The organism is Acidimicrobiia bacterium, assembly GCA_041393965.1.
Classification (GTDB): domain Bacteria; phylum Actinomycetota; class Acidimicrobiia; order Spongiisociales; family UBA5794; genus UBA5794.
This window is the reverse complement of record JAWKJB010000001.1, coordinates 456,735-513,495: the sequence shown is the minus strand read 5'-3', so window position 1 is coordinate 513,495 and position 56,761 is coordinate 456,735. Positions and strand designations below refer to the sequence as shown.

61 protein-coding genes (2 of these 61 only partly in view) are annotated in these 56,761 nt (G+C 62.1%); 38 read left to right on the top strand and 23 right to left on the bottom strand.

Going from position 1 to position 56,761, the window contains the following annotated elements:
* The 3 genes from R2823_02695 to acs form a co-directional block, all read left to right on the top strand.
* Positions 1-49, top strand: the 3' end of a protein-coding gene (locus R2823_02695) for a hypothetical protein (protein ID MEZ5175101.1). It extends 686 nt beyond the left edge of the window; the window shows 49 of its 735 coding nt (coding positions 687-735); the start codon falls outside the window, past its left edge; its stop codon occupies positions 47-49.
* A gap of 18 nt (positions 50-67) precedes the next feature.
* A complete protein-coding gene (locus tag R2823_02690) occupies positions 68-397 on the top strand; it encodes a hypothetical protein (GenBank protein ID MEZ5175100.1) in 330 nt (109 codons plus the stop codon).
* 67 nt (positions 398-464) lie between these two features.
* Complete coding sequence (gene acs / locus R2823_02685) at positions 465-2,420, top strand: acetate--CoA ligase (GenBank protein MEZ5175099.1); 1,956 nt, start codon at positions 465-467, stop codon at positions 2,418-2,420.
* A gap of 4 nt (positions 2,421-2,424) precedes the next feature.
* Here the strand turns inward: acs and R2823_02680 are convergent, their stop codons facing one another.
* Both R2823_02680 and R2823_02675 read right to left on the bottom strand, forming a co-directional pair.
* Positions 2,425-3,666, bottom strand: a complete 1,242-nt coding sequence (locus R2823_02680) for an AI-2E family transporter (GenBank protein ID MEZ5175098.1) — start codon at positions 3,664-3,666, stop codon at positions 2,425-2,427.
* A 98-nt stretch (positions 3,667-3,764) separates the two neighbouring features.
* Positions 3,765-4,985 (bottom strand): aminotransferase class III-fold pyridoxal phosphate-dependent enzyme, encoded by a 1,221-nt coding sequence (locus R2823_02675; GenBank protein ID MEZ5175097.1) that lies wholly within the window; start codon positions 4,983-4,985, stop codon positions 3,765-3,767.
* Between the two features lie 151 nt (positions 4,986-5,136).
* On the opposite strand from R2823_02675, the gene R2823_02670 reads away from it, so the two are divergent.
* Positions 5,137-5,859, top strand: coding sequence for a VIT1/CCC1 transporter family protein (locus R2823_02670; GenBank protein ID MEZ5175096.1), 723 nt, complete (start codon positions 5,137-5,139; stop codon positions 5,857-5,859).
* 204 nt (positions 5,860-6,063) lie between these two features.
* On the opposite strand, the gene R2823_02665 is transcribed toward R2823_02670, so the two are convergent.
* The 5 genes from R2823_02665 to R2823_02645 all read right to left on the bottom strand — a co-directional run bounded on the left by R2823_02665 (position 6,064) and on the right by R2823_02645 (position 9,777).
* Positions 6,064-6,357 carry a hypothetical protein gene (locus R2823_02665; protein MEZ5175095.1) on the bottom strand — a complete coding sequence of 98 codons (294 nt, stop codon included), beginning with the start codon at positions 6,355-6,357 and terminating at the stop codon, positions 6,064-6,066.
* Positions 6,358-6,480: 123 nt separating this feature from the next.
* Entirely contained in the window at positions 6,481-7,011 is a 531-nt protein-coding gene (gene cobO, locus R2823_02660; GenBank protein ID MEZ5175094.1) for a cob(I)yrinic acid a,c-diamide adenosyltransferase, read from the bottom strand.
* Complete coding sequence (locus R2823_02655) at positions 7,011-7,793, bottom strand: ABC transporter ATP-binding protein (protein ID MEZ5175093.1); 783 nt, start codon at positions 7,791-7,793, stop codon at positions 7,011-7,013. The genes cobO and R2823_02655 overlap by 1 nt, the downstream gene beginning before the upstream one ends.
* Positions 7,790-8,797 carry an iron ABC transporter permease gene (locus tag R2823_02650; protein MEZ5175092.1) on the bottom strand — a complete coding sequence of 336 codons (1,008 nt, stop codon included), beginning with the start codon at positions 8,795-8,797 and terminating at the stop codon, positions 7,790-7,792. Before R2823_02650 ends, R2823_02655 begins: the two co-directional genes overlap by 4 nt.
* A gap of 41 nt (positions 8,798-8,838) precedes the next feature.
* A complete protein-coding gene (locus R2823_02645) occupies positions 8,839-9,777 on the bottom strand; it encodes an ABC transporter substrate-binding protein (protein ID MEZ5175091.1) in 939 nt (312 codons plus the stop codon).
* A gap of 310 nt (positions 9,778-10,087) precedes the next feature.
* On the opposite strand from R2823_02645, the gene R2823_02640 reads away from it, so the two are divergent.
* The 7 genes from R2823_02640 to R2823_02610 all read left to right on the top strand — a co-directional run bounded on the left by R2823_02640 (position 10,088) and on the right by R2823_02610 (position 15,414).
* The gene (locus R2823_02640; protein MEZ5175090.1) at positions 10,088-10,660 is read left to right on the top strand and encodes a hypothetical protein; all 573 of its coding nucleotides are present in this window, start codon (positions 10,088-10,090) and stop codon (positions 10,658-10,660) included.
* A complete protein-coding gene (locus tag R2823_02635) occupies positions 10,657-11,181 on the top strand; it encodes a peptidoglycan-binding protein (protein MEZ5175089.1) in 525 nt (174 codons plus the stop codon). The genes R2823_02640 and R2823_02635 overlap by 4 nt, the downstream gene beginning before the upstream one ends.
* A 58-nt stretch (positions 11,182-11,239) precedes the next feature.
* Complete coding sequence (locus R2823_02630) at positions 11,240-11,860, top strand: RNA polymerase sigma factor (protein MEZ5175088.1); 621 nt, start codon at positions 11,240-11,242, stop codon at positions 11,858-11,860.
* The gene (locus R2823_02625; GenBank protein MEZ5175087.1) at positions 11,853-12,461 is read left to right on the top strand and encodes a hypothetical protein; all 609 of its coding nucleotides are present in this window, start codon (positions 11,853-11,855) and stop codon (positions 12,459-12,461) included. Before R2823_02630 ends, R2823_02625 begins: the two co-directional genes overlap by 8 nt.
* A gap of 63 nt (positions 12,462-12,524) precedes the next feature.
* Positions 12,525-12,659, top strand: coding sequence for a hypothetical protein (locus tag R2823_02620; protein MEZ5175086.1), 135 nt, complete (start codon positions 12,525-12,527; stop codon positions 12,657-12,659).
* Complete coding sequence (locus R2823_02615) at positions 12,626-13,375, top strand: hypothetical protein (protein MEZ5175085.1); 750 nt, start codon at positions 12,626-12,628, stop codon at positions 13,373-13,375. The genes R2823_02620 and R2823_02615 overlap by 34 nt, the downstream gene beginning before the upstream one ends.
* A gap of 2 nt (positions 13,376-13,377) precedes the next feature.
* Positions 13,378-15,414, top strand: coding sequence for a redoxin domain-containing protein (locus tag R2823_02610; protein ID MEZ5175084.1), 2,037 nt, complete (start codon positions 13,378-13,380; stop codon positions 15,412-15,414).
* Positions 15,415-15,462: 48 nt separating this feature from the next.
* On the opposite strand, the gene R2823_02605 is transcribed toward R2823_02610, so the two are convergent.
* The 7 genes from R2823_02605 to dnaA form a co-directional block, all read right to left on the bottom strand.
* Positions 15,463-15,906 carry a DUF3566 domain-containing protein gene (locus R2823_02605; protein ID MEZ5175083.1) on the bottom strand — a complete coding sequence of 148 codons (444 nt, stop codon included), beginning with the start codon at positions 15,904-15,906 and terminating at the stop codon, positions 15,463-15,465.
* 84 nt (positions 15,907-15,990) lie between these two features.
* Positions 15,991-18,411 carry a DNA gyrase subunit A gene (gene gyrA, locus R2823_02600; GenBank protein ID MEZ5175082.1) on the bottom strand — a complete coding sequence of 807 codons (2,421 nt, stop codon included), beginning with the start codon at positions 18,409-18,411 and terminating at the stop codon, positions 15,991-15,993.
* Between the two features lie 18 nt (positions 18,412-18,429).
* On the bottom strand, positions 18,430-20,355 hold the full coding sequence (gene gyrB / locus R2823_02595) for a DNA topoisomerase (ATP-hydrolyzing) subunit B (protein MEZ5175081.1): 1,926 nt from the start codon (positions 20,353-20,355) through the stop codon (positions 18,430-18,432).
* Between the two features lie 96 nt (positions 20,356-20,451).
* Positions 20,452-20,790 (bottom strand): DUF721 domain-containing protein, encoded by a 339-nt coding sequence (locus tag R2823_02590; protein MEZ5175080.1) that lies wholly within the window; start codon positions 20,788-20,790, stop codon positions 20,452-20,454.
* The gene (locus R2823_02585) at positions 20,787-21,878 is read right to left on the bottom strand and encodes a DNA replication/repair protein RecF (GenBank protein ID MEZ5175079.1); all 1,092 of its coding nucleotides are present in this window, start codon (positions 21,876-21,878) and stop codon (positions 20,787-20,789) included. The genes R2823_02590 and R2823_02585 overlap by 4 nt, the downstream gene beginning before the upstream one ends.
* A gap of 6 nt (positions 21,879-21,884) precedes the next feature.
* Positions 21,885-22,964, bottom strand: a complete 1,080-nt coding sequence (dnaN, locus tag R2823_02580) for a DNA polymerase III subunit beta (protein ID MEZ5175078.1) — start codon at positions 22,962-22,964, stop codon at positions 21,885-21,887.
* A 185-nt stretch (positions 22,965-23,149) separates the two neighbouring features.
* Positions 23,150-24,541 carry a chromosomal replication initiator protein DnaA gene (gene dnaA, locus R2823_02575; protein ID MEZ5175077.1) on the bottom strand — a complete coding sequence of 464 codons (1,392 nt, stop codon included), beginning with the start codon at positions 24,539-24,541 and terminating at the stop codon, positions 23,150-23,152.
* A gap of 453 nt (positions 24,542-24,994) precedes the next feature.
* Here dnaA and rpmH point away from each other — a divergent pair, with 453 nt between their 5' ends.
* The 8 genes from rpmH (at position 24,995) to R2823_02535 (ending at position 29,957) form a co-directional block, all read left to right on the top strand.
* Positions 24,995-25,129, top strand: a complete 135-nt coding sequence (gene rpmH / locus R2823_02570) for a 50S ribosomal protein L34 (protein ID MEZ5175076.1) — start codon at positions 24,995-24,997, stop codon at positions 25,127-25,129.
* A 3-nt stretch (positions 25,130-25,132) separates the two neighbouring features.
* The gene (gene rnpA, locus R2823_02565) at positions 25,133-25,465 is read left to right on the top strand and encodes a ribonuclease P protein component (protein ID MEZ5175075.1); all 333 of its coding nucleotides are present in this window, start codon (positions 25,133-25,135) and stop codon (positions 25,463-25,465) included.
* Positions 25,462-25,740, top strand: coding sequence for a membrane protein insertion efficiency factor YidD (gene yidD, locus R2823_02560; GenBank protein ID MEZ5175074.1), 279 nt, complete (start codon positions 25,462-25,464; stop codon positions 25,738-25,740). The genes rnpA and yidD overlap by 4 nt, the downstream gene beginning before the upstream one ends.
* Positions 25,737-26,684, top strand: a complete 948-nt coding sequence (locus R2823_02555; protein MEZ5175073.1) for a YidC/Oxa1 family membrane protein insertase — start codon at positions 25,737-25,739, stop codon at positions 26,682-26,684. Before yidD ends, R2823_02555 begins: the two co-directional genes overlap by 4 nt.
* 4 nt (positions 26,685-26,688) lie before the next feature.
* Positions 26,689-27,540 (top strand): RNA-binding cell elongation regulator Jag/EloR, encoded by an 852-nt coding sequence (gene jag, locus R2823_02550; protein ID MEZ5175072.1) that lies wholly within the window; start codon positions 26,689-26,691, stop codon positions 27,538-27,540.
* 109 nt (positions 27,541-27,649) lie between these two features.
* Positions 27,650-28,300 (top strand): RsmG family class I SAM-dependent methyltransferase, encoded by a 651-nt coding sequence (locus R2823_02545; protein ID MEZ5175071.1) that lies wholly within the window; start codon positions 27,650-27,652, stop codon positions 28,298-28,300.
* Between the two features lie 24 nt (positions 28,301-28,324).
* Positions 28,325-29,104 carry an AAA family ATPase gene (locus tag R2823_02540; GenBank protein MEZ5175070.1) on the top strand — a complete coding sequence of 260 codons (780 nt, stop codon included), beginning with the start codon at positions 28,325-28,327 and terminating at the stop codon, positions 29,102-29,104.
* Entirely contained in the window at positions 29,091-29,957 is an 867-nt protein-coding gene (locus R2823_02535; GenBank protein ID MEZ5175069.1) for a ParB/RepB/Spo0J family partition protein, read from the top strand. The genes R2823_02540 and R2823_02535 overlap by 14 nt, the downstream gene beginning before the upstream one ends.
* A 78-nt stretch (positions 29,958-30,035) precedes the next feature.
* Here the strand turns inward: R2823_02535 and R2823_02530 are convergent, their stop codons facing one another.
* The 8 genes from R2823_02530 to R2823_02495 all read right to left on the bottom strand — a co-directional run bounded on the left by R2823_02530 (position 30,036) and on the right by R2823_02495 (position 36,168).
* On the bottom strand, positions 30,036-31,010 hold the full coding sequence (locus tag R2823_02530; GenBank protein MEZ5175068.1) for a peptidoglycan-binding protein: 975 nt from the start codon (positions 31,008-31,010) through the stop codon (positions 30,036-30,038).
* Positions 31,011-31,034: 24 nt separating this feature from the next.
* Positions 31,035-31,361, bottom strand: a complete 327-nt coding sequence (trxA, locus tag R2823_02525; GenBank protein ID MEZ5175067.1) for a thioredoxin — start codon at positions 31,359-31,361, stop codon at positions 31,035-31,037.
* A gap of 59 nt (positions 31,362-31,420) precedes the next feature.
* Positions 31,421-32,341, bottom strand: coding sequence for a thioredoxin-disulfide reductase (gene trxB / locus R2823_02520; protein MEZ5175066.1), 921 nt, complete (start codon positions 32,339-32,341; stop codon positions 31,421-31,423).
* A gap of 13 nt (positions 32,342-32,354) precedes the next feature.
* Positions 32,355-32,648 (bottom strand): hypothetical protein, encoded by a 294-nt coding sequence (locus tag R2823_02515; GenBank protein ID MEZ5175065.1) that lies wholly within the window; start codon positions 32,646-32,648, stop codon positions 32,355-32,357.
* A gap of 31 nt (positions 32,649-32,679) precedes the next feature.
* Positions 32,680-33,492, bottom strand: a complete 813-nt coding sequence (locus tag R2823_02510; GenBank protein ID MEZ5175064.1) for a hypothetical protein — start codon at positions 33,490-33,492, stop codon at positions 32,680-32,682.
* A complete protein-coding gene (locus R2823_02505; protein MEZ5175063.1) occupies positions 33,489-34,073 on the bottom strand; it encodes a sigma-70 family RNA polymerase sigma factor in 585 nt (194 codons plus the stop codon). The genes R2823_02510 and R2823_02505 overlap by 4 nt, the downstream gene beginning before the upstream one ends.
* A 76-nt stretch (positions 34,074-34,149) precedes the next feature.
* Positions 34,150-35,436, bottom strand: a complete 1,287-nt coding sequence (locus tag R2823_02500) for a hypothetical protein (GenBank protein ID MEZ5175062.1) — start codon at positions 35,434-35,436, stop codon at positions 34,150-34,152.
* A gap of 3 nt (positions 35,437-35,439) precedes the next feature.
* Entirely contained in the window at positions 35,440-36,168 is a 729-nt protein-coding gene (locus R2823_02495; protein MEZ5175061.1) for an N-acetyltransferase, read from the bottom strand.
* A 95-nt stretch (positions 36,169-36,263) separates the two neighbouring features.
* Here R2823_02495 and R2823_02490 point away from each other — a divergent pair, with 95 nt between their 5' ends.
* Together R2823_02490 and R2823_02485 are read left to right on the top strand one after the other, a co-directional pair.
* Positions 36,264-37,271: a histone deacetylase gene (locus R2823_02490; GenBank protein MEZ5175060.1), complete on the top strand. Its 1,008-nt coding sequence runs from the start codon at positions 36,264-36,266 to the stop codon at positions 37,269-37,271.
* 78 nt (positions 37,272-37,349) lie between these two features.
* Positions 37,350-38,444 (top strand): PilT/PilU family type 4a pilus ATPase, encoded by a 1,095-nt coding sequence (locus tag R2823_02485; protein MEZ5175059.1) that lies wholly within the window; start codon positions 37,350-37,352, stop codon positions 38,442-38,444.
* A 174-nt stretch (positions 38,445-38,618) separates the two neighbouring features.
* On the opposite strand, the gene R2823_02480 is transcribed toward R2823_02485, so the two are convergent.
* Positions 38,619-39,515 carry a DMT family transporter gene (locus tag R2823_02480; GenBank protein ID MEZ5175058.1) on the bottom strand — a complete coding sequence of 299 codons (897 nt, stop codon included), beginning with the start codon at positions 39,513-39,515 and terminating at the stop codon, positions 38,619-38,621.
* An 86-nt stretch (positions 39,516-39,601) separates the two neighbouring features.
* On the opposite strand from R2823_02480, the gene R2823_02475 reads away from it, so the two are divergent.
* The 17 genes from R2823_02475 to R2823_02395 form a co-directional block, all read left to right on the top strand.
* Complete coding sequence (locus tag R2823_02475) at positions 39,602-40,885, top strand: glycine/sarcosine/betaine reductase component B subunit (GenBank protein ID MEZ5175057.1); 1,284 nt, start codon at positions 39,602-39,604, stop codon at positions 40,883-40,885.
* A complete protein-coding gene (locus R2823_02470) occupies positions 40,885-42,192 on the top strand; it encodes a glycine/betaine/sarcosine/D-proline family reductase selenoprotein B (protein MEZ5175056.1) in 1,308 nt (435 codons plus the stop codon). Before R2823_02475 ends, R2823_02470 begins: the two co-directional genes overlap by 1 nt.
* A 24-nt stretch (positions 42,193-42,216) precedes the next feature.
* Positions 42,217-43,656 (top strand): glycine/sarcosine/betaine reductase complex component C subunit beta, encoded by a 1,440-nt coding sequence (grdC, locus tag R2823_02465; GenBank protein ID MEZ5175055.1) that lies wholly within the window; start codon positions 42,217-42,219, stop codon positions 43,654-43,656.
* Between the two features lie 44 nt (positions 43,657-43,700).
* Entirely contained in the window at positions 43,701-44,165 is a 465-nt protein-coding gene (grdA, locus tag R2823_02460) for a glycine/sarcosine/betaine reductase complex selenoprotein A (GenBank protein ID MEZ5175054.1), read from the top strand.
* Positions 44,166-44,230: 65 nt separating this feature from the next.
* A complete protein-coding gene (locus R2823_02455) occupies positions 44,231-45,679 on the top strand; it encodes an aldehyde dehydrogenase family protein (protein MEZ5175053.1) in 1,449 nt (482 codons plus the stop codon).
* Between the two features lie 142 nt (positions 45,680-45,821).
* Entirely contained in the window at positions 45,822-46,847 is a 1,026-nt protein-coding gene (locus tag R2823_02450; protein ID MEZ5175052.1) for an alcohol dehydrogenase catalytic domain-containing protein, read from the top strand.
* Positions 46,840-48,180: an FGGY-family carbohydrate kinase gene (locus tag R2823_02445; GenBank protein ID MEZ5175051.1), complete on the top strand. Its 1,341-nt coding sequence runs from the start codon at positions 46,840-46,842 to the stop codon at positions 48,178-48,180. Before R2823_02450 ends, R2823_02445 begins: the two co-directional genes overlap by 8 nt.
* Entirely contained in the window at positions 48,177-48,950 is a 774-nt protein-coding gene (locus R2823_02440; protein MEZ5175050.1) for a hypothetical protein, read from the top strand. Before R2823_02445 ends, R2823_02440 begins: the two co-directional genes overlap by 4 nt.
* Before the next feature lie 27 nt (positions 48,951-48,977).
* Entirely contained in the window at positions 48,978-49,502 is a 525-nt protein-coding gene (locus R2823_02435) for a flavin reductase family protein (protein ID MEZ5175049.1), read from the top strand.
* Positions 49,503-49,547: 45 nt separating this feature from the next.
* On the top strand, positions 49,548-50,066 hold the full coding sequence (locus R2823_02430) for a VOC family protein (GenBank protein ID MEZ5175048.1): 519 nt from the start codon (positions 49,548-49,550) through the stop codon (positions 50,064-50,066).
* Complete coding sequence (locus R2823_02425; protein MEZ5175047.1) at positions 50,063-50,848, top strand: GntR family transcriptional regulator; 786 nt, start codon at positions 50,063-50,065, stop codon at positions 50,846-50,848. The genes R2823_02430 and R2823_02425 overlap by 4 nt, the downstream gene beginning before the upstream one ends.
* Positions 50,849-51,044: 196 nt before the next feature.
* Positions 51,045-52,184, top strand: coding sequence for a hypothetical protein (locus R2823_02420; GenBank protein MEZ5175046.1), 1,140 nt, complete (start codon positions 51,045-51,047; stop codon positions 52,182-52,184).
* 124 nt (positions 52,185-52,308) lie between these two features.
* Complete coding sequence (locus R2823_02415; protein ID MEZ5175045.1) at positions 52,309-53,838, top strand: ABC transporter ATP-binding protein; 1,530 nt, start codon at positions 52,309-52,311, stop codon at positions 53,836-53,838.
* Complete coding sequence (locus R2823_02410) at positions 53,835-54,974, top strand: ABC transporter permease (GenBank protein ID MEZ5175044.1); 1,140 nt, start codon at positions 53,835-53,837, stop codon at positions 54,972-54,974. The genes R2823_02415 and R2823_02410 overlap by 4 nt, the downstream gene beginning before the upstream one ends.
* Entirely contained in the window at positions 54,967-55,902 is a 936-nt protein-coding gene (locus R2823_02405; GenBank protein MEZ5175043.1) for an ABC transporter permease, read from the top strand. Before R2823_02410 ends, R2823_02405 begins: the two co-directional genes overlap by 8 nt.
* A 116-nt stretch (positions 55,903-56,018) precedes the next feature.
* Positions 56,019-56,606, top strand: a complete 588-nt coding sequence (locus R2823_02400; protein ID MEZ5175042.1) for a ribonuclease H — start codon at positions 56,019-56,021, stop codon at positions 56,604-56,606.
* Positions 56,603-56,761, top strand: partial view of a CCA tRNA nucleotidyltransferase gene (locus tag R2823_02395; protein MEZ5175041.1) — the 5' portion only. The gene runs 1,254 nt beyond the window's last position; only the first 159 of its 1,413 coding nucleotides appear in the window; it begins with the start codon at positions 56,603-56,605; its stop codon lies beyond the right edge, outside the window. The genes R2823_02400 and R2823_02395 overlap by 4 nt, the downstream gene beginning before the upstream one ends.

Here is a 56,761-nt window from a genome sequence, read left to right as displayed (position 1 = left end):
CGAACATGTCTCGGCGAGGATCTCACTCCTCAACAAGTGTTTCTACTGAACCGTGAGCCATGCGCGGATGCTCCGTGAGAGCGCCATCGCCTTCACATACGCATGCGACATCGCCGGGATCGCCGACCGCGACATCGATACGGGCGTTCCCGGGAGTGGCGCCATCCTCGACTTCGTCGATGCCGTGTACTCCGGTGACGGATTGCCAGCCGCGCGGGCTGCGCTCACCGACACACTCGGACCCGAAGCGATGGTCGATGCCGCTGCTGTGTACGCCAACTTCGAGATGATGAACCGCGTGGCCGAAGGCTCCGGTATCCACGTACCGCGTGCCGCGCTCGAGCGTGAAGCATCGATCGTGGCGACCCTGCGCCTCGACGAACTCATCAAACCCTGACGCGCCTCTGTGCGGTCGCGGTTCCGAACATGGCACAATGGACAGCATCGACCAGTGGGGTAGTGGCATGACCGACACGGGAATCGAGAACCTTCTTCATGAGAATCGGCTCTTTCCGCCGAGTGAGTCGTTCGCAGCCGACGCGGTGGTCACCCAAGCCGACTACGACGAGGCGGCCGCTGACTATGTCGCGTACTGGATGCGGCAGGCGACCGACCGTATCTCGTGGTTCAGGGAACCGACCGTTGCGCTCAACGACGAGGACGCGCCGTTCTACACCTGGTTCGAAGACGGGGAGCTCAATGTCACCTTCAACTGTCTCGACCGTCACCTCGCGACAGGTGGCACAAAGGTCGCCTACCACTGGATCGGAGAACCGGGGGACACTCGCACCATCACCTATCAGGACCTCGCGGACGAAGTCAACCGATTCGCGAACGGCCTGCGGTCCCTCGGCGTCGTGAAAGGGGATCGCATCGCCATCTACATGGGCATGGTCCCCGAACTGGCGGTCGCGATGCTCGCGTGTGCCCGCATCGGGGCGCCCCATTCGGTCATCTTCGGCGGTTTCTCCGCCGACGCCATCGTCGACCGAGTCGACGACGCCAAAGCCAAACTGTTGATCACCTGCGACGGAGCCTGGCGGCGGGGAACCGTCGTACCGCTCAAGGACAACTGTGACGATGCCATGGCACGGGCCGACTCGATCGAGCACTGCATTGTGGTCAAGCGCACCGGTCACGGTGTCGACATGCGCGAAGGGCGAGACATCTGGTGGCACGACCTCGTCAGTGACCAGTCAACCGACTGTGAGCCCGAGGTCATGGGTGCCGAAGACCTCCTCTACCTGTTGTACACATCGGGCACCACCGCCAAACCGAAGGGCATCATGCACACCACCGGTGGCTACCTCACGGGTGTCGCGACAACCCACGCCCAGGTCTTCGACCTGAAGCCCGACAGCGATGTGTACTGGTGCGCGGCCGACATCGGCTGGGTCACCGGACATTCGTACATCGTGTACGGGCCCCTCGCCAACCACACGACCAGCGTCATGTACGAAGGGACTCCGGACTTCCCCGACAAGGACCGGCTCTGGTCGATCGTCGCCGACTATGGGGTCACGATCCTGTACACGGCACCCACAGCGATACGGGCATTCATGAAATGGGGCGACGAGTACCCGGGCCGCCACGACCTGTCGTCGTTGCGGCTGCTCGGAACGGTCGGCGAACCGATCAACCCGAAGGCGTGGATGTGGTACCACGACACGATCGGCGGCGGGACCTGCCCGATCGTCGACACCTGGTGGCAGACCGAGACGGGGGGCATCATGATCAGCCCGATGCCGGGCGTCACACCGACCAAGCCTGGCTCGGCGACCAAGGCGATCCCGGGAATCAGCGCAGCCGTCGTGGACGGCGCGGGCGACCCCGTTCCCCTCGGATCCGGGGGGTTCCTCACCATCACCGAGCCGTGGCCAGCGATGCTGCGATCGATCTACGGGGATGATCAGCGCTATATCGACACCTATTGGTCGAGGTATGACGGCGTCTACTTCCCTGGGGATGGGGCCAAGATCGACGAGGACGGCTACCTGTGGATCCTCGGACGGGTCGACGATGTGATGAATGTGTCGGGTCATCGGATATCGACGATGGAGGTCGAGTCCGCACTCGTTTCACATCCGTTGGTTGCCGAAGCAGCCGTCGTCGGGGCAGCCGACGACCTTTCGGGTCAAGCGATCGCCGCATTCGTGACCCTCGTGGGTAGCGAGGAACCCTCCGATGGCCTCCTCACCGAGCTGAAGGCCCATGTCGCTGACAAGATCGGCGCGATCGCACGGCCAAAGACGATTATCTTCACACCGGACCTCCCCAAGACGCGGTCGGGAAAGATCATGCGGCGTCTCTTGCGTGACATCTCGGACCACCGTTCGCTCGGGGATGTCACCACGCTCGCGAACGCCGATGTCGTCGACGCGATCGCTCAACAGGCCGAGCACTACACCGACGACGACTGACGGTTCACAGGGACTCGAGGGCGATGGGGATCGGCTTCTCCTTCGCGAAGGGATCCTTGTCGATCAGCTTCATCCAGATGTACACCGCAACATCCCGGATCGATGCGATCACGGGGACCGCAAGCAGCGAGCCGAGCAGCCCACCGACCTGGAATCCGACGAGCAGCCCGACGAGCACAACGGCGGGTCGAAGTTGGACCGCCGTCCCCATGACCCGCGGCGCGATGATGTTCGCCTGGAGTTGAACGACGACGAGGTAGATGCCGACCACGATGAGCGCAAACCACCAGTTCTCGAGGTCGGGCCACCGGGTCGACCCCGAGATCATGGCGGCGAGAACTCCGGGAATCGCGGCGAGAATCGGTCCGAAAGTGGGGATCATGTTGAGGACCATCATGATCACTCCCATCAAGAAGGCGCCTGGGAGGCCGACGAACGCAAGCACTGCGAACACGAGGGCCCCGGTGATGAGTGAGTTGATCACCTGACCGTAGAGATACCCCGTCCAGACCCGCCGCTGCTTCCGCATCATCATCAACCCGTCGCGTTCGTATCCCGGCGGGAGACGGTCGACGATCCCTTTGTGCATCCGTGTGCTGTCGGCGTTGAGGTACATGGCGACGAGCGCCGTGAGGATCGCCGAAGTGATCATCGCAACCACGAGTCCGACGATCGTGCGTACATTCCCGAGCGAGGAGCCGAGCACATTGAGCACCACCTGCGCGTCGACCACGATCCCGTCGCCACCGGGCGCAACGGGAGCCTCGAGGGCATCCATGACGCCGGTCATGTCGATCGCGACACCGAACACATTCCAGTGGTTCTGGTCGTCGATCTCGCCGAGGAGCCACACGCGGGCATCGTCGACGAGGCCGACGGGATCCAGTTCCTTGATCGAAACGACGATCTCGTTCACGACGAAGTAGCCGAATCCCACCGTCCCGAAGAAGACAATCAGGTAGGCGATGAGGAGGGCGAGTCCACGCGGGATGTGCAGCCGGCGGTGTGCGAATCGGATGAGTGGGGCGACGAGGAACGCGATGAGACCGGCGAGGGCAGCCACCGCAAGCACATTGCGGATCAGATACACCGTCACGACTACCAACACGAAACACATGACGATGACCGTCAGCTTCGCCTGCTCGCCCCAGGGCGGCGACGGCGGGTAATAGTCAGGAGCCCCCGGCCGGGCCGGTCCTGAGGGTTCAGGCGGCTCCGGGAGTTCCATCGTACGGTCGTCGTCCATGGCCGTACGGTAAACGACTGCACCACGACAGTGGCGTCACGCTGCACCTGTCATCCGGGCCGACGGATCCCGAAGCTGTCAGGTCGCGGCTGCCGAGGTCACGATGCGATCGCAGACGTAAGCGCATCGACGACCTGGTCGATCTGGCCCTCGGTGATAACCAGTGGCGGACAGAAAGTGATCGTCGAAGGAAGGGACCGAGCGATCACGCCCGCGTCGAGCATTCGGCGGAAGACCTCGGTTTCGTCGACACCGGTCGGGAGTCCTGCCGCCCACATGCCGCCGACACCCCTGACATCGGCAAGTCGTCCCTCGTCGCGAAGCGCCCCGAGACGGGCGGAGAAGGCCGATTCGATCGCTGGTACCCCTGCGAGGAGATCCTCACGCTCAATGATCGCAAGGTTCGCGAGCCCCGCTGCACAGACGGCCGGGTGACCCGAGTAGGTGAAGCCGTGCCGAAACACGAAATCGGGATCTCGTTCGAGCGCAGCAACGACCCTATCCCCGACCACGACACCCCCGAGGGGCTGATAGCCGCTGGTGATGGCCTTGGCGAAGGTCGTCAGGTCGGGGGTCACTCCGAAGAACTGGCTCGCGAACCAGGTGCCGAGGCGCCCGAACCCGGTGATGACCTCATCGAAGATGAGGTAGGCGCCGAAGCGGTCACACAGCTGACGCAGGCCCTCGAGATAGCCGTCGGCAGGAGGGTGGACACCCCCGGCCCCCTGCACGGGTTCGGTGATGACTGCCGCGACCTCGCCGGAGCGCTCAAGCAGCACCGCCTCCATCTTGCCGAGGTCATCGGGGTCGACACTGACGACATCTCCGAGAAACGGGCCGAAGCCGGCACGGTTCGGGGGCAGCCCCGACGCGCTGGTCCCTCCGTAGGCAACACCGTGGTATGCCCGCTCACGGGACACGATGACGGTTCGCTCCGGATGCCCCGACTGGGCGTGGGCAATGCGAGCGATCTTCATCGCCGAATCGACGGCCTCCGACCCCGATCCGCAGAAGAAGACCCTCGGGCGTTCGTACGGTGACAGGTTCGCTACGCGATCGGCGAGTTCGTCCGCAGGCGGGTTCGTGAAGCTCGTGAAGGTGTGGAACCCGCCGAGTTGACCCATCTGGGCGGCAACGGCGTCAGCGATCTCGGTACGCCCATACCCGACATTGGTGTACCACAGAGAAGCCATCGCATCGATATAGGTGTTCCCGGCCGTGTCGGTGACGGTCGCCCCGGACCCACTCGTGATCGACAGATACCCATCGGCCTTCCGTGTGGGCGGCGCGAACGGATGGAGAAGGGTCGGTGCCGTCATGGCTCAAGGGTACCGCCAGCCGAACCGCTGTGTCTCACGCCGTTCTTCTCCGGGCGCTGACTGAGGGCGCTCGGTGCAGCTCAAGGGAGATCATCGGAGGCGACCCGAGTCAGCCAACGCCGCGGCCGCGACACCTCGTAGACTGTCGACAATGGTGAACGAGCGAGGCACCCTCCCACCGGGATACACGCCCCATGTCGGAGCGACCCGTCAGTACATGCGTGACATCATTCTCGGCGTGAACGACGGCCTCGTCTCGACCTTCCTGCTCGTGTCCGGCGTGGTCGGTGGCGGTCTCACAGCGACCCAGGTGCTCCTCACCGGGGTGTCGGGTGCGCTTGCCGGCATGATCTCGATGGCGATCGGTGAGTATCTCGCAACCAAGTCACAGGACGAGGTCTTCCAGGCCGAGCTCGAGCTCGAACGGGAACACCTCATCCACCATCGCGAGCACGAGCGCAACCAGCTCGCAGACATGCTTGCCGACATGGGTATCGAAGGTAAGGACCTCGAGACGGTGGTCGACATCATCGACAAGAACGACACGGCCATGTTGAACATGCACGGGGCCCTCGAGTTCGGGATCGTCGATTCGGAACGAAGGAGCCCCATCACGGCCGCAGTCGCCTCAGGGTTGCTGTTTCTTCTCGGTGCCCTGCCGTCGATCCTCCCATTCGCATTCGTGGATTCGCCCCAAACGGGCCTTGTTGCCGCTGCCGTCCTGTCAGGTATCGGCCTCTTCGTCGTGGGTGCCATCAAGACGGCGACCACAAAGAAGAATCCTGCCCTGTCGGGTGCCGAGAACCTCGCTCTCGGGTTCATCGGGGGAATCCTCGCGTACGTCGTCGGTACGGCGTTCGAGGCAGCTATCTGAGGCTCCGACGAGACGGCTCACCTCGGTGGTGCCAACTCCTGCGCAGCGACCGATGCACCCGTGGCGTGTCGCTTGGGTTCGGAGGGGGTTGTCGGGTCATCGGTGGCATCTGGCAGGGACGCACACTCGGTGCGTGCGTCAATCACTCTTCGCACTCGCCCGCTGAGACCGGCCCATTGGCAGCGACCGCCACACGCTGCAGTGTCAGCGGGCGGTACCCATGCCTCTGATCGCATCAAGAGCGGTCGCAATGGCGGATGCCTGTCCCGCGGCTTTCGCTGGGCTGAGCTTGGTCTTGAATCGGATGTCGAACTCGGTGCCGTTCCGCAACCGCCCCCTGAGGACTTCCCGCATCGTTCGGTGCTCGATCTCGACGATGTCGCCGAAGAGAATCTCGTGCTCCCATTCCGGTTTGCCGGACGGGGCGAGGATTCCGATTCGGAAACGATCCGACCCGAATCCCAAGATGGATCCTGGCATCGAAACCGGTTCCCTCACGCTGACGCGGTACCACTCACCTACTCGCCCCATGTTCCGAAACCCTAGTGACAGGTGTCCCTGATAGCTGGTGCGGCAGGTCGCCCCGACGAGGGTGTCGTTCCGACCTGCCCGGACAGGGCACTAGAAATCGATGCCTTTTCGGGCGACGATCCCGCGGTCGAACGGGTGCTTGATCTTTCTCATCTCCGTCACGGTGTCGGCGATCTCGATCAGGTCGGCATGGGCGTCGCGTCCGGTCATGACAACATGGACCCCTTCGGGACGCCCCGCGATCGTCGCGACCACCTCATCCACCGGGATCCAGCCGAAGGTCACCGGATAGGTTGCCTCGTCGAGAATGACAAGGTCGTAGTCTCCCGAGGCGATGGCATCCCTCGCGTGCTGCCACGCGTCGACGGCTGCCTGTTCGGTCATGTCCATATCGTCGGACTCCCAGGTGAATCCGTCACCGCCGGTGAGCCAATCGACCCCGAGCTGGTCCGCCATCTTCTTCTCACCGGTCTGCCACTTGTCGGACTTGATGAACTGGACGACCTTGACCCTCCAGCCCCGAGCGACCGCCCTGAGCATCACGCCGAACGCCGACGAGGACTTCCCCTTGCCGTCTCCGGTGTTGATGATGAACAGGTCACGACGCCCTTCGGACACCATCAGCTTGCTCCTTTCGAACGCAGCGACACCACGACTCGACTCCCGTCGACTTCGATCACCCGAATCGTAGGATCGAACACCGAAGCGAGGATCGGCTCGACCAGAACCTCTTCCGGACGCCCGAGAGCGGCCGTCGAACCTCGGCTGAGGAGCGTCAGCTCGTCACAGAACTCGGCCGCTGCGGTCAGGTCGTGGATCGCGGAAACGACGGTGATGCCCTGGTCGCGCTGAATCCGGGCGATGAGCTCGAGCACCTCGTGTTGAGCGGTCACATCGAGCGATGCGGTGGCTTCATCGAGAACGACGACCGGTGCCTGCTGGGCGACCACCCTCGCAAGCGAAATCCTCTGCGTCTCCCCACCGGACAACGACGCGACATCTCGCTCCGCGAACGACGCGATGTCGAGCGCTTCGAGTGTCTCCCACACGACCTCGATATCGCGTGTTCGCTCGGCAGCGAACAGCCCGAGATGCGGTGTTCGACCGAGCAGCACGAAGTCGAAGACCGACATGCCGTGCGGGTAGAACGGGCGCTGAGGGACATAGGCGATCCTGCGCGCCATCGATCGCGCGTCCTGGCTTCGAATGTCGGCCCCGCCGAGGGAAATGGATCCGGTGAAGCCGATCGCCCCGACGATTGCACGCAGAAGGGTCGTCTTGCCGGCACCGTTGGGGCCGATGATCCCCATCCAACCGCCATCGGGCACCGTGAACGAAACATCGGACACGACCTGAGCCCCGTTGTACCGGACCGAGACCGACGAAACCACCACATCGGTCACGACACGACCCCCCTGCTGCGCCGCAGGACCACGGCGAAGAACGGTGCCCCGATGAGCGCGGTCACGACCCCGATCGGAAGCTCGGCCGGGCTCTGGACGGATCTCGCCACGATGTCCGCGAGGACGAGGAACGACCCGCCGACGAGCAGTGAAAGCGGGACGATGACCCGGTACGAGGCAGATGTCATCAGTCGCACCGTGTGCGGGACGATGATGCCGACGAACCCGATCAACCCACTCACTGCCACCACCGCAGCCGTACCGAGCGTCGCGAAGCCGATGAGCAGCATCCGGATTCGGGCCGGCTGAAGGCCGAGCGACGATGCCTCCGTGTCCCCGACCGACATCACATCGAGGAGCCTGCGGAAGAGGACGAGGACAACACTGCACACCACGACATACGGCAACACGAGGCGCACCTCGCCCCAACCTGCCGTTGCCAAACTTCCGAGAATCCAGCCATAGACCTCGCGCAGGGACTCGGACTGACGCTGCTGAATGAAGGTCTGGAGTGCCGTGAGAAACGCCGCCACCGCTACGCCAGCAAGAACGAGCGTGACGGCCGTTCGACCCGAACGCACCGTATAGCCGAACACATAGGCGAGCGCGACCCCGACGAGGGCGCCAACGAACGCAGCAAGCGGGAGCGGGTCGACGACCCAGCTTCCGGAGGTGGGCCCGTAGACGATCACGAGGGTCGCGCCGAGGCCGGCGCCTGCCCCCGCACCAAGCAGATAGGGGTCCGCGAGCGGATTCCGAAACACCCCCTGATAGGAGGCACCGGCAATCGACAGCATCGAACCGACAAGAACGCCGAGAACGACGCGCGGCATGCGGATCTGCCACACGATGTCCTCTGCCCGCGCATCGAGACCTGACTCGAAGTTGGAGAACGGAACATGCGCCGCCACCGAACGCAGGATCTGCATCGGGGAGATCGTCGCGGGCCCGACCATCGCCCCGGCAATCACAGAGACCACGAGAAGACACGCGGCGCCTGCCATCCACCACCCTGACAGCCGAAGACCGGGCGGGCGCGTCACACTCACGAATCTTCCCCCGCCGCCGTGGCTCGAACCGTATCGGCGACCGCTTCGAGGAGGGTCACGATTCGTGGGCTCCATCGCGACGCGATGTCGTCGTCGAGTGTCACGACTCGACCGTGCACGACCGCATCCATGGAGCCCCAACCCGGCCGTTCCGATACCGTTTCGAGGCTCTGACCACAGCACATGGCGTCCGCGAGCAGGATCAGGGTCGGGTTCGCCTCGACGATGAACTCGGCGCTCAGCTGGGGGAAACCGTACCCGTCGGGGTCGGGAGCGCCGTCGGCGATGTTCGTCATCCCGGTCACCGCGATGACCTGACCGATGAACGACGACGAAGTCGTTGTATACAACAGATCGTCGATCTCGTAGAAATAGCTGGATCCTGCGCCAGCGTCGGCGACCTCGGTCGCGATCTCGTCGATCGCGTCCTTCGTCGCAGCGACCACCGCCTCGGCTTCGGCGAGGTGGCCGGTCGCGGCACCGGTCTGCATCCACTGGTCATAGGCGTCAGCGAGCGACACAGCCGTTGGATGCACAATCACCGCGATGTCGAGTGCGGACAGCCCATCAACGACTCCGCCGGGATCGAATGAGATGAAGACGAGGTCCGGCAGGTACTCCGAGATCGCCTCGACACTCGGCGTGAAGGCCGACAGTTCCGTCGTTGGAGCCGCCTGCGGATAGTTCGACAGACTGTCAACAGCGACGACCTGGTCACCAGCTCCGATCGCAAACAGCACCTCGGTCGAGGTAGGGGAAAGCGACACGATCCTTTTCGGGGGCGCCGCGATCGTGACCGCGCCGGTCGGTGTCTCGACCGTGACGGGGAATCCGTCACGCGGTGGGTCGGTGGGCTGCGTGGTTGCGGACTCTCCGGAGCAGGCGGTGACGACGAGCACGAGCGCGACGAGAGCCGTCGAGAATCGGTGCCACATGGTGTTGTCTCCCTTCCTTGGAGGAGACAACCGTTGCGGGACATAGACCCCTCCTCCGAAGGTCAGACCGCCTGCTGCGAAGGAGGCGACCTGGCTACCTCGCGAGGAGGATCACAGTTGCGGGACAGCGCCGGGGTCTCACCGGACTTCGCTCGTGCGCAGCACCCGGGAGTGTTCCCGGTACGCAACCAGAACGATAGCGACCTCGCGCACGGGTTTATCGAGGTTGTAACGAATTCGCGGGACCGGGCGTAGAGATGGCGAGAAGCCCCTTGAACCCGGAACGCCCCGGCTGTGGAGAGGAACGATCATGATGGCTCTCCCGAGAGGTAGTGTGCGCATCGCCCTTACCTGCGCCGGTTTAGCCGCGTTGCTGCTCGCCATACCGCACTTGCTGCCCGTCGCCGATGCTCATCAGGATCCGCACGAGCCAGCGGTCATTCCCGAGGCCATTCCCGAGAAGACACGGTCTCCCGCCGCGGCCGTCGATGATCTCGCAGCGATGATCCCTACCATTCCAACTCCACCGGGATTCTCGATCGTCGGCTCCGATGTCATCACCCTCGATCGTGACGATGCCGGAGTCCTCGTTGTCGCTGAAGCAAAGTTCCACGCCCCTGACCGCTCGGCACTGACGGTGTTGGTTATCAGTGGTGGCAATTGGGATCTCGAAGCCGAGCTACTGGCAGGGGGAGCATCTCGTCGTTCTTCTGCCGTCCAGATTGGCCAGCAAACCGGTGTCGTCGTCGACAGCGAGTTCCTAACAAGCATCTCGTGGCCGACACCTGGAGATCTCATCATTCAGGTCGTGCAGCGTGGGAACCTTCTCGACTCGATTGAGCTCACCGCTTTCGCATCCGAGATCGCGGGCAGATCGGAATGACCGCCCGGCCAACGCTCATCCTGGTCTGTACGGTTCTCTTCACGCTGTTGTCATATGCAGTCGCATGGGGCCACAACATGGATATCTGGGACGGCCAGACACTATCCACCCAGTTTTCGGATGAACATAAGCTGTGCAAGTCCGGGTACTGCACCGGTGGCATCAACTTGGGGGTGGTTGTCGCTGTATGGCAGGACATCCTCTACTCAGACGGTATCGCCTCGCGATGTGGATCCACGGGTATCGACGGGAGCTTTGGAACCAACACCCGTTCGTTCACCAAATCCTGGCAGAACCAACAAGGCTTGACGGACGACGGTGTCGTCGGTCCGAATACCTGGGGCAGAGCCGATGAGTTCCTCTACAAGGTGGCTGGATCGGACATCTACTACCGATACGACGGCTACATCGCAGATCCGTGGTTCTTCCAATCGGGTGGCAATGGAGATCTCGCGTGGAAGAATCCCGTCAATCTCCTTTGGTACTACACATCCCACGGCTCGGGCGTCCCGAGCTGCTGATGCCTTGGACGGCGAACTTGTTCGGTTTCGGACCTGCGTCGCCGCGTACAATCGGACAATGATCTTGGGTTCTGCTCGCGCCGCTGGCAACGAACCAAGATCCCCCCAGTCCGACGGAGACCCTCGATCAGATGCGGAGCTTCTCGAAGAATCGCGTGCCAACCCAGCAGCGTTCTCAACTCTGTATCGGAGATGGGCGACACGCATACTGTCCTACTTCTACCGCAGAACCTGGGATGGCGATGCCGCTGCAGATCTCACAGCCGAGACATTTGCCATCGCATACCTGAAACGCTCGCGCTATGTCCGGTCCACTGTGCCAGCGGGAGCATGGCTCTACGGCATTGCAGCGAACGAACTAAAGCACTACCGCCGTAAGCAGCGCGTCGAGAAGCGTGCACTTGCCCGACTTGGCGTGGAGGTCCCCACGATGGACGACGCCTCCCTCGCCCGCGTCGAGGACCTCGACGAGGTCGCGTTCTTCCGCGAACAGCTCATCGATGCGCTCACCAGCCTCAGCACCACCGACCGCGATGCTGTTCGGCTGCGGATCGTCGAAGAACGCTCTTTCAAAGATGTTGCACAACGGCTTGGATGCACAGAAGGCGCCGCTCGGGTGAGGGTGCATCGGGCGTTGAACCGACTGTCGAACGCGATGGAGCACGATGAGCATGGCTGATATCCCCTTCGTCGACGAACTCGGTCGTCGTATCGAGTCGGCCATCCGCAACCGGAATCCCAAACACCGGCACGGTCTCGTAGTGGCAATCGGTGCCTTTGCAGCGGCTGTCGTCCTGCTTGGAGGAGTGTTCCTGTGGGTTGCGGTCTTGGCAGAACCGTGGTCGTCGCCGACAGCGTCCCAACACCAGGAGGTGACGGCGAAGCTCGCATCTGTGTCGGCTGTCCAACTTGTCCGGGCTCTGCCCACCCCAGGTGGGCTGGTAGCCAGAGGTGAGATCGACTACGACGCTGCTACCAACACCGTTAGCCAGAAGTTTTCGACACGAGGCGATGATTCGCTGGTGGTCGCGACCGTCTCAATCCATTACAGAAACAACAAGACAGAGATACCTGCCGTCCATTTCAGCCAGCAGAACCCGGCCCCTCACGACACGGGGACCATCACTTCATCGAACGGAATGACGGTGCTCGAGTGGGAACCCTTCTCCGGCGTAGTCATCCAACTCGTAGGTCGCGGGAGCTCCTCCGCCCCGACGATCGCTCAGTATGCTTCGGAAATCGACCGAGTGCTCGCGGAGTTCAACAGCAACAGCCGGTAGGACTTGCCTGCTCAGGCTCTCTCCGCTTCGTCACAATGGCCTGCGACGGGGTAGCTTCCCGATGTGAAGAAGATCCTCGTCCCGATCATCCTTGCCGTGACGGCAGCCCTCGTCGCGAGGAAGCTGTGCACCAGGGGCAACGATCCGTCGAGTCCGCTTGGATCATGGGAGCCCTCGAAACGACGCCCGCAGTCGTGAGGATCGCTCTCGACACGGGCTCCGAAGTCGGGAACCGAACGCTTCGAACGCTGCTCAGCGAGGCAGCCGTCGACCATGTCGGCATCCTCGACGCTTCGGCACCCCGGCGCGATCGAGCAGGGCCCGTGGCCGATCTCGCGTCGTACGACACGCTCGTGTCGGACGGCACAACAGGGGTCCACACGCTCATCGGTCGAGCCACCGTCGCGGGCATTCCGCTCGTCTTGTGGAAGGATCTCGATTCTTCCCTCAACGGACCGGGACCCATCGCCGTCGTACACGGAGCCAATGTGGCGACGGCGCTCACGGCGGCCCTCACGGCCCACCCGGCGGCAAGACCGATCGAGCACGAGACCGTTCGCATCGGCTGGACCGAGCCTGGCAAGCCTCTCAAGCGGGGAAGACCCATGCACTTCCCCGAACCCATCGGGAGCTCGTGGACGAAACGACGGGGTCCGGACAGGTTCGTTGCGTTCAGGAACGACGAGTGGGCAGGGGCGGTCATCGACTCGGAAGGAACAACCGGGCGACGCATCGTGGGGGTCTCCGACCATGGGGCGTACCTCGAAGCCATCGTGCTCGCCGCCGTCGCGCTCGAGGCCGCTGCTGGCACCTTCGATTCCGGGTTCCAGCCCGCATCAAGCAAACCTGAACACCTGCTGAACACACTCGACCGGCTGGAACTCGAGTTGGCGGTTTGGCGTTCCAACGAATAGTCATGTCATCGTTTCGTCGTGTCGTCTTGCTCATCGCCGTGCTCGCGGCGCTCGCGTCGGCCTGTACGCCGTCGAGCGAACCGGACTCCACGATCGGGAATCCCGACACCCTTCCCGGCGAGTCAGTTGACGAGACAACGCCCAGCGGCACGGGACCCTCGTATGCGGGGACGGTCGACGCACCCGAGTTCCCAGACGGACTCGACTGGATCAACACGGCCGAACCCGTCTCGCTCACCGACCTCCGGGGCAAGGTCGTCCTGCTCGACTTCTGGACCTATGGCTGCATCAACTGTCTTCACATCATCCCCGACCTCGAACGCCTCGAAAGCGAGTATCGGGACGAACTGGTCGTGATCGGCGTCCACTCAGCCAAGTTCACGAACGAGGCCGAAACCGGGAACCTCGTCGACATCGTTCAGCGATACGGGCTCAAACACCCGGTTGTCAACGACAAGGACTTCGAGATCTGGAACGCATGGGGCGCATCGGCGTGGCCCACCGTCGCGGTGATCGACCCCGCAGGCAAGATCGTCGGAGTTCGCCCCGGCGAGGGCGTCTATGACGCCGTCGAGCCCGTCATCGCCAGCCTCGTCGCCGAATTCGACGCAAAGCGGGCCATCGACCGCGCTCCGATCGAGTTCGCCCTCGAAGCGACAACGGCACCGGTCCGCGCGCTGAGATATCCAGGCAAGGTGCTCGCCGTCGATGGCCGGCTGTGGATCGCCGACACCGGACACCATCGTGTGCTCGAGGTCGATCCGGCGACGGGAAGGGTGCTTGCCGTCTTTGGGAACGGAACGATCGGCTTCGACGACGGCGCCGCCCTCGACGCGTCGTTTTCCGCTCCACAGGGACTTGCCCTCAATCCGGGAACGGACGAGCTCTATGTGGCTGATGTTGGGAACAACGCGGTGAGAGTCATCGACCTTGCCTCTGGGGAAGTTTCGACGCTCGCCGGATCCGGTGCGCTCGGTTGGCCGCCCCAGGGTCGGTCCTTTGACACGGTGGCCCTCAACTCACCGTGGGCGGTCGCGTACAGGGACGGGTTCGTGTATGTCGCGAACGCCGGGTCCCATCAGATCTGGGCACTCGACCTCGACAACGAACTCGCTCTTCCCCTCATCGGAAACGCACGGGAAGGCACTTCCAACGGCTCCTTCCACGAAGCCGAACTCGCGCAACCGAGCGGACTCGCGCTCTCCGAAGATGGGCACCTGTATGTCGCCGACTCCGAATCGAGCTCGATTCGGGTCGGTGATCTCGACGCGGCGACGATCGACCTCGTGGTCGGTGGTGACGCCAGCCTCTTCGAATTCGGCGATGTCGACGGTGCCGGCAACGAGGCAAGGCTCCAACATCCCCTCGGCGTCGCCATCGACAGATCGACGCTCTATGTGGCCGACACCTACAACTCGAAGATCAAGCGGGTCGATGTCGCATCCGGGACGATCACCTCGTGGCTCGGTGGTGAACCCGGCTGGGCCGACGGGACCGATCCGCACTTCAACGAACCTGGGGGCCTGTCGATCGATGGGGGCCTCCTGTATGTCGCCGACACGAACAACCATGCGATTCGCGTCGTCGACACCGACACCGGAGTCGTCTCGACGATGGTGCTCAAAGGCATCGAGGATTTCGACCCACCCGGGGAGTATGTCGGCGAGACGGTCACCCTCCCCGCGATGGAGGCATCCTCAGGCGTCGGAACCATCGTCGTGGATTATCGGCTCCCTGACGGTTACAAGGTGAACGACGATGCTCCGTCGTCCCTCGAGATCGCCAAGGGACACACCATCGTGGCGTTGACGGACGACACAGCCGGAGATCTCACCGGTACCGCGCTACCTGCAGTTGTCCCCGTCGACTTCGCCCACGGCGTTGCCACCGTCGCCTTCGATCTCAACATCGTCTACTGCGCAGCAGACGCCGAGAGCCTTTGCTACATCGACAGGGTCCGCTACGAGATCCCCCTCACCGTCGAGGGTCCAGGAGTGTCGACGAGGATCGAGCTTCAAAGGACGATCATCGGGAGCTGATCAGCGGGGAAAGTCCCAACATCCGTCAACGGGAGCCCATGTAGGACTTCAGGCGTGTTCGACGGTCTCGTCCTGGCTGATCGGCGAGATCCCGCTGTTCGAAGGCACATGAACCACGGGACGCGCCCTCTCTGGTTCGGATTCGGCCGTCTCCTCAAGCATGATCAGCTCGATGCCGCCAACAACATCCGACACGAGGTTGTACAGGACCGCCATCAGGGTCAAGGTCGCGGTTGCGCCGATCACCCAGATGATTGCGAGCATCAGCACAACCCTGAAGTAGAGATCCCCATCGGGTGTGAACGCGATCGTGAGCCTGCCGAGCGTGTCCGCGAAGTCGTCAGGGATCCCACGCTGGACAGCGATCGACCACGCGACCCAAACACCGAGCGTCGCCGTGAGCCCGACGGCCAGATTCACCACGAATCCGACCTTCAGTACGGTCCACGGATCGATCTTGCGGATGATGCGCCGTACACGACGAACCGCCATGTGGCTCCTTTCGCCGGCGAGTGTACCGGCGCGTTCAACTGGCTCCCTGCCTCTGTGAGACGCCGCGGCGGTCCGAATCGTTCCCTATTCGTCGTGAGGGACGACCGCCGCCGCAGACAAGGTCGCTTCCTTCGCGAGGTTCATCACCTTGACACCCATCGAGTTGCGCCCGTAGCGATTGATGTCGGCGACGGGTTGACGGATCAGGATCCCGTCAGAAGAAGTAATCACGACCTCGTCCGACTCCGCGACGGCTTTGGCTGTGGCGAGCGGGCCCCGGGTCGACACGATCTTGATCGCTTTCACACCGAGGCCTGCCCTGTGCTTGACGGGGAAATCGGCCAGTTTCGTCCGCTTCCCGTACCCTCCGGTGGTGAGAAGCAGCACATCGGACGCCTCGTCTGCAGTGGCGGCACCGACAACCTCGTCACCCTCACGGAGTCTGATACCGATCACGCCCTGGGATGCCCTCCCCATCGAACGCACCTCGTCGGCGTGGAACCGGATCCCCTGCCCGTCACGGGTGAACATCATCAGGTCGGCATCACCGTTGGTTTGGCGCACGGCGACCACCTCGTCCCCGTCCTTGAGGTTGATCGCAACGAGCACCTGGTTGCGGCTGTCGTAGTCGGAGAACTTCGACTTCTTGACCATGCCGTTGCGGGTGAACATCACCAGGTAGCGGCTGGTCTCGTAGTCCCTCGTGTCGATGATCGCCTCCACCACCTCGTCGGGTTCGAGGGGAAGGACGGACTGGATGAGTGACCCTTTTGCGGTGCGATCCTTGCGGGGGATCTCGTGGGCACGAATGCGGTACACCTTTCCGCGATTCGTGAAGAACAGCAGGTACGAATGGGCGGTCGTGTGCAGCAGATGCGTCACGACATCGTCCTCGCGCAAACTCGCACCCCTGATGCCGCGCCCTCCCCTGCCCTGGGTGCGGTACGCCTTTGCGAGGACGGACTTCACCGACCCTGCCGCCGACATGCTCACGACGAGCTCCTCGTCAGCGATCAGATCCTCGAGTGACATGTCGCCCTCGTCCGGCACGATCCGACTTCGCCGGTCATCACCGAACTTGTCACGGATCTCGGTGAGCTCCTTCGCGATGAGGTCACGCCGCTTGTCTTCATTCGCGAGGAGGTCCGTCAGGTACGCAATGGTCCCCTCGAGTTCTTCGAGTTCCTCTCGCAGCTTGTTCGTCTCAAGTGCCGTCAAGCGTCGCAGTGGCATGTCGAGGATGTGATTCGCCTGGATCTCCGACAGCTCGAAGCTGTCCATCAAGGCCGCACGCGCCTCATCGACATTCGCCGAGGATCGGATGATTCGGACCACCTCGTCGATGTTGTCGAGCGCGATCAGCAACCCACGGACGATATGGGCCCTTGCCTCCGCCTTCTCGAGCCGGAACCGGGATCGCCGCTCGATGACTTCGAGCTGGTGGTCCACATAGTGATGAACGAGCATGGCAAGGTTGAGCGTGCGCGGTACGCCGTCAACGAGCGCCACATTGTTCACCGAGAAGGTGTCCTCGAGCTGACTGTTCTTGAAGACCTGGTTCCGCACGACCTGCGGATTCGCGTCCTTCTTGAGCTCGATCACGAGCCGCGTTCCGTGCCGATCCGATTCGTCGCGAAGGTCTGCAATACCGACGATCGTCTTGTTGCGAACCTGCTCTGCGATCTTCTCCATGATGCGGTCACGCGACACCTGATACGGGATCTCGGTGACGACGATCGCCGTACGGTTCTTTCTGATCTCGACGATGTCCGTGACGGCACGCATCTTGATCGAGCCGCGCCCGGTCATGAGCGCATCCTTGATGCCCTTGTTCCCGACGATGTAGGCGCCGGTCGGGAAGTCGGGTCCAAGAACATGTTCCATGAGGTCGTCAACCGTTGCGTCGGGATGTTTGAGCGCGTGCAGGACCGCGTTGCAGATCTCCCCGAGATTGTGGGGGGCCATGTTCGTCGCCATTCCCACAGCGATCCCGGTTGATCCGTTCACGAGCAGGTTGGGGAATCGGGACGGCAGAACGGTCGGCTCCTCGCGTTCACCCGAGTAGTTGTCCTTGAAGTCGACGGTGTCCTCGTCGATACCGTCGAGCATGTGTGCCGCGAGCTTGTCGAGCCGTGCCTCGACATACCGCATGGCGGCGGGCGGATCATCAACGGTCCCGAAGTTGCCTTGGGGATCGATCAACGGATACCTGAGTGCGAAGTCCTGCCCGAGCCGGACCATCGAGTCGTAGACCGCTTCTGGGGAATGGGGATGGAACCAGCCGACGACATCCCCGACCACCCGCGACGCCTTCCGAAACGGTGTACCGGGACGAATACCGCTGTCCCACATCGAGTACAGGACACGCCTGTGGACCGGCTTGAGTCCGTCGCGAACATCGGGAAGGGCTCTCGACACGATGACCGACATGGCGTATTCGAGGAACGAATCCTCCATCTCGGTCTTGATGTCGATCGGTGTGTACGGATGGCTGGAATCGGTCATGGCGTGATCGGCCCCTCCCTACGCGTCCAGGAACCGGACATCTTTGGCGTTCTGCTGGATGAACTGACGCCGCGATTCGACATCGTTCCCCATGAGCGTCACGAAGGTCTGCTCGGCTTCGAGCTTCTCTTCGAGTTCGACCTGGAGAAGGGTGCGTTGCTCCGGATCCATCGTCGTGTCCCACAGCTCGTCTGCGTTCATCTCGCCGAGGCCCTTGAACCGCTGGATGTTGATCTTTCGTCCCTCGTTCTCCGCCTTGAAACCTTCGAGTTCCTCGTCGTTTTGGATCCAGGTCGTCTTGGTCCCGATCTTCGCCGAGTACAGCGGCGGCTGCGCGATGAACACATACCCCTGCTCGATGACCTCAGCCATGTGCCGATAGAAGAAGGTCAGGAGCAGCGTCCGAATATGCGCGCCGTCAACATCGGCATCGGTGAGGATGATGATCTTGTTGTATCTCGCCTTGTCGATGTCCATCTCGTCGCCGATCCCCGTGCCGATCGCGGTGATCAGCGACTGCACCTCGTTGTTCTGGAGGACACGCCCGATCCGGTTCTTCTCCACATTGATGATCTTCCCCCGGATCGGGAGGATCGCCTGAAACTCCGAATTCCTCGCCTGCTTCGCAGAGCCGCCAGCAGAGTCGCCTTCGACAATGAGCAACTCGGAGATCTCGGGATCCTTCGAGGAGCAGTCAGAAAGCTTCCCTGGAAGGCCCCCCGATTCGAGGAGGGACTTGCGGCGGGTGAGGTCCCTCGCCTGACGAGCAGCCGCCCGTGCCCGTGCCGCAGACGATGCCTTGTCTGCGATCTTCTTCGCATCGCCGGGATGACGATCCAGCCAGTCCGGAAGTGCCTGGTTCATGGCGCGCTGAACGAACGACTTGATCTCGGTGTTGCCGAGTTTCGTCTTGGTCTGGCCCTCGAACTGGGGCTGGCGCACCTTCACGGAGATGATTGCGGTGAGCCCCTCGCGCACATCGTCACCTTCGAGGTTCTTGTCCTTGTCCTTGAGGACTCCCTTCTTGCGGGCGACATCGTTGATCGCCCGTGTCAGGGCCGTGCGGAACCCCTCCTCGTGGGTGCCTCCCTCGTGCGTGTTGATGTTGTTGGCGAACGACAAGATGGTTTCGTTGTATCCCGTCGTCCACTGCATGGCGACCTCGACCTCGGCGTCGTCGATCTCCTGCTCGAAGAAGGCGACCTGGCCATGGATCGGTTCGCGATTTGCGTTGAGGAACTTGACGAAATCGACGATGCCTCCTGCGTACTTGAAGACCTCTTCGATGGGTTCGTCGCCTCGCTCGTCGGTGAACCTGATCTCGAGGCCTTTCGTGAGAAACGCCATCTCGCGCAGTCGGGTGGTCACGGTCTTCGCGCTGTAGTGCGTCGTCTCCGTGAAGATGTCGGGATCCGCCCAGAAGGTCACCGAGGTCCCGGATCGCTTCATCGGCTTCACCTTCTGGAGCTTGCCGAGGGGTTCCCCGTATTCGAAGCTCTGGGTCCACAGCGACCCGTCACGCACAACCTCGACATCCATCCGCGTCGACAGCGCGTTCACAACCGAGATGCCGACGCCATGGAGTCCCCCCGACACGGCGTACGCCCCGGTTTCGAACTTTCCCCCGGCGTGGAGGGTTGTCATCACCGTCGTGAGGGCAGGGAGTTTCGTGACGGCGTGCTTGTCGACCGGGATGCCCCTTCCGTTGTCCCGCACATTGACGCTTCCGTCGGCTCGCAGCGTCACCGCGATCCGGGTGCAGAACCCTGCCATCGCCTCATCCACGGAGTTGTCAACGGCCTCCCAGATGAGATGGTGCAGGCCCTTCGGCCCCGTCGAGCCGATGTACATCGCCGGGCGTCTCCGAACCGCTTCGAGACCCTCGAGGATCTGGATCGAATCGGCGCCGTAGGACGCGGTCGATGACGGCTTCTGGTTGGTCACGGGGCTCCTTTGTGCCTCTGGTCAGGCAACGGTTCGAGGCTTGTCACACGCTTGTAAGTATAGGGAAACGAGGGCCAAATCCCGGGTCTTGGGTGCTCAATCGCGTCTCGCTCTGCGTTCGACGCGGACCCGGACGCCGCTCACGAGATCCGGGCCATACCGCGTCTCGATCGCGGCCACGAGATCGCTGGTCTGGTATTTCAACAAGGACGCCGCGGACCCGTTGCTCACCTCGACCAGCAGTGCACGCTCCCGAACACCGATCGGCCTCCCGAAGGTCACCCAGTCGGACGGGGCAAATGTGTCCCACTCCGAGATCATCTGGCCGTGACGGACATCGACGCTCACCGTTGCGTTCTCGATCACCGATCCGATGACATCGCCTATCGGCGCGGGGTCCCGCCCGGTATCGCTGTTGAGATATTTCGCCTTCACGGTTGCACCTTCCCGTCATTCACCGACCAGCGGCGTCCCCCGATCGGTACCTCATCGTCTCTCGCCGTTGTGACAAATACCTGTCCGACCGGGATCAGCTCAAGCACGCGAGACGCGCGGGAAGCGTCAAGCTCTGAGAAGACATCGTCGAGGAGGAGGATCGGTTTCTGATTCCGGAGCTGCTCGATCACCCGATATGCGCCGACGCGCATTGCAAGGGCGGTCGTCCGCTGCTCCCCTTGCGACGCCTGAGTGCGCGTGCTGCGCCCGTCGAGGAGCACATCGGGTTCGTCTCGGTGTGGACCAGCGGTTGTGGTTCGGATCTCGAGCTCCTTGGACCGTCGCCGCTCAAGCGCATCGACGAGCGCGGATTTGAGAGCCTCCTCATCGCGGGCCGCATCGGAGTTCCAAGTCGACCGGTACGACCAGGCGAGGTCACCGACGCCGCCAACGGAGCGATACGCCGCGGCGAGCTGGGGTTGAAGGGCCGCCGCGACAGCCCGACGGTGGTGCAACACGCCAGCCGCAGCCACTCCGAGCCTCTCATCCCACACCGACAGCGTCACCAGGTCGGTGCCGCGGCCTTCCTGCTTGAGAAGGCTGTTGCGCTGCCGCAACGCGCGGTCGTAGTCGGCTTGTGCGGCAGCTGCTTGCGGCCAGATGCGAGCGGCAAGGTCGTCGAGGAAGTCACGCCTGACAGCGGAGCCCCCTTTGACGAGGTCGAGATCGTCGGGGATGAACGCGACGACCGGGACGATACTGAGCAGGTCCCGCATGCGCTGGGGTCGTTTCCCGTTCACCAGCACCGTCCGCCGGCCCTCCTGTGGTATCTCGCACTCGACCGTGGTCTCCGATGCACCCCCCTCGAAGGACCCACGCACGATTGCAGACGCCGCTCCGTCCGAGATCAGGGCTCCGTCGGGAACACCCCGAAACGATCGCGCGGACCCGAGGTAGCCGACGGCCTCGAGCAGGGAGGTCTTCCCGGCACCATTGTCCCCGACCAGGACATTGACACCCGGATCGGGGTCGAACCTCAGCGACGAATACGACCGGAAGTTCCGCAGCTTGAGCCACGCCAGGTGCATTGTCGCCTAGAGACGCACGGGCATCAGTAAGTACCGGAAGTCCTCACTCGTGCTGCCGTGCAGCAGACCCGGCTTGAGCGGGTCGGAGGTCTCGATCACCACCTGCTCATCGGCCACCGCCGTGATGCCATCCCTCAGGTACCGGGTATTGAACGCAATCGTCATGTCGTCGCCGGTGTATGCCCCTTCGAGAAGTTCGGAGGCCTCACCCACCTCCTGACGAATCACCGAAAGCTCAACCCCGCCGTTGTGCATGGCGAGACGCACGGGAATGTGGTCCTCGGCCACCAGCGCAGCCCGATCAACAGCCTCGAGTAGTCCAGCCCGGTCGACGGTCAAACGATTCGCGTGCCCCTCGGGGAGGAGTTGTCGATAGTTCGGAAAGGTGGAGTCGATGATTCGCACCGTGAGGCGGCCCTCATCGGTGACGAACGATGCCTCACGATCCCCGAGCGCAACCGTCATCGACCCGGCACCGACCGTTCGGCCGAGCTCTCGGAGTGCCCGAAACGGCACGAGTCGCGATCCCTCGGTGGCAACACCCTGCACATCCTTGACGGCAAGGCGGTAGCCGTCTGTTGCCACGAGCCGCAGACCATCGTCATTCGCCTCGAACAGGACCCCGGTCAAGGTAGGCCGTGCGTCATCACCGGAAGCCGCGACGCCCACCTGGCCGAGTGCCCCGATGAGGCTTCCTCCGTCGAGGGACACGCCTTCACCTCCCGCAGCATCGATGACCTTCGGGAAGTCGTCCACCTGCATCTCACGAAGGCGGAACTGTGGCCCGTTTCCTGTGATCTCGATGTGACCGTCTGCGGAGGCGAATGAGACCGCTCCCGCCGGCAGCTTCCGAACCGCTTCCGCTGCCAGTTTCGCAGGGATCACGGTGCGCCCTTCCTCGGACATCTCGACATCGAGATAGGTTCGGACCGTGACCTCGTTGTCGGTGCCTGTCACTGTCAGCCGGTTTCCCGCAACCTCACACAGGACACCCTGAAGAATGGGGAGTGGTGATCGGGTACCGACTGCTCTCCCCGCTCGCGCAAGCACATCTGCAAGATCGTCTCGTTCTGCCCTTATCCGCACCGTTGTCTTCTTTCTGCTTCTGGTTGATTACTTGTAAAGACTTGTCGTGGTAGTAGGGGTTGTGGATTGTGGAAGAGTCACGAAAAGACCAGCGGATTCGGGGGTTTGCCGTCCACAGCGGCTGTGCATGACACGCACGATATGCACAGCACGGCAGCATGCAGGCGGTTCGGTGTGGAGAAGCCTCATGTTGTCCTCAGCTGCTGCGTGATGGCGGTCACCTGGTCGTACACGGCCTTGTCGGTCTGAAGGAGGTTGGTGATCTTGTCAACGGCGTGCATGACCGTCGTGTGGTCCCTTCCCCCGAACGCCGCACCGATCTTGGGAAGTGACAGGCCCGTTTGTTCCCGACAGATGTACATCGCGACCTGCCGTTGCCGAGCAAGGGGCTGCCGACGAGACGCCCCGACGAGTTCCGCCCTTGGACGCTCATAGAACTGGGCAACCGTCGAGATGATCGTGTCGGCAGTCAGCGGAGACGCTGCTTGAAGCTTGACGACATCGCGCAGCACGCTCGTTGCGAGGTCGAGCGTGACGGGTTCGTGCGTCAGCGTCGCGAACGCCGTGATCCGCGTGAGCGCCCCTTCGAGCTCGCGGATGTTGTCCGCAACATTCTCAGCGATGAACGACAGGACATCCGGGGGGATTCTGGCTTCCGATGCAGCGGCGTTCTTGCGCAGGATGGCAAGACGAGTCTCGACATCGGGTCGCTGGATGTCCGTTGTCAGACCCCATTCGAACCGGCTCCGGAGGCGGTCCTCGATCGTCCTCAGCTCGCGCGGGGAACGATCCGAGCTGATGACCAACTGGTTGCCGGATTCGTAGAGTGAGTTGAAGGTGTGGAAGAACTCCTCGAGCACCATCTCCTTGCCTTCGAAGAACTGCACATCATCGAGCAGAAGGATGTTCGCCCTCCGGTAGCGAGCCTTGAAATCGTCCATCCGTTTGCGTCTGATGGAGTTGATGAAGTCGTTGAAAAAGTTCTCCGATGTCACATATTTCACGACGGCGTTTCGTGACAACTCGAGGCGATGCTGCCCAACGGCGTGGAGCAGGTGCGTCTTGCCGAGACCTGAACTGGCGTAGATGAACAGCGGGTTGTAGTGGCGTCCTGGTTGTTCGGCCACGGCCTGCGCAGCGGCGTGAGCGAAACGGTTCGATGCCCCCACAACGAAGTTCTCGAAGGAGTAGCGTGCAAGGAGATTCGAGGTGTCGCGCTGTTCGGGGGGGTCGTCGATTCGCTTTCTTGCATGTTCGTCGAAGGTTGGCTGGTAGGGCTTCGTCTCCGGGGCAGCCGTGTGAGTTTCGGGCTGTGGTCGCACGGTGACAGCGACCTCGAACGGCATGGCCCACACCGAAGAAGCGATCTCGTTGATCTGATGGGTGTAGTTGTCCGAGATCCAGGTTGCGTTGAAGCGGTTGGGCGCTTCGAGGGTCAGGAGCGACCCTTCGTGAGAGACATCGAGAGGCTTGATCCATGTCTCCCACTTCGCTGGCCCGATCACATCGCGGAGTCGACTGTGGAACAGCTCGACCTTGGAGTCGATTGATCCGGCAGGCGTCTGCAATGCTTCCACTGTTGTAGTCCTCCCGGCACTTCGACCCGAGATCATTCTGTCCACACATCTATCCACAGCATGTGGAGAAGATGCGCAAGGGCCCCTGTCGCGTTGGCCCTCTGTTCGGCTCCTCGGGGAAGAGCGGACAACCGCCCGTCAAGAGCGGAGGCGAGTGTAGGGACGGTTTCCTGCACAGTTCAAGAGCGGCAAAACCGGGACAATCACCGCCCGAACGGAGACGGACGAAACGCCGAATACTCAACAACAACGGGCGGTTTCCGGTGTCGAAGTCATTGGACCTCATGGTTGCATCCACGGCGGTTTCCCAGTTTTCGTCTTGTTCTGTCTTTCGCGACATCACCCGAATTTTCGCGCGCTCGTCCCGTGCTGACGGTTTCGAGATACCAGCACCTAGAATGTTGCCGTTCCACCAGCCGGTGGGCCGCCGCATCGCCCGCCAGGGGACCTCACATGAAACGCACGTACCAGCCGAACAAGCGTCGTCGCAAGCGCAAGCACGGGTTTCGCGTGAGAATGCGAACCCGCGCGGGGCGCGCGACCATCCGACGGCGCCGGTCGAAGGGCCGACACGAGCTCTCCGCCTAGGCCATGTTGGTTCCCCTCCGGTCGTCAGGACGATTCGCCGAGATCTACCGGGACGGAGTCAGTCGGAGACACGGCGCGGTGACCGTGTTCCAAGCAACCGGAACCGCTGGTTCCACGAGGGTGGGTGTGGTAGCCGGCAAGAAGGTGGGTAGTGCCGTACAACGAAACCGGGCGAAACGCAGGCTTCGCGAAGCCCTGCGACGCGTCGAGATCCCGGACGGGCTCGATGTCGTGGTCGTTGCCTCTCCCGGTGTGCTCACGGCACCGTTCCCTACGCTGGTCGACTGGCTCGGCGATGCGCTCGAAGCCAAACCGATGACCATGGAAGCACGATGACCCTCGAGCCTCGCAATCTGGCGCAACGCCTGGCCCTCAGCGTCATTCGCATCTATCAACGGCTGCTGTCCCCGCTCATGGGGAGGAACTGCCGATACCACCCGACTTGCTCCCGCTATACCTATGAGGCGATCGAGATCCACGGCGCGATGCGAGGTTCATGGCTCGGGATCCGCCGCATTGCGAGGTGCCACCCGTTCCACGACGGCGGATTCGACCCCGTACCGGGATCCGATGCCACTCTCGCCGGGCGAGCCCAAGGCGGTTCATCGTGATCCTCGCTGCATTCGCTCCGTGGGAATGGCTGCTCAGCCTGCTCGGGACACTGCTGTCCTTCTACTACGACCTCCTGCCAGAATATGGTATCGCCATCATTCTGCTGACCCTCACCGTGATGCTGTTGATGTTTCCGCTGACCGTCAAACAGACGCGCTCGATGAAGGCGATGCAGGAGATCCAGCCCGAGGTGAAGCGTCTCCAGAAGGAGTACAAGGGGAACAAGGAGGAGCTCAACAAGCACCTCATGGAGCTCTACAAGGAGCGTGGGGTGAACCCTGCGGCGGGATGTCTCCCGTTGCTCGTACAGATGCCGATCTGGTTCGCGCTCTACCGCGTGCTGTGGCAGGGTTTCGGGATTCCGCAGGACTCCACGCTCAAGGGCGTCCTCGATGCCGCCAACAGCGCCCTGTATGTCACCGACGCGACCGGCAACCTCACGGGCACACTCAAACCGGGTATCGATATTGCGAGTCCCGTGTTCGAGCATGTCCGGTTCCTCGGGATGAATCTCCTCGTGCGTCCATCCCAGGCGGTCGACTTCGGGGACCTCATCGGGGCGCTGCCGTACATCCTATTGATCGCCGTGATCGTGGTTGCCGGATTTTACCAGCAGGTACAGACGATGCGACGGCGCAAGGACGACCCGAAGGATCAGCAGCAGACACAGATGCAGGGAATGCAAAATGTGATGAAGGTGATGCCGATCGTTTTCGGTTTCATTACCTGGAACTTCGTGACTGGTCTCGGCCTGTACTTCGCAACCTCGAACCTCTTCCGCGTCGGCCAGCAAGCCATCATCCTCCGAATGGGAGATGACGATGGGCCACGGGGGGATTCCGATGCCGCTGACACGGTGCCGGATCCGGATCCTGAGGAGCCGAAACCGGGAGGGCCGTCGCCGAACGCAAGCAAGAAGCGAAACCGCAAAAGAAGGAAGTAGCCCCATGGATTGGGTTGAAGTAGAGGGCAACAGCGTCGATGAGGCTGTCGACATGGCGATGGCTGAGCTGGATGTCAAAGACCGAGCCGATGTCAACATTGAGATCATTCGTGAACCGACCGTCGGGTTTCTGGGGATGGGGGGCAAGCCGGCCATCGTCCGCGTGACGAAAGCTCCCGGCGGCCGCAATCGTCGTGGGAGGGGTGACAAAGACGGGCGTCGCAGGCAGAGCAAGGATGGCAGCAACGACAGCAACCAGCAGCGATCCGACGACAATGCCCGGCGTTCGCCGAAGGCCAGCACGAACAAGAGCGAGCAGGCGAAGAACAAGAAGCCATCCAAGGATCGGCCCAAGGGAGAGAAGAAGACCGTGCAGCGTGATGATCGACCAGAGCCCGCACCGATTGAGGAACAGGCGAAAGTCGCGACCGGGTTCCTCGTCGGACTGCTCGACGCCTTCGGTCTCGAAGGAACCGTGGAATCGAGGATCGATGACGAGGTGTTGTATCTCGACATCCGAGGTGGGCAGACCGAGGCGCTGGTCGGCGCCAAGGGTTCGGTGATGTACGCCGTCCTCGAGCTCACACGAACCGTGGTCCAGAGGAAGACCTACGGTGCCCCTCGAATGCGCATTGATATCAACGGGTACGGCGAGCGTCGTCGGGAGGCGCTCAAGATCTACGCTGGAAAGCTGGCCGATCAGGTGAAGGAGGACGGCAGCGAGATCATGCTCGAGCCCATGAATGCCGCCGATCGCAAGGTCGTGCACGATGCCGTCGCCGAGATCGACGGCGTTCGCTCCTTCTCCGAGGGAGACGATCCGCGTCGAGCCGTCGTGATCGCCTTCGACGAGTAGCACCGAACACAGCGTGCCACCGAGGTCGTTCGGCGGAATGGCCAGCAGTCAGTCGTGTTTCATGTGAAACATCGGTGCCGAGGTGGCGGATTGGGTAGCATCACCGGGCATGGCACTGCACCCTGATCGACTGTCCCCCGCGGAGATCCACAAGCTGCGGAGCGTCGCTGGACTGGCGGATATCCGCCTCAGCGATGACCAAGTGGCGCAGTTGGATCGTCTCGCCGTCTTTCTCAGGCAAGAAGCCATTCCCCTCGGTGGCATGGGCCCGAATGAGTCGGCACGCCTGGTCGATCGACACCTCGCTGACGCCCTGGCCTATCTCGTCGGGATTCCGTCCGCTGCGCAACGGCTCGTCGATGTCGGAAGTGGTGTTGGCTTGCCGGGAATCCCGTTGGCGATCGCCCGCCCCGATCTCGAAATCACGCTTTTGGACCGGTCGCAGCGACGCACCGACCTTGCGGTTCGGGCGGTGGTCGGGGCCGGTGCCGCCAATGTTGCCGTCGTTTGCGAAGACGCACGCTCCTACGAACCGCCATGGGATGTCGTCGTGTTTCGTGCCTCACTCCCCGTCCCGGAGGCGGCAGGTGTGTTCGCGAAGCTGGCGGCGGCTGATGGAGTCGGGCTCGTGGGGGTGTCGCGATCGTCAACGCCGCCCGTCATTGCGGACCCGCCCGACGGCGTCGCGTTTTTCTGTGAGAGTATCGCCACCGAGGTGCTTGACTCCCCGTTCTGGCTCCTTAGGATGTCGCGCACATGAAGACCATCACTCCTGGTTCTCGCCATGGCTGAGGGCCGGATCGTCGCGATCGCCAATCAAAAGGGTGGTGTTGGGAAATCAACCACCGCCATCAACCTTGGCGCGGGGCTTGCGCTCCAAGGCGAGCGTGTCCTCATCGTGGACCTCGACCCGCAGGGAAACACCAGCTCCGGCCTCGGTATCGACCGAGGTTCGATCGAGCTGTCGACCTATGAGTTGTTGGTGGATGACGAAGTCTCGATCACCGACGTGCTTGAGCCGACATCGGTACGCAACCTCCATGTGGTACCGGCGACCATCGAGCTGGCAGGAGCCGAGATTGACCTCGTTTCGCTCTTCTCGCGTGAACAACGGCTCAAGAAGGCGCTTGTCGATATTGTGGAGGAGTACGACTTCATCCTGATCGACTGCCCGCCTTCGCTGGGGTTGCTGACGATCAATGGGCTCACTGCGGCGGATGAGGTCCTGATTCCGATCCAGTGCGAGTACTATGCGCTCGAGGGGGTGAGCCAGCTGACCCGCAACATCGGCCTTGTCAAGCAGAACATCAACCCTCAGCTGGAGGTTGAAGGTGTCCTGCTCACGATGTTCGACGGGCGGACGACGCTCGCCTCGGATGTGGCAGCCCAGGTGCGTGATCACTTTGGCGACACGACCTACAAAACGGTCATCCCCCGAACGGTGCGTCTCAGCGAAGCGCCCTCGTACGGTGAGCCGATCGAAGCGTATGATCCAATGTCGAGAGGCGCCATTGCGTACCGGGAACTGGCGCGAGAATTCAGGAGGCGACATGGCCGCTCGTAAAGGAGGGCTCGGCCGCGGACTCGATGCGCTGATCCCGCAAGAACACCCCTCTGCGGGTTTCGCCGAGATTCCGGTCAGAGACATCGATCCGAACCCGAAACAGCCGCGAGTGGGCTTCGAGTCCGAGGGCATCGACGCCCTCGCTGAGTCGATCGCCGCCGTGGGACTGCTCCAACCGATCGTTGTTCGGCCCGACGATGATCGTTACACCCTCGTTGCGGGGGAGCGCCGCCTGCGAGCAGCGAAGCAAGCGGGCTTGGACACGATTCCCGCGGTCATCCGGGCTGCGACGGACGACGGCACGAACCTCACCGAGGCGCTGGTGGAGAACCTTCAGCGCGAGGATCTGACCCCTTTGGAGGAAGCCGCCGCCTTCCAGCAATTGCTGGAAGATTATGGTATGACTCATGAGCAGGTGGCCGAGCGAGTCGGGAGAAGCAGGAGCGCGGTGAGCAACACGGTTCGGCTGCTTCAGCTCCCCGGCCCCATCCAGGGGATGCTGGCTTCGGGGTCGTTGTCGGCCGGCCATGCACGGGCATTGCTCGGCACGGACGATGAACCGTACGCGATTCACATTGCCGAACGCGCCGCGGCGGAGGGATGGACGGTCCGTCGCGTGGAAGAGGCGATCCGGCTCCGCGGCACACAGAAGTCGACCAGATCCCAACGAGCCCCGAGCATCCGGCCAGCGGCGATCATCGAACTCGAAGAACGGCTTCAGGACAGGCTCGGCACGAAAGTCAAGATCGATTACCGCGGCAAAGGCGGGCGGATCACCATCCGGTACACATCATCGGATGACCTCGAGCGCATCTATCGCCACCTCTTCGGCGGTGAGCCGGCTGACGCCTGACCCGATCGCACGGTTCTCACAACCGTTCCCTGCTTCAACCAGTCCGCCCGCCTATTGCCACTGCCACGGGGCGTGACACTACGGATGCGAATCCGATCCCGAGGCTTCGTAGAGGCTGGCGACGGCGTTGGCGACAACTCGGCCGACCCGTCGATTGACCGACCGAAGGGCGACCACCACGGCGGGGGCCCTGGTTTCTTTGAGCATCGGCATTGCCCTGCCATGGGTTCGGACGCCCAGTCGATCGGCGACATGCCCGGCCAGCACCCTTCCCGCTTCGGATCTGCTGTGTTCCGAGCTGAAGTAGTAGACCCCCTCGTCGATGTCGCTTGGCACGACAAAACCGACCACGAGATCGGCCCCGACCTTGTTGGCTTTCCGCGATCGCAGTCGTGCCTCGGGAGAGGTGTCGATCGAGCGACTCATGACCGGATTTCCTCCCAGAATCTGGATGGCTTGCGATGCCTCGATCGCAGCCAGCCATGTGGCCCCCGCTTCCTCGACCGTCCGGCATTCCGGATCGAGGAAGACGACTTGGCCCGCGATGCTCGTCGGGAGGGTGTCGAGCCACTGGCGTTCTCGTACGGCTTCACGGCCTTCCTTCTGGGTTGCCCGATCGACGAGACGAAGCTCCTCAGCGACCGCCGCCCCCGCGATGCCGTCCTCGGCCATGTGCCGATTGTGTTGGAAGTCGAGAAGACCCGCAAGCGTGTCGGGTCCGAAGATGCCGTCGACCTTCCCCGTCTCGAAACCGAGGGAGTTCAGTCGTGCCTGAAGTTCGGCAACATCATCACCGCGCATCATCGGCACACGGTGGTACAGCATCCGGTCTCCGAGGCGATAGCCCGCCTCGACAAGCGATCGCCAGGTTTCCGGACCCACGATGCCGTCCGAGGGGAGGCCCCTCGAGGCCTGGAACTCCGCAACGGCCGCGAAGGTGCCAGCCCCGAAGAACCCCATCTGGTCCTCGTGGCAGGAGAAGCCGAGCGCGGTCAACCGCTCCTGGACATCGGTGACGGGCGCACCGCGGTCGCCCTCGTGATAGAGCCTCACGGCCCAATCGTTGCAGAATCGCGGTCAGTTGGTGAACTCTGCGAGCTCCGAGGCGAGTTGGGCCTTGGAGCGTGCGCCGATGAGCCGGCGCTTCTCCTCACCGTTGCGAAAGACGATCATCGTCGGGATGCTGAGCACCGAATGAGCCGATGCGACACCGGGATTCTCATCGATGTTGAGCTTCGCAATATTCAGCTTTCCCTCGTGCTCGGCGGCAAGTTCCTCGAGGGGTCCATTCATCATCTTGCACGGTCCACACCACTCGGCCCAGAAATCGACGAGCGTCGGCGTGTCGGATTGAATCGTTGAAGCGAAATCGCTCTCGGTGATCGTCATCGTGCTCTGACCCATGTCTTGTTCTCCTTGTCCTGTTCGTAGCAACGCCTCGATACCAGCGCCGATTCCTCGAACTACTCCGCCGACTCGAGCCATCGCTCCGCGTCGAGAGCTGCCTGGCAGCCCATGCCGGCTGCCGTCACCGCCTGACGGTAGACCTTGTCGGTGACATCCCCCGCGGCGAAGACACCCTCGACCGAGGTCGTGGTCGTGCCAGGGTCGGTGACGATGTAGCCGTCGCCATCGAGCGCGAGATGCCCGACGAAGACCTTGGTATTGGGCGTGTGACCGATTGCGACGAAAACACCGTCCGTCGAGAACTCGACGGTCTCCCCGGTCTTGACATTCTCGAGCATGACGCCTTCCACGACCTTGTCACCGACGATCTCGCGAACCACCGTGTCCCACACGACATCAATCTTGGGATGGTCGAGAACGCGCTCAGCCATGATCGTCGAGGCGCGGAACTCGTCGCGGCGGTGGACGACGGTGACCTTGGTTGCGAACTTCGTGAGAAACAGGGCCTCTTCCATCGCGGAGTCGCCACCCCCGACAACCAGGAGCTCCTTGTCGCGGAAGAAGAAGCCGTCGCAGGTCGCACATGCCGAGACACCGTAACCCGTCAGCCGCTCCTCGCCTGGCACCTTCAGCCAGCGCGCGGACGCCCCCGTGGAGATCACGATCGATTCGGCGTCGTACCGGTCCTCTCCGACCCACACGGTGAACGGTCGCTTCGAGAATTCGACGGCGGTCACATCCGAGCTGACCATCTTCGTGCCGAACCGCTCGGCCTGTTTGCGCATCTGCTCCATGAGGTCGGGACCCATGATGCCGTCTGGGAATCCGGGATAGTTCTCCACATCGGTCGTGATCATGAGCTGACCGCCACGCTCGAAGCCCTCGATCATCACGGGTTCGAGGCCCGCCCGTGCAGCGTAGATCGCAGCCGTGAGGCCGGCAGGGCCTGATCCGATGATGACCATCTTGTCGGTCATGATGTCTCCTGGGTCACTTGCGGTCCTGGGGATAGCGACGGATCCACACGATGGCGCCTCCGACGAGCAGCACCGCACCCACCACGGCGTATGCGGTCTCTTGCCCCATCAGCGCACCGAGAGCCCGAAACATTCCCACGAGCAGCCAGAACAGTGCCATCGACATCGCGGTGAGGACGATCAGCCCAACGGCGATCCATGTGATCGCGACGGCTGCTCGATCGACGGTCATCGCGCGCACCTTCGTGGCGATCATCTCGAGCAGGTCTGCAATACGAGCAGACAGCGGCTGTTTGGTTTCGGCCATCGTCGAAGACTAGCCGGAGCCGTTTGTCAGCTCAGTCGGTGGTGTCGACCGTTGAGCAGTCGGCCAGGTCGACACTGATCACCTCGTCAATGCCCGACGCCGTGACGACACCGAAGTGCACGATCGTCGTGTCATCAGCCTTGTCGGCGCCGACGAGGACGAGCTCGCCGACATCGCCTCCCGCGAGGTCGCCCAAGGCGTCGATGCACTCGTTCAACGCGTCGGCATCCACGAGGATGCGGTCCCGGTACCCCAACCGACTGAGCGCCTCGGTGACGCCGTCGGCTGTCGACTGATCCTCGATCGCACCAAGGATCTCCTTCGTGGTTGCGCCTTCGAGGCCGACGACATCGATCGGTTCCCCAGGGGCGTACAGTTCCGCCGCGCTCCCCGCAGCACCGTCCTCGTCTGGGACAGCATCCGCGGCGGCGGGCGGTTGGGGGCTCCCGCCCGTCGTTTCGGTCTGCGCCGTCTCGATCGCGGCGAGATCGGTCATCGAGTCATTACTGGATGAGGGAAGGACGACGACGGCGGTCACGACAGCCGCAGCCGCCGCGAGTCCCGTCAGCGGGATCCACCAGCGGCGGTGGGATACCGGCGTCGCCGATTCACGCGGTTCGAGATGAAGCTGATCGATCAGGCCCGTGCGCAACTGTGTCCGTTCGTCGTGCGACAACGCGACCGGTTCAGCCGATGCAAGCATCTCAGCTATGGCGACCTGGTGGGCGTATTCGGCGGCAAGGGCCGGATCGGTCTCAAGGCGCGCCATTGCTGCCTCGGTTGCCTCCGGTGTGAGCCGGCCGGCTTGCAGGTCCAGAATCAGGTCGATGTCGCGGTCGGTCATGCGTCTCCGTCTTCGTCAGTTAGAGGGTTCGGATACCCCCTGAGGTTCCCGAGTTCTCCCGCAAGCTGCTTGCGGCCCCTGAAGAGTCGGCTCTTGATCGTCCCGATCGGCACCTCGAGGGCTTCGCTTGCCATCTCGAGCGACAGCCCCTCGAGATCGACGAGGACGACAGCAGCGCGGAACTCATCGGCGAGCGCTGCAAGTGCGGTCTCGATGTCGGGACGCAACTCGGCAGCCTCGAATGGATCTCCCGCGGCCACATCGACGGGATCATGGCTTTCCGGAAGAGGCTCCATGCGTTGTCGTTTGGTCCGACGGAGGTGGTCGTAGCAGGTGTTCATCGCGACCCGGTAGAGCCATGTCGAGAAGGCGGCCTTTGCCTGGTAGCGGTCGGCCTTCCGGAACACCGTGAGGAAGGTGTCCTGCGTCGCGTCGAGGGCCGCTTCCCGTTCGGTGAGCATCCGCAGACAGATCGCGAACACCCTCTGTTCATGGGCATCCATCAGCTCATTGAACGCGTCGAGATCTCCGGCAAGGTATCGGTCGATCAGTTCGATGTCGAGATGGGCCCGGTCGGTCATGTGCGGGGAGGGTAGACCGCGCCCGCACGACACCATGGAAGTGATCCCTCGTCCGAGATCGAGACTCGGTCGACGTTCAGGAGCTGAAACGAACCTCGTCGATGTGTGCCTGGAAGAACCCGTCGGAGCGCTCCGGCAGCTCGATCAGCCACAGCCTCCACAGCCCGCCGCCGCGTACCGGAAGCTGGAGCTGCACCCGGGAGCGTTGGAGGGTGCCCTGGCCGATGTGTTCCCAGCCATCGACACCATCGGGAACATCGGGAGCCCAGTCGACCGTGAAGGCCGTGTCCGGTGTCCCACGGACATACACGACGGTCGGCGTGCCCTCGACATCAAAGACAAGGCCTACTCCCTCCTTGAAGTCCGTGATCGGCCGCGAATAGGCCTCGGTCGGCCACGCCGTCGAGGTGTCGCCATCTGTGGCGTTGCCAACCTCGTCGTCGCTCTCGACGCCGTCGCCGAGCGGATCGTACGCCATGACGGTTGCATCAAGGGAGTCGGCTGGCTGTTCATCCTCGATCTCGATCGGGACGGTCGTCGTTGCTCCCGACACTTCGCCCGTCACGGGAAACAGGAACGGTGAGTCCGGGTCGAACTCGGCGGCGAGTCCGACGGCCGCGAGCAGGGCGATGGCGCCGGCGATGAACGACATAACGAGAACCGACCGCCACGAGCTCACCGATCCGTCCCGTTGGCTGGCCCGGTAGGTGGCCGACGACAGATGAGCGGCGAGCGATGCCGCGTCGTAGTCCCCTCTGATCCCCGCCGCGAGTGTCTCGTCGATATCGGGGCTGACGCCGTCGAGGACACTCGAAGGCATCACCGACGGGTCATCGGTGCCGGTGAGGCCCGCACGGAGCGCCTCAGCGAGGGCACGGGTGTCGCTCTGGCGGTCGCGCCATCTCGGTGTTCGTCCGAACGCGCCGATCTTGGCGGGATGCGCCGCCGAGTAGTGGATGGCCGAGGTGTCGAGCGCACCGTGGACGCCACCGGTGGCGTGGAACTTCGAGAGTGCAAGGCACAACCCGGACGCGTTTGGCAAGAACTCCTCGACGGGGAGGCCTTCCCCTGCCCGCATCCGATCGGCGACCGAGACGCCGCCGTCCCATTCGCTCACCGAATACGCCGAAGCCGATGTCTCGCCTGCTGCGAACACCTTCTGGAGGTGCAGTTCGGTCAGCGCCGCCGCGGACCGGACACCTTCGAGGAAGGTGGCGTGCCTCCCGTGTGACGCCTCCGGCGCGAGGTAGCGCACGAGGACCGGACGATCGAGCTCGGTGTCTTGGGCGAGCCATTCCTCGATGTCGCCGTCACTCCCGAGCCTGATGTTGAGGCGATACCGTTCGGGAAGCCTTGGAGGCATGGGTCAACTTGCCCTGAGCACGGCCAACGATTCGGGGAGAAGAACATAACCTTCGGACTCGTATAGGCCGATCGCCGGTTCGTTCTCGGACTTGGTGTTGAGCAGCAGGGCCCGCGATCCTGCCCTACGGGCACCGCGCGCGGCGGCGCGAATCAGGCTCCGTCCCATGCCCTGTCCCTGCCATTTCGGATGGACGGCGACGCGCTGGAGGTAGGAGATGGCGTGGCCGTAGCCGACGATGGCGTATCCGGCAACCCCCGAATCGCCGTCGTTGATGACGAACACATCGGACTTCGAGGTCGCGTGGGTTGCTTCGTCGAGGGCGTTGCGATCGAACTGCCAGAAACCCTCGAACGCGGCGATGTCGATGCACAGCAACCGATCGAGATCGACCTCGTCCGGCCGATGCACGAGGTGGCTCGGTGGGGGGACATCGCTGTCGAGGGACAGTCGCATCAACGACAGGTGAATGTCCGGCTCGAACCCGGCCGAGACCCACGGGCGGCGCGCCGGTTCGGCGAGGGGTGTCGACAGAATCGAGGGGGCGCCGAGATCGATGAGGCGTTGCGTGCAGTCCGAGATGAACCCCGACCCGCCGCGCACGAGGCGCAGATGGGCATCGTTGAACGAATCATTCCACGGTCGAGCCTCTGCCCGCGCCCAACCGCGACGCAGCGAGATGGCTCCGGGCCAGGTGCCGCGTTGGAACACCACATGCGTTGTGTCGGCCATGGCCATGTCGGTCCCCACCCCATCGAGATCGGGTTGCTGTCAACCACAGGCTAGGCGCGGATCGGGGAAGCACCGTTCATGGGACAATTGGGAGGATGATCGTCGACCTTTGGACCCACGAGCTGAGCCTGCGTCATGTGGGACCGCATGGACACCCGGAGCGTCCCCAGCGTGTGGTTGCGGTGAGTGACGCCATCCGCGCAAGCTCGCACGAAGTGATGGACCGCGAGGCACCCGCCGTTGATGTCGATCTGTTGCGCGAGGTCCACGATGTTGCCTACATCGAACACATCCACTCGTACTGCGCCGCGGGTGGAGGCTCCCTTGACCCCGACACCTACGCGGTGCCAGCGTCGTGGGATGCGGCGCTGCGTGCCGCCGGTGCCGGACCAGCGGCCGTCGATCGGCTCGCCACTCGGAACGCGACAGCGTTCGTGGTGATGCGACCGCCCGGACATCACGCCGAACGCCACAAGGCCATGGGGTTCTGCCTGTTCAACAACATCGCGGTGACGGCGGCGTATCTGCGTTGGAGGGGCGATCGGGTGGCAATCGTCGACTGGGATGTCCACCACGGGAACGGGACCCAGCACACCTTCTACGACGATCCGGAAGTCCTGTATGTGTCGCTTCACGCGTTCCCGTTCTATCCGGGGACCGGATGGGTCGACGAGATCGGTGAAGGCTCGGCAAGGGGGATGACCGTCAACATCCCGATTCCGGCGCGAACCGACGCGATGTCGTATCTCGCCGCATTCGATCAGCTCGCGATGCCACCGCTGCGCCAGTTCGACCCTGACTGGATCCTCGTCAGCAGCGGGTACGACGCGCATATCGATGATCCGCTCGGCGAACTGAACCTCGCTTCGCCGCATTACGGCTGGATGGCCGCAGCCCTTGCCAGCGTTGTCCCGGAGAACCGGATCGTGCTCTTCTTGGAAGGCGGCTACGACCTCGCAGCGCTCGGGAGCGGTGCCGTTGCCACGCTCGACGGGGTGTCGGGACGAGGACCGCGGGAGCCGTGGCCAACGGAGATCGTCGGTTCGGCCGCCAAGACGACCGACATCGCCAGAACGGTGCTCGCCGATCACTGGGATCTGTGATCCGCACCGAGAAGGCTTCAAGCCCTCGGTCGAATCGGCCGATACTCCCCGAGGCAGACGGGACAAGCGGAGGACTGCATGCTGGCGACCACACCCACCCTCGAAGATCTTCTTGAGCGCCTGCTTTCGCTCGGGGGATCGGACCTTCACCTCAAGGTTGGTTCACCACCGGCATACCGCATCCACGGAGACCTTCAGACGGCGGATCTCCCTTCGCTGACTCCCGACCAGACCCGGGAGATACTCGAATCGATGCTCCCGGGGCATCTGTCGCCTCCGACGGCGGAGTCGGATGTGGATTTCGCATGGGGAAGGCAGGATCTTGGGCGCTTCCGCGTCACGAGCTACACCCAGCGGGGTTCCATCAATGTGACCGTTCGGGCGGTCCCGACCTCGATCGAGACCCTCGCCAATCTCGGCCTTCCGCCTGCGATCACCAAGCTCGCGAATGAAACCCGTGGCCTGATCGTCGTGACGGGCCCCGCGGGTGCGGGGAAGACGACGACCTGTGCGGCGATCATCGACCACATCAACGCCACCCGACGCGCCAACATCATCACTCTCGAAGACCCGATCGAAGTCCTGCACCGCGACAAGCTGTCAATCGTCAGCCAGCGAGAGGTCGGTCTCGACATGAGCTCGCTTGCGGCCGGCCTCTCATCTGTTCTGCGGCAGGATTCTGATGTCATCTACCTCGGGGAGCTGCGCGACCGCGACACGATCGAAGGCGCGCTCGTTGCTGCCGAGACCGGACACCTCGTCCTGACCACGATGTACACGACCGACGCGGTCGAGACCGTCCATCGGATCCTCGACTCGTTCCCGCCGTTCCTCGAGCGGAGGATCCGGCAGATGCTTGCATCGTCATTGACAGCCATCACCTCTCAGCGCTTGCTGCCCCGCAACGAGGGATCGGGCCGCGTGCCTGCCGTCGAAGTCATGCTCAACACGGAAGCCGTCACCGAACGGCTCATCGGGACCGAGCCGATGAGCACACTGCATGAGATGATCGCCGAGGGTGCCTTCTATGGGATGCGGACCCTCGATCAGGCCATCGTCGAGCGATACGAGGCCGGCGAGGTGTCGTTCTCCGACGCGCTGATGCATGTGGCGTCGCCGCGGGACTTCAAGCTCGCAACGGGCGCACTCACGGGATCTGCTCCCAAGCAATAGGCGTCAGGCGCGAAGGGACTTGGCCCTGCATCGCCTCGGGGCCGCTCTACCCTTGTGATCCATGCCAGAGTTCTCATGCCGCGAGTGCGGAGAGGGCGTAACCCACAGGGCTGGATGGAAGGAGTACGGTCGAGCGTCGCAGACCGCACGGCATCTCGTCGCTACTCCGTGGTTCTAGGCGCGCACTGGGCCTCTTCGCTCGCTTCGATCGGTGAGGACAATCCCAACAAGTATGAGCGTGCCGCCGATGGCGATGCCGAGTTGGATGACTTCGTTGAGGAAGACAATGCCGGCAACGAGAGCGATCAGCGGTACCACATATCCAACCAGCGATGCCGTCGTACTCGTGACTCGTTGTAGCAGCCAATAGAGGATGATGGTCGGGATCACGCTGCCAGCAAATGTGAGGTAGATGATCAGTGCCCAGCTCTGGGCAGAGATGTCGGTCGGGACACCTTCAACGATGAACATGATTGTCGAGATGATGAAGACGCCGACGAAGGTTTGCATGAAGGTGAGCTGAAGAGGATCGAATCCACCCACCTTGCCACGCACATAGACTGTCGAAAACGAGATTGAAGCGACTGCACCGATCGTGAGGAATCCAGCGAGGAGCGGCTGACCGCCTGAAGCCAAGCCGCTGTCTCCGCTTATCAACAGAACGGACACGCCCAAGAAGGCGACGCTCAATCCGACCATCTTGGAGACGCGCATCGGCTCGTCGGGAAGGAGGAAATGGGCCACCGTTGCTGTTCCTAGCGGCATGAGAGCGTTCAAGAGGCCGACGAAGCCCGCCGACGCGTACTGATACGCCAGCGTAAAGAGGATGAACGGCACCGAGAGATTGAACACTCCCGCAATGAAGCCAATTCGCCAACGCTGTCGATCGCGACCGGGGCGATGGTGTCGAGCGAGCAGGATGGCGTACAAGACGATAGATGCCATCACGGCGCGGATGGCTGCCATCCCAATCGGCGGAACCCCGTTGTTCAGGGCAGCCCGGGTTGCCACGCCAATCGTTCCCCAGCCGAAAGAGGCGGCGACGATGGCACCCCAGATCTTCCACTGCATCGAATTGACTATAGGACCTCCCAAGAGCTATGGTCTGACCGTAGGACCAAAACTGTCAATCACTCATGAGGCTTCGCCAAGACCACATGAATCAGCCAGCCAACCTTCAGGTTTTGACCGTTTCGGTTGACGATGTCCGTCTCGGACCGACAACGGGCGTTCACAATGGAACGCTGTCCATCGATCCGACCGCGATCAAAGATCTGGTACTCGGCGATTCGCGGATCGAGTCGATTGAGGTTGAGATCGCAAGGCCGGGCGATAGCACTCGAATCATTCACTGTCTGGACGCGGTGGAACCACGCACCAAGGTCGGAGAAGGGGTCTCTGTTTTCCCCGGATTCCTCGGCGGCATGGAGACGGTCGGGACCGGGACGACCCTTCGCCTGAGCGGTGTCAGCATTCTGACATCCAGCGTGTATCCGCAGCCTTTTTCCGGCCTCCTCCAAGCGCGCGAAGCTGTCGTCGACATGTCTGGTCCAACTTCGAGGTACAGCCCCTTTTCGGCGGTTGTCAATGTCGTGCTCGCAGCGAAGCCAAACCCCCGGATCGACAATGAAGACTACGACGACGCCATCAGAAGGGCCAGTCTCCGGGTGGCTGATTACCTGGCTTCTCAAGCGATCGAGGAATCGCCGGATCATGTACACGAATTCGACTTCTCGCAACGGGACCCCGACTTGCCGGATGTTGCCTACTTCTATCAGCTCCAAGGGCAAGGGTCGATGGCGGATTCATATCTGTACGGCAGACCCGTCCACAACCTTGTGCCGACGATCATGAGTCCAAACGAGGTAATCGACGGGGCAATCGTGAGTGGGGTCTACGTCTACGGGTGCTACAAGAACCCGACATACCTCCATCAGAACAATCCGATCATCTGGGAGCTACAGAAGAGGCATGGTAGAGAGCTGAATTTCGTTGGCGTCATTGTGAACAGGGGACACAACTACACGCAGGACGAGAAGGAGCGCTCTTCGCGATGGGCAACGAAGCTCGCAGTGTTCCTTGACGCAGAGGCGGTGATCCTGACCGCCGAGGGAGGGGGGAACTCCGCGATCGACATGATGCTTGCCTGCCAATACATGGAACAAGTAGGAATCAGCACGGTCGTTGTCTCGTCGGAAGCTGCCGGTTCCGACGGCTACGATTTCCCGCTGTTCTATACCGTCCCGGAGGCGAACGCCATCGTCAGCGTTGGATCTGAAGACGAGGTGGTCTCCATGCCTGAGGTTGACCGAGTCCTTGGCGGCGAGGTCCTGCTCGACAGCGAAACCCCGGCGAGAGGCCCGTTCGATCTCAAGATGTACTACCAATACTGCGGCACGAATCAGCTCGGTGCCAATGTCCTCCAAGGGAGGGTGTTCTGATGCGCATTCTTCACTATGTGAATCAGTTCTTCGCCGGGATTGGCGGCGAGGACAAGGCCGATACTCCGCTGCACTCGCAGAAAGGGGCTGTCGGTCCCGGCCGTGCCCTTGAGATGGCGCTTCAGGGGGAGGGTCACATCGTCGAGACGCTCGTCTGTGGAGATAACGCATTCCATGCCGATCCCGAGTCAACAATTGCCGAGGCAATTGCCGTGATTGACGCCGTCCGGCCAGATCTGGTCATTGCTGGCCCCGCATTCAACGCTGGCCGATATGGGCTTGCGTGTGGCGCGGTTTGTGCCGCTGCGTCCGAGCGGTTGGGCATTCCGAGCATCACGGCTCTCTATCCCGATGCCCCCGCAGTGGATGTCTACCGAGCGCGGGTGGTCATGGTGCCCGCGAGCGACTCGGCGGCAGGAATGCGCCAAGCCATCGAGCGGATTGCAAGGATCGCACCACGATTGGCCGCCGGCAGCGGTCTGAGACCCGCGGACGAGGATGGTCGGATACCTATGGGCTATCGAGGCAACTGGCCCACCGATGTTCCGGCTGCCGAGCGGGCCGTCGACATGCTCATGAGAAAGCACAGCGGGGAGGACTTCCGCAGCGAGGTTGAGCTGCCCGAACAGTCCGAACCCATGGTGCCAGCGCCAGCGGTTCGTGATCTCTCTCACTCGACTGTCGCGGTGGTAACGGAGGGCGGATTGGTGCCCGAAGGGAATCCCGATCGTATCGAGTCATCGAGCGCAACGCGTTGGGCAAGATATCCGATTTCGATGCTTGAGGATTCAGAGGCTGGTCGATTTCGCTCGATTCACGCCGGATACGATTCGAGGTGGGTCGACGAGGATCCCAACCGAATGGTCCCTATTGACGCGCTTCGCGAACTTGAGACGCGGGGAGAAATCGGTGCCCTTCACGAGTACTTCTATGTGACAACCGGAACGGGCACGACGGTGACCAACGCGGAGCGGATCGGCGATGAAATCGCGAAACAGCTGGTGTCCGATGGTGTTCAGGCCGTGATCTTGACGAGCACGTGAGGAACAGGGACGCGTTGCGGGGCAACGCTCTCAAAGATGATCGAGGCGAATGGGCTCCCCGCCGCTCTGCTGACCGCGATGACTTCGATGGCGAAGGTGGCCGGTGCGAATCGTATCGTGGCCTCAGGATTGATTCCCCACCCCGTTGGCGATCCCGGCCGGACCGCAGAGGAAGAGCTCGTGTGGCGCACGGGTCGTGTGCAGAAGGCCCTCGCTGCCGTGGCCACCGACATCGATGAGGCCCAGATTTTTCCCGAGTGGTAAGGCATGACAAGGACATGAAACAGCGTGCATGATCCATCAATACTCGCATCGTCGTATGTCCTCGCACACGGGCCCGATCTGATCCGGCACGGCTCAAAACCGACTCGCGAGTTGGCGGTCGAGCCTGGGTTGCTTGATGAGATGAGCGCGGCCGTTCGCTCGTGGGATGAGGTCATTCGTTACGCACCCAATCAGGTCTTCATCGGGAATGTCACTCCCGAAGAGCTCGGCCAGATCCCGCGCCCGTGGTACGGGCATCCACTGGCAGATGCCTCATCCACAGGATCGTTCGGCAGGATCGTTCCCCAAGAGGCTCTCTACGGTCTCATGAAGCTCTGCGACGACTTCGGCCTCATCAGCATCAGTGAGGATCTCGCAGCCGCAGCGGGAGCTGCATTGGATGGATTCGACCATCGCATCGACCGTATCGACGGCACGCCGCATGAGGTTCTCACGAAACTGCGAGACAATGGCGGGGGTCTTCCTCTATTCCAGCGGGGCTCACTTGCCGGCTTCGTGAGAACTGCATACGAAGGAGATCCGAGTCTCGATGCCCATGTTCTGCTCGAGAATCTCGTATGCAAAGCGACGGCCGTCCTTGCGGTCTCTGATCTCCTCGTCGCCAGATCGATCGATCCGTCCGAAGTGGGCTATCTCCTGAACACTGGCGAAGAAGCAGTTGGTGACCGCTACCAGCGTGGCGGAGGAAACATGGCGAAAGCCGTTGGCGAGGTCGTCGGCTGTGTGAATGCAACCGGATCCGACATCAAAGCATTCTGTGCAGCGCCCGTGCATGCGCTCATCATTGCAAGCGCCATGGTCAAGGCGGGGCTCCACAAGTACATCGTCGTGTTTGGCGGTGCCTCACAGGCGAAGCTCGGAATGAAGTTCAGGGCGCATCTGCGCAACGGCGTTCCCCTGATGGAGGATGTCCTCGCGGGAATGGCCTTCTTGGTGGGGCCTGATGATGGCGACGGAATGCTGGTTCGTCTCGACATGACGGGCAGGCACCCGATCGGCGCAGGTTCATCTCCTCAGGCAATCTATGAGTCGCTCGTGGTGGCACCACTCCAGCAGCAGGGGCTCCGCCTCGGCGACATCGACCGGTATGCTGTTGAACTCCACAATCCCGAAATCACCGAACCCGGGGACAGTGGCAATGTCCCTTTGACGAACTACCAGACTCTTGCCGCAATGGCAGTTCGTAGAGGTGAGATCAGCCGTGAAGAAATGAGACGATTTGTGGCGGAGCACGGGATGCCTGGCTTTGCACCAACCCAAGGCCACATTCCCGCAGGCGTCCCGTACCTCGGGCATGCCCATGCCGCCATGCGCCGCGGAGAACTGTCAAATGCGATGGTGGTGGCGAAGGGAAGCCTGTTTCTGGGCAGGATGACGCAACTCGTCGACGGCATGTCGTTCGTCGTTGAACCGTCACCCAGCATGAGGAAGAAACAGATGTGACTCGTCGTTGGCGAGTCCCACGAGTAGAGAAAGGAGGTCCACTCTTGAATCTGGAGAACAAACTCGTTGTCGCTATCGGCGAACGTGAGGGAATCAGCGGTCCCAGCCTCAAACTCCTCGCCGAGTCGGCGGGAGCAGAGGTCGTCTACAGCGTCACGCAGTGCTTTGTGTGAACTGCTGGTGGAGCCATGGACCTAGACGACCAGGCGCAAGTCGGTCAGCTCGCGGAGGGAACCGGCCCGGACGACATGATTGTCATCCTTGGCCAGCCTGATGCAAACAGTGCCGGTCTCTTCGCAGAGACCGTCACACGAGGTGACCCAACCTGGGCAGGACCATTGGCCGGAGTCCCGTTGGGACTTCCCGTATATCACATGCTGGAACCTGAGATCAAGGAGGCGGTCGATGCTGACCTCTATGACGAGCATGTCGGCTTGATGGAGCTCTCGGCAGATGTTGATGAGATCATCAAGTGGGTGAAATTCTATCGAGAGGGGGGCGGGGATTGAGGAATCCAGCGGCGTCGGCATTGTCGACTCCGAAGCTCCTGGTGTGAGAGAGGAGTCCAAGCCTGATGAATATGGACGAATATGCAATGCTGATCCACGGCGAAGCGTGGACCGGATCCGGTGGTGTGGTCGAAGTTGTGAACCCGGCAACCGGCACTCTGCTGACTACCGTTCCCGACGGCGATTCGGCGGATCTCGACCGTGCGGTGGAGTCCGCCGCACTAGGTCTCGCCGAGTGGCGGGAGACTCACCCGAGGGTGAGGGCGCAGGTTCTTCTGCGGATTGCCGAAAGGCTGAAGGAAGAGGCAGATGACTTCGCCAAGCTCTATAGCTTGAACTCGGGTGGATCGATTGTGACCGGGCTATGGACAATTCACGATGTCGTAGCGCGGCGGTTCGAGTACTACGCGGGCCTCGCCGACAAGATCAGGGGCAACACTTTTACAACCCCTGGTGAGTACCTGAGCTACACGCTTCGTGAACCGGTTGGCATCACGGCGCATATCGTCCCGTGGAATGGTCCCCTCTGGATTGGCAGCCGCACCATTGCTCCAGCTCTCGCCGCGGGCAACTCGGTGGTGGTCAAGCCGTCGAGTGAAGCACCTCTGACAACGATTCGGTTCGCGCAGCTCGCGATCGAGTGTGGGTTGCCGCCCGGGGTACTCAATGTGGTCACGGGGCGGGGCAGCGGAATCGGAGAATTGCTCACACAGCACCAGGGCTTCGATGGCATCTACTTCACGGGTTCAACGGGAACAGGTCGAAGGATCATGGCCAATGCCGCGATGACCAATGCCCGGACGGTGATGGAATTGGGGGGCAAGTCTCCCAATATCGTCTTCGCGGATGCGAATCTGGAGTCAGCACTCGATGGTGCGATTGCAGCGATCTTCGCGAACTCGGGACAGATCTGCGTGGCGGGCTCAAGGCTCCTCGTGCAGGAGTCAATTCACGACGAGTTCGTCGACAGGCTTGCGGGCAGAGCCCAGGAGATCACGATTGGAGGCCCTGAAGCGAACGCACTCATGGGACCAATCATTTCCGCTGCACAGAAGGCTCGCGTGCTCGAATACATCGAAGACGGGAAGTCCGATGCGGAGCTCATCACGGGCGGGGGTACACCCGATCACCTACCTGATGGCTTCTTTCTGGAGCCCACGATCTTCGACCGGGTGCCAAACAATGCCCGGATTGCGCAAGAAGAGATCTTCGGACCGGTGCTCGCGGTGACTGCGTTCGCCGACCAGGACGAGGCTATCTCGCTGGCAAACGACTCGGAATACGGTCTGGCATCTGCAGTTTGGACGGAGAACATCACGCGCGGCCACCAGGTAGCTGCATCGTTGGAAGCGGCACAGGTCTTCATCAATCACTACTACACGGCAGCATTCGAAGTGAGTCGGTCACCGTACAAGGCGAGTGGGCATGGGGTGAGTGAGGGCCCCGATGCGATCTATGAGTTCCTCAATCAGAAGTCAGTCAGTGTCAGGATTGGGGAATCCGGAGGGTGGTAGCAGCCGCCCAGGCCAGAGCGGCCTTGTCGACGGTTGAAACCCAACGATGGTATGGTCTGACCATAAGACCATTGAGCATGTCGTTGCGCCTCTCGCGACGATCTGGCCCTCGAGAGATCGGGCCACTGTGAACGGAGGTACCGTGAGATCGGTCGTATTCACCGGAGTAGGCGAAGTTGGGATCAGAACTGATCCGACCTCTGACTTGGGCCCTGCCCAGGTTCGCGTCGATGTTGACGCGTGCGGAATCTGCACATTCGAGCGTCGGTTGTTTGCGGGAGACAAGCAGTGGTATCCGGTTGCTCCCGGCCACGAGGCAGCGGGCGTGATCGTCGAGACTGGTGCGGCGGTTCGAGACCTTGAGGGATCGCCGCAGGTTGGTGATCGTGTGACCATGGACCTGTTGACTCGATGTGGCACATGCGGACCGTGCAGGAAGGGCCACACGGCCCTTTGTCGGTCGCGGCAAGGCCGCCTGTTGTCGGACGGTACCGTGTCGTTTGGCGGCTTCACCGATCTCATTGCTATCGATGCCAAGTCGGTGTATCCGGTTGGTGATGCACCAATGTCACATGCCGCGATGGGTGAACCGATTGCCTGCTGCGTTCACTCGCTCCGCCAAGGCAACTTCCGGCCCGGCGACAGGGTCGCGATCATCGGTGGGGGCTTCATGGGGAGGCTGCATCTCGCGCTCTGCCGCCTCGGAGCCGCATCCAGTATTGGCGTGATCGACATATCGGAGGATCGGCGTGCGGAGGCCCTTGCTGCCGGTGCCACATGGGTCGCCTCGCCCGAAGAGGCGCTCAGCATGGGCGGTCCTCAAGATGTCATCTTTGTGACAGCAATGGCGGGTGTGGATTTGGCTGTGGAGATGGCGGACTACGGCGGATCGGTCGTTCTCTACAGTGCCTTCAACACGGATCTCTTGGCCTCGGTGGGAGCGGACAAATCGCACCGTGAAGAGGTTTCGATCGTTGGAGCTTTCAGCCAGGAACCGATCGACTGGTCGATCGGATCCGCGTACATCCGATCCGGGTGCCTTGCAACGGAGCTGGATGCCCTCGTCACCGCCAAATTCGACTTCGACACCGTGACGGACGCGATGAAGCTCGTGACGAGTGAGCCAACATTCAGAGTCTTCGTCATCCCACCGACGCCCGATGACTGAACGCGTCGTCGTCGGACTCGACATCGGCAGCGGTGCCGCGCGCGCAATTGCAGCGAACCGATCGGGCGAGATCGTGTCGGTGTCTTCTGCCAACTACGGCATGGGATCCCAACCACGAGGTGAAGCGGATCCGGCTGCTTGGCTTGCGGGAATGTGCGATGCCCTCGCGAAACTCGATAGTCCGACACCCGATGCCATCTGTGTCGGCGGCCATGGACCCACCACGGTGGCGCAGGACGGGCAGCGAGCACTGACATTCCGTCACCCCTCGGCCGAAGACGGCACGCCGAAGGAGCAACATGCAGCCCAAGTCATACAACTGCGCAGCATGCTCGGCGAGTCGCTCCAGCCTCGCCAGCTGTGGGATTGGCTCTTGGCCCAGATTGGAGGGAGCTCTGAGACGCAGGGTGTTTGGCCGCGGTCTGACGCCCTTGTCGACTTTGGTGAACCGGTTCCCGTCGGGAGTTGCGTCGGCTACACCGATGGTCGTTACGGACTCCCGAAGGGGATCGCCCTCGTACCAGGATCGAACGACGGCAATATGACGGGTTGGGCCGCAGGAATCGGCGTTCCGGGCAGAGCCTTTGATCCAGGAGGTAAGACGGGGGGATTGGGCCTTGCGGTCGACGCTTTGAGGTTTCCTGATACTGCGGAATACGGAATGCCGAGCGCCGTGGCTGGCGTGAACATCGTCGGCGGCCCCGTGGCAGCCCACGGCGCGATGCTCGACTGGTGGTCGGCGATCACGGGCCGGAGTATTCCCGACCTTCTCGAAATCGCACAAGGCATTCCCCCAGGATCCCAGGGAGTCATGCTTCTTCCGTATTTCGAGGGTGAGCGAGCCCCGCGCTGGAACCCCGCACTGCGGGGCACGATCGTGGGTCTGCACATCGACCACGATGTGGCAGTCGTCTCCAGAGCGATCCTCGAGAGTACAGGATACGGGTTGGCCCACATCGCGCGCGTGCTCCAACACCAGGGGATGGAGTTGGACCGGGTTGTTTGCTCGGGCAAGCCATCGAGAAGCAGGACATGGGTGGCCATCAAGGCTGCGATCCTCGAAGCGCCAATCGATATCCCCGAATGCGACGACATGGCAGCATACGGTGCCGTCCTGGGTGCGGGAGCGGCGATCGACTGGTGGCCGGGCCCTGGTGAGGGAAACACATCAGACTGGCCGATTCCGCCGATGACGACGATCGAGCCTGAACCCAATGAAGTGTACCGGGCAGGCCTTGACCGGTTCATCGCTCTCGGTGACGCTGCCACTGAACGACTCAGCACTCAAGACCACGCGACCACATTCAACACAAGCAAGGAGTACGCTCGATGACAGACACGATTTCTTCTGCGATTGGTGCAGGCAAGCGGCGGAGGGCCTCGCGATACATGGGTCCGGATGGCCGGTCGTTTCTCGTTGCCATCGACATGCAGTCGTCTTCCGGCGAGGGCCCCGATCTCGATGTGGTAACGCGCGTTGCCCAGGGAGGCCCTGACGGGATTCTGGCATCCTGGCAGGTTGCCAGGCGATATCCAGAAGCCTTCGCCAACAATGGGCTGATCCTTCGGATAGATGGCGCCTTGACCCAGATGGGAAACTACGGGAGCGGTGATTCCTTCTCCTTGATGTATCGTGTGGAATTGGCAGCAACGGTCGGCGCCGATGCCGTCGTTCTGATGGTGTTTCCAGGAGCCGACGATGAGGTGCTGTCACTGCAACGGCTTGCCGCTGTCGTGAGCGAGGCCGAGCAACTCGGTATGCCCGTTATTGCTGAGTCCATTCCGGGTACGTGGGCGCGAACCATCCCCTGGGATGCCGAGCACATCGCTCGGTCGGCGAGAGTGTGTGTGGAGATAGGTGCCGATGCGGTAAAGACGATGGCACCTCCCGAAATCGACGACCTCTCCGTCGTTGTCGCCAACTGCGAAGCTCCACTGTTCGTGTTGGGGGGGCCCAAGAAGGACACAGAGGACGAAGCCGTGCAGTACGCCTCCGATGTGGTAGCCGCGGGTGCGTCCGGTATCGCGTTCGGACGGAATACCTGGGGCGCCAAGGATCCGACGGCAATGGTCCGCCGTCTTGCGAAGGCCGTTCACGGATAGGCCGAGTAGGTGGGGAGACATGTGACGATGGAATCCGAGAGCCAGCCAGAGGCGGTGTCGGCCGCGGCGGAGGTTGTGCTGGCCAATGTACCTACCGGAGTCGGAGTCGCCACACTTGTGGATCCCGACGGCATCCTTCGGGGTATGACCATCTCTTCTCTGACCAAGGTGTCCGATGAACCGCCAGGCGTTCTGGCGTGTATCGGCGGGGCTGCTTCCATGCGGCCCTTTATCACGGTTGGTCAGCTCATCGGCATTACCCTTCTTGCTGCGGGGCAAGCTGCGAAGTCGGCTGGTTTCGCCTACGCATCGGCAGAGCCATTCGAGGATTTCGCTTGGTCAGATGTCGACTATGGCATCCCGATCCTTCGACAGAACGCAGGTTCACTCCTCGGGCGGGTCGACAGGGTTGTGGAGCACTGCGGAACGGGTGTCGTGTTGATGAATGTGGTTGATGCGAAGCCCTACGAGCGACATCCTCTGATCTATTGGCGCAAGGCATATTGGGACCGACTCGACCATGATTCCGACCAGACCTCAGGTCGCTGGTAGGGTCATCGCAAACCAAAGCCAACACGCCGTATCGAGTGTGATGGCGTGAACGGGGAACAGATCAACGAGGTGGGGGTCGGCATGGCGAGATCGAAAGGAGCCGACGGTGCCATCGATCGTCCTCGCCTTACCCATCTCGCGCTGCGGGTCCACGACTTGGAGCGCTCAATCGCTTGGTATCTGCAATACACGCCCTTACAACTGCTTCAGCGGAGCTCCGATGATTATGGGGTTGGTGCATGGCTAGCGGATCCACAGGACAAGGCCGCACCCTTTGTGCTCGTGCTGTCGCAGTTCAAACCCGATATGGATCCATTCGGATACGCTCCGCTCACCATCCTGGGCCCTTTCGCGCACCTCGGATTCGAACTGACATCTCGCGAGGATGTCGACGCGATAGCAACTCGAGCCGAAGCAGCCGGTGTGCTGACCCTCGGACCGGTGGAGATGGCTGATCCGATCGGCTACATCTGCTTCGTCGAGGATCCGGATGGAAACACCGTCGAGTTTTCCCATGGTCAGGGCACATACGCGAGGATCGCCGAGGCTTGGGGAAGCGAGTGACAGATCCGCGTCAGCCCTTCCAGCCCATCGAGCGCAGCACGCTGTCTGCGCGTGTCCGCGACGACATCTATCGAAGGATCGTGAGCGGCGAACTTGCCCCCGGCACGCGGCTACCGGCAGAGCGGGCACTTGCCGAACAGTTCGATGTCGCACGAACATCGGTCCGGGAAGCCATCCAAGCACTTGTCGCTATCGGGGCTGTCGAACGACGCGGCAATCGTTCATTCATTGCCGAGCATGTCGCAGGTTCTGGTCTGTCGGATTCCGACGGTCGTCGCAAGACGGCGCGGGCCCTCGTCGAGGCCAAGCGGATCATGGAGCTGTCCCTCTTTTCGCTCGCAGCATCACGGGCAACAGCGCGGGATCGCGCAGAGGTCCTCGAGCTCGCGAGGACTCCGGTCCCGGCTCGGATCGATGAGTTCGTGATGGCGGATCGGCGATTCCATGCCGCAATAGCCGACCTGTGCGGGAATCAGGTCCTGGTCGAGATGTACGGCAGGTTGCTCGGTGCGATCGAAGCTGCAGACCTCTCCGCAGCGATGCTATTCGGGATGCTTTCAGACGATGCGCTGCACGAACGAAAGGCAACCGATGCGATGATGCGACTTGCAAACGAGCATCTCCGAATCGCGGAGGCCCTCGCCCGTCGCGATGTGGAGGCGTTGCTTGACACACTTGAGGACCACCTTGGTCCGATCGACGGACTGATGGCACGCGCACACCATCGAGGTCGAGAGGTTCGGCAGGTTGCTGCAGCGCCGACTCGAACGGTCGGGATGTAGCGCACCACAGCGGTTGGAATGGACTCGCGTCACCCTCACACGATTGGACACAGGCACCAATCGCGACTACAGTTGGATCTGGTCTGACCATCAGTCCAAAGAAGAACAGCGAATATGGAAGAAGCAAGCTCGATCAACTGAGTTCCGGCTCGGAAGAGACGACGGCCCGTTCTACTCTCTGCGGAGGTATGAGTTCATGTTGAGGAAACAACGAACCCAATTGCTGATCATTGCTGCAGTCGTCAGCATTGTCGGAGCTAGTTGCAGCAGCGATGGCGGCGATACATCGACAACGACCGCGCCACAATCCGACTCCACGACCACGACCGCGCAGCAGGCGACGACAACAACGGCGTCGGTTCAGCCAGACCCCGCTGATTTCAACGGCGATGGTGTCGTCCGTATCGGCGTCGCAACCGAAGGTCCGCGCGATGATGGCGCCTACTACCAGGCACTCGTCGAGCAGGTTGAGGCGATCTCGGCGGAGAACGGATTCGAGGATCCCATCATTGTCGACCAGATCGATGCCGCGAGTTCACATCAGGAATTGGAGAACCTCGCCGCCCAGAATGTAGACATCATCGCAATAGGGTCGAGCGGGCTGGCCGATGGCAATGAGGATCTCTTCCTTGAGTTTGATGAGATCTTCTGGTATTGCAACTGCGGCTCTGGCTATCAAGACACACCCGGCCTCCTGCGCAGTCAGGACAGCGGTGCTGAACTCCAGTTGTCGGCTGGCTACGCGACTGGGCTGCTCATCGATGCTGCTGGCGGCGAAAGCGCCGTCTTCCTCGGTTGCTGCGATCTCAACTTCGAAGTTGAATCGTATCGAGCCTTTGAGGAAGGACTGAAGCTGGCGAACGAGTCGATCACCGCGACTTATGTTCCGACGGGCAACTTCCCGTTTGATTTCAACAACACGGCGGGCGCAACCGAGGCCTATAACAACGCGGTTGCGCAAGGTGCCGATGCGGTCAACCCATTCCTGGGTGGTGCACACGAACCGATTGTCGCATTGGCGAATGAGGATGGTCTCATCACGATGACCGCCGGGTCGTCGAAGGGATGCGAACGAGATGATCTCGACTATGACCTCGAAGTGATGTTCGATGCTGGCGATTATCTCGTCCCGATCTTCAACGAGATTCTGTCCGGTACCGCCGAGGAGGGCGGTGCGCGGATCTTCAGGGTCGGCGTGGATCCCGAGGTTGGAGCGAGGTTCTGTGACGCTACGCCTGAACAGGTGCAGGCTCTCGACGACTTCAACAAGGCGATTGGTGCCGGAGAGTACGACGAGCTGATCTTCAGCATCCTGTCGGAGGCCTACGAGTTCTGATCGGCTACTCGCGAGGTAACCGGCGATGGGAGACCGGTTGCTCCCCTACCGTCGTCCAACCATGATTGCTCCAGTGCCCGGCTCTGTCTCGGGGAGTGGTCGTGTTGTGCTGGGTATGGAGCGAATGACGAAGCGATTCGGTCCGACCGTTGCATGCGACCAAGTTGATTTCTCCCTGCGCAGAGGCGAGATACACGGAATCCTCGGAGAGAATGGAGCTGGGAAGTCGACGCTGATGCGGATGCCCATGGGTCTGGTTCTCCCCGATGAGGGCACGATCACGATCGATGGGAGCGAGCAGTTCATCACCGATCCGAAGGCAGCAGCGGAACTCGGCATCGGGATGGTTCACCAGCATTACAGCCTCGTTGACGCACTAACGGTGTGGGAGAATGTCGCTCTTGGCGAGACCGGACCCCTTCATCCGGACACGACCAAAGAGCGGGTTCGCGAGATCTCAGATCGTTATGGACTCGACATCGACCCTGACGCCTACATCCGGGACCTGCCGGCAGGCCTGCGCCAGCGGGTGGAGATCATCAAGTGTCTTCGCCACGCACCACGGATCATCATCATGGATGAGCCCACGGCTGTCTTGACGCCCGCTGAGTCCGAGCACCTGTTTCAGGTCCTTCGGATCGGTGTCGAAACCGAAGGATGGTCCGTCGCGCTCGTGAGTCATAAGCTGGATGAGATTCTGAGCGTCACTGACCGGATCACGATCATGCGCGACGGCAGGGTCGTGGACGAAGTGACTACATCGGGAGCAGATGCCGGATCGCTTGCCCGTGCGATGGTGGGGCGATCGGTAACACTCCGATCGGCTTCTGCCGCTATTGGCGCCTTGGCGGTCCACGAGGTGCTGGCCAACGATGAACCAGCCAACTCAGTCAAAACGCCGGTCTTGGAAGTCGTCGATGCACACGCCCGTGCTGATGACGGCGAGGTTCTCCTCAACGGACTCTCGCTTTCGATCTGTGCGGGCGAGGTTGTTGGAATCGCTGGAGCGGCCGGCAATGGCCAGGGACCACTCACCGATGTCCTGATGAGCCTGCTCAAACTGACCTCCGGGACGGTCGCGATGGGCGAGACGCAGATTCCGACCGGTGCGGCTGGCGCCATGGCCAAGGCTGGAATCGCTGCTATACCAGCCGATCGATTCGACTCGGGATGTATTCCCGAAATGTCGGTAGCTGAGAATTTGGTGCTGTCGTCGGTCGCTTCGTTCTCACGCGGTGGAGTGATCCAACAAGCAGAGATCGATCAGCGTGCCGCAACCATGATCCGCGACTTCGACATCCATACGCCAAGCGTTGATACCCCATTCGGGCAGCTTTCTGGCGGCAATCAGCAGCGAGTAGTTCTTGCGAGAGAATTGGGTCGTGAACCAAAGGTTCTCGTTGCGAGCCAGCCGTCGCGCGGCCTCGATGTCGGTGCGATCGAGTACATCGGAGAGCGAATCCGACATGCGGCAGATGAGGGGGTCGGCGTACTCCTGATCTCCACTGATTTGTCCGAGATCATCGCCCTGTCGGATCGGATCCTTGTCATCTACCGGGGTCGGATCATCGGCGAGATGGCAAGAAGCGAACTTGATGTGGAGCGTCTCGGTCTTCTGATTGGGGGAACAACTGAAGATGAAGACGCCACATGAATGATTCCCGCGAGAGCCGCAGCGAGACTGCGTCACCGGAACTCGTTGGTCATCGGACATCGGTATGGGAGGTAGCTCTCCTCTATGCGGTGAGCGTCGGCGGAGCCCTCATTCTGGCCGGGCTGTTGGTCTGGTTCACCGGTGGATCCTGGCAGCGCGTTCTCGGTGCCCTGCTGGAGGGCGCGTTTTTTGCTCCGGGGCGTTGGGGGAACACACTCACGGTGGCCGCCCCATTGCTTCTGGTAGCCCTTGGCATGATTGTCGGAGTGAGGGCCGGGCTCTTCAACATCGGCCAGGAGGGCCAGCTCCTGATGGGGGCGATGGCGATGGCATTCGTCGGGACCAAGATGGGGGGTCCCGGGCCGCTCCTCCTCGTCGCGGGCCTGGTAGCGGGAGCTATTGCTGGTGGCCTGTACGCAGGGGTTGCTGCGTTGATGCGATACGCCAGGCAAGTACCGGAAGTCATCTCGACTTTGTTGCTCGTGTTCGTGGCAACCCAGATCGTGGGCTACGCGGTCACAACGAGTTGGCTGTTGAGGGATCCTGACCCGAACAGGCCGAGTCGGGCAGTGTCGAGTGCACCCCTGCCCGAAGGCGTTCGCCTACCGGTCATTCACTTGTTCGGAAACGATATCTCGAGTGGATTGATCGTCGCTCTCGTGTTGGCGGCCATCGTTGCCTACATCCTTGCACGCACAATCTGGGGCTTCTTGTTTCGGGTTCTCGGATCGAATCCGCGTGTCGCCCAGTCAATCGGGGTCAGAGCCTCTCGCACGGGCTCGGCGGCACTGTCCATTTCCGGAGCGTTGGCGGGACTCGCCGGTGCGGTCATGCTTGCGGCAGGCAGTTCGGGATATCGACTGACGACGGGCTTCTCGTCGAACATCGGCTGGGAGGGACTCCTTGTTGCCCTCCTTGCCGGAAGCCAGGCAACAGTTGCCATTCCGATGGCTCTGCTCTTTGCAGCGCTGCGAACCGGTTCGGGCTTCCTCGCTGCGACAGGAGTCGATCGAAAGATCGTCGATGTGATTCAGGCGCTTCTGGTCATGGCACTGCTCCTTCCTCCGGCCATCATGTTTGTCCGCGCAAAGCGGCGAGCGATTGCAGCCGTGAGAAGGAGGCCCGAGCGTGGGTAATGTCCTCGCCGCGTTCGCGGACATCTTGAGCAGTCCAACCATGTATGCGAGCGCCGTACGGTTCGCCGCATTCCTCGGATTCGCTGCACTCGGTGAGTTGGTGGCGGAGCGTGCCGGGACGATCAACATCTCAGTGGAGGGTTCTCTTCTAGCGGGCGCATTTGTGGGGTCGGTTGGCTACTCGACCACCGGGTCGGTGTGGCTCGGTCTGATCCTTGGGATGATCGGTGGCCTATCCGTTGCGCTCGTTCAAGCGAACATGAGCCATAGGCTCACTGCTGACCAGTTCGTGGTTGGTCTCACCGCCAATGTCCTCGTGCTGGGCCTTGCCGGGTATCTCAGCTCGATTGTCGATCCAGCGACCCGTCGGGCTTCGATCGTGGAGATTCCCGTCCTTTCCGATATTCCGCTGATCGGACCAGCGCTATTCGGTCAGACCTGGCCTACCTACTTGCTCTATCCGCTCATTCCGATTACATGGTGGCTTCTCTATCGCACGCGCTGGGGGCTTGAGGTTCGATCGGTAGGGGAGAACCCCCAAGCGAGTGATGCCTCAGGAATCGATGTCAATCGCCGTCGACGAGAGTCGATCTACTACATGGGAATACTCGCCGGACTCGGCGGCGCCTTTCTCGTGCTCGGACAGGTCGGGACCTACGACACCCTTGCGGTCGGAGGTCGCGGCTTCATCGCGGTGGCTGCTGTGTACTTCGGGGGATGGCGCTTGGGGGGCGTGGTTCTCGGGGTAATGGTCTTTGGGTTCGCTGACGCCTTTCGACTGGCGGTTCCAGTTCTCGGTTACCAGGTGAACGCGCAGTTCCTCGCAGCGCTTCCCTATCTGATCACGCTGGTTGTCATGTTCGCCCTCACCCGTTCGAGCCGACAACCCGCTGCGCTTGCACAGCCGTTCATCAGGGGCCTTCGATGATTCGGCCCACCCGAGGCGGTTGTTGCTGGACCAACGAGCAACCGGGTCGGTTCGAGCGCCAAGACGGCATCCCGACGCATCGGAAACACCGCGGGGCCGCTCTACCCTTGTGATCCATGCCAGAGTTCTCATGCCGCGAGTGCGGGTCATCGTTCACGCTGCCCGGATCCGTGCTCGAACGGTATCCCGGATGGACCCCCCGCCTCTGCACAGCCTGTCGGGGTGCGGAGACAGGAGGCACGGGCACTGGCTCTCCTGGTGTCGATGATCCGTCCACCGGGGTGTTCACCGACGGCAGCTCCGTCCCGAATCCGGGTCCCGGCGGCTGGGGTGCCGTCTATGTGATCGATGGTGAGGTGATCGCGCAGATCAGCGGCGCCGACGCCGAAACGACCAACAACCGGATGGAACTCAAGGCACTCATCGAAGGTGCGTCCCTCGTCCCCGACGGGACGCCGGCAACCGTGTACTCGGATTCCAACCTTGCTGTGCGAACGATCAACGAGTGGGCTCCGCGATGGAAGCAGCGGGGATGGAAGCGCAAGAGCGGCCCGGTTGAGAACCTCGAACTCGTCAAGCAGGCCTACGACATCTACCGAAACCGGCCCGAGTTGAGCCTTGTGTGGATCAGGGCCCATGTCGGCTACACATGGAACGAATACGCCGACACGCTCGCAAACACGGCGAGGCTGCGGGGCATATGACGAAGGAACGGTTCCGAGAGATCCTCACCCCTGAGATCCGAGACCTCGCCGCTCGGTTTGCGGCGGATGGCCACGACCTGTATCTGGTCGGTGGCTCGGTTCGCGATGTGCTGCTCGGGCGGCCCGTGTCGGACCTCGACTTCACGACGAGGGCG

Excerpts from the sequence above, each read along its gene's own strand:
- acs (MEZ5175099.1), top strand. The coding sequence starts at position 465 with ATGACCGACACGGGAATCGAGAACCTTCTTCATGAGAATCGGCTCTTT.
- R2823_02645 (MEZ5175091.1), bottom strand. The coding sequence starts at position 9,777 with ATGTGGCACCGATTCTCGACGGCTCTCGTCGCGCTCGTGCTCGTCGTC.
- trxB (MEZ5175066.1), bottom strand. The coding sequence starts at position 32,341 with ATGACCGACAAGATGGTCATCATCGGATCAGGCCCTGCCGGCCTCACG.
- R2823_02615 (MEZ5175085.1), top strand. The coding sequence starts at position 12,626 with ATGGGAGCCCTCGAAACGACGCCCGCAGTCGTGAGGATCGCTCTCGAC.
- R2823_02690 (MEZ5175100.1), top strand. The coding sequence starts at position 68 with ATGCTCCGTGAGAGCGCCATCGCCTTCACATACGCATGCGACATCGCC.
- R2823_02400 (MEZ5175042.1), top strand. The coding sequence starts at position 56,019 with ATGCCAGAGTTCTCATGCCGCGAGTGCGGGTCATCGTTCACGCTGCCC.
- R2823_02585 (MEZ5175079.1), bottom strand. The coding sequence starts at position 21,878 with ATGCACCTGGCGTGGCTCAAGCTGCGGAACTTCCGGTCGTATTCGTCG.
- R2823_02440 (MEZ5175050.1), top strand. The coding sequence starts at position 48,177 with ATGACAGACACGATTTCTTCTGCGATTGGTGCAGGCAAGCGGCGGAGG.
- R2823_02535 (MEZ5175069.1), top strand. The coding sequence starts at position 29,091 with ATGGCCGCTCGTAAAGGAGGGCTCGGCCGCGGACTCGATGCGCTGATC.
- R2823_02435 (MEZ5175049.1), top strand. The coding sequence starts at position 48,978 with ATGGAATCCGAGAGCCAGCCAGAGGCGGTGTCGGCCGCGGCGGAGGTT.
- R2823_02445 (MEZ5175051.1), top strand. The coding sequence starts at position 46,840 with ATGACTGAACGCGTCGTCGTCGGACTCGACATCGGCAGCGGTGCCGCG.
- R2823_02480 (MEZ5175058.1), bottom strand. The coding sequence starts at position 39,515 with ATGCAGTGGAAGATCTGGGGTGCCATCGTCGCCGCCTCTTTCGGCTGG.
- R2823_02670 (MEZ5175096.1), top strand. The coding sequence starts at position 5,137 with ATGGTGAACGAGCGAGGCACCCTCCCACCGGGATACACGCCCCATGTC.
- R2823_02650 (MEZ5175092.1), bottom strand. The coding sequence starts at position 8,797 with ATGGCAGGCGCCGCGTGTCTTCTCGTGGTCTCTGTGATTGCCGGGGCG.
- R2823_02635 (MEZ5175089.1), top strand. The coding sequence starts at position 10,657 with ATGACCGCCCGGCCAACGCTCATCCTGGTCTGTACGGTTCTCTTCACG.
- cobO (MEZ5175094.1), bottom strand. The coding sequence starts at position 7,011 with ATGGTGTCCGAAGGGCGTCGTGACCTGTTCATCATCAACACCGGAGAC.
- R2823_02495 (MEZ5175061.1), bottom strand. The coding sequence starts at position 36,168 with ATGGCCGACACAACGCATGTGGTGTTCCAACGCGGCACCTGGCCCGGA.
- R2823_02415 (MEZ5175045.1), top strand. The coding sequence starts at position 52,309 with ATGACGAAGCGATTCGGTCCGACCGTTGCATGCGACCAAGTTGATTTC.
- R2823_02630 (MEZ5175088.1), top strand. The coding sequence starts at position 11,240 with ATGATCTTGGGTTCTGCTCGCGCCGCTGGCAACGAACCAAGATCCCCC.
- R2823_02545 (MEZ5175071.1), top strand. The coding sequence starts at position 27,650 with ATGGCACTGCACCCTGATCGACTGTCCCCCGCGGAGATCCACAAGCTG.
- R2823_02680 (MEZ5175098.1), bottom strand. The coding sequence starts at position 3,666 with ATGGACGACGACCGTACGATGGAACTCCCGGAGCCGCCTGAACCCTCA.
- trxA (MEZ5175067.1), bottom strand. The coding sequence starts at position 31,361 with ATGGGTCAGAGCACGATGACGATCACCGAGAGCGATTTCGCTTCAACG.
- R2823_02410 (MEZ5175044.1), top strand. The coding sequence starts at position 53,835 with ATGAATGATTCCCGCGAGAGCCGCAGCGAGACTGCGTCACCGGAACTC.
- R2823_02505 (MEZ5175063.1), bottom strand. The coding sequence starts at position 34,073 with ATGACCGACCGGGCCCATCTCGACATCGAACTGATCGACCGATACCTT.
- R2823_02640 (MEZ5175090.1), top strand. The coding sequence starts at position 10,088 with ATGATGGCTCTCCCGAGAGGTAGTGTGCGCATCGCCCTTACCTGCGCC.
- rpmH (MEZ5175076.1), top strand. The coding sequence starts at position 24,995 with ATGAAACGCACGTACCAGCCGAACAAGCGTCGTCGCAAGCGCAAGCAC.
- R2823_02605 (MEZ5175083.1), bottom strand. The coding sequence starts at position 15,906 with ATGGCGGTTCGTCGTGTACGGCGCATCATCCGCAAGATCGATCCGTGG.
- R2823_02475 (MEZ5175057.1), top strand. The coding sequence starts at position 39,602 with ATGAATCAGCCAGCCAACCTTCAGGTTTTGACCGTTTCGGTTGACGAT.
- yidD (MEZ5175074.1), top strand. The coding sequence starts at position 25,462 with ATGACCCTCGAGCCTCGCAATCTGGCGCAACGCCTGGCCCTCAGCGTC.
- rnpA (MEZ5175075.1), top strand. The coding sequence starts at position 25,133 with ATGTTGGTTCCCCTCCGGTCGTCAGGACGATTCGCCGAGATCTACCGG.
- R2823_02610 (MEZ5175084.1), top strand. The coding sequence starts at position 13,378 with ATGTCATCGTTTCGTCGTGTCGTCTTGCTCATCGCCGTGCTCGCGGCG.
- R2823_02625 (MEZ5175087.1), top strand. The coding sequence starts at position 11,853 with ATGGCTGATATCCCCTTCGTCGACGAACTCGGTCGTCGTATCGAGTCG.
- jag (MEZ5175072.1), top strand. The coding sequence starts at position 26,689 with ATGGATTGGGTTGAAGTAGAGGGCAACAGCGTCGATGAGGCTGTCGAC.
- gyrA (MEZ5175082.1), bottom strand. The coding sequence starts at position 18,411 with ATGACCGATTCCAGCCATCCGTACACACCGATCGACATCAAGACCGAG.
- R2823_02500 (MEZ5175062.1), bottom strand. The coding sequence starts at position 35,436 with ATGCCTCCAAGGCTTCCCGAACGGTATCGCCTCAACATCAGGCTCGGG.
- R2823_02540 (MEZ5175070.1), top strand. The coding sequence starts at position 28,325 with ATGGCTGAGGGCCGGATCGTCGCGATCGCCAATCAAAAGGGTGGTGTT.
- R2823_02420 (MEZ5175046.1), top strand. The coding sequence starts at position 51,045 with ATGTTGAGGAAACAACGAACCCAATTGCTGATCATTGCTGCAGTCGTC.
- R2823_02485 (MEZ5175059.1), top strand. The coding sequence starts at position 37,350 with ATGCTGGCGACCACACCCACCCTCGAAGATCTTCTTGAGCGCCTGCTT.
- R2823_02510 (MEZ5175064.1), bottom strand. The coding sequence starts at position 33,492 with ATGACCGACCGCGACATCGACCTGATTCTGGACCTGCAAGCCGGCCGG.
- R2823_02515 (MEZ5175065.1), bottom strand. The coding sequence starts at position 32,648 with ATGGCCGAAACCAAACAGCCGCTGTCTGCTCGTATTGCAGACCTGCTC.
- R2823_02455 (MEZ5175053.1), top strand. The coding sequence starts at position 44,231 with ATGAATATGGACGAATATGCAATGCTGATCCACGGCGAAGCGTGGACC.
- R2823_02675 (MEZ5175097.1), bottom strand. The coding sequence starts at position 4,985 with ATGACGGCACCGACCCTTCTCCATCCGTTCGCGCCGCCCACACGGAAG.
- R2823_02490 (MEZ5175060.1), top strand. The coding sequence starts at position 36,264 with ATGATCGTCGACCTTTGGACCCACGAGCTGAGCCTGCGTCATGTGGGA.